This window comes from Gordonia sp. (in: high G+C Gram-positive bacteria) (genome assembly GCF_047600565.1).
Taxonomy (GTDB): Bacteria; Actinomycetota; Actinomycetes; order Mycobacteriales; family Mycobacteriaceae; genus Gordonia.
This window is the reverse complement of the sequence record NZ_JASGKN010000001.1, coordinates 225,553-282,376: the sequence shown is the minus strand read 5'-3', so window position 1 is coordinate 282,376 and position 56,824 is coordinate 225,553. Positions and strand designations below refer to the sequence as shown.

54 protein-coding genes and 1 pseudogene (2 of these 55 running past the window's edge) are annotated in these 56,824 nt (G+C 70.0%); 21 read left to right on the top strand and 34 right to left on the bottom strand.

All coding sequences use genetic code 11. The annotated features are described in order from the left end of the window. Together QM774_RS01435 and metX are read left to right on the top strand one after the other, a co-directional pair. A protein-coding gene (locus QM774_RS01435; RefSeq protein ID WP_414974197.1) for a bifunctional o-acetylhomoserine/o-acetylserine sulfhydrylase crosses the window boundary here: on the top strand, window positions 1-540 show its 3' end. The gene continues 762 nt to the left of window position 1, outside the view; 540 of the gene's 1,302 nt are visible here — the last part of the coding sequence; its start codon lies beyond the left edge, outside the window; its stop codon occupies window positions 538-540. Beyond that, window positions 537-1,682, top strand: a complete 1,146-nt coding sequence (gene metX / locus QM774_RS01430; protein WP_414974196.1) for a homoserine O-acetyltransferase MetX — start codon at window positions 537-539, stop codon at window positions 1,680-1,682. Before QM774_RS01435 ends, metX begins: the two co-directional genes overlap by 4 nt. A gap of 27 nt (window positions 1,683-1,709) precedes the next feature. Here metX and QM774_RS01425 read toward each other — a convergent pair whose 3' ends face one another. After that, window positions 1,710-2,033, bottom strand: coding sequence for a DUF3017 domain-containing protein (locus tag QM774_RS01425; protein ID WP_414974195.1), 324 nt, complete (start codon window positions 2,031-2,033; stop codon window positions 1,710-1,712). Between the two features lies 1 nt (window position 2,034). Then, the gene (locus tag QM774_RS01420; protein ID WP_414974194.1) at window positions 2,035-2,910 is read right to left on the bottom strand and encodes a bifunctional methylenetetrahydrofolate dehydrogenase/methenyltetrahydrofolate cyclohydrolase; all 876 of its coding nucleotides are present in this window, start codon (window positions 2,908-2,910) and stop codon (window positions 2,035-2,037) included. A gap of 33 nt (window positions 2,911-2,943) precedes the next feature. On the opposite strand from QM774_RS01420, the gene QM774_RS01415 reads away from it, so the two are divergent. After that, window positions 2,944-3,408 (top strand): tRNA (cytidine(34)-2'-O)-methyltransferase, encoded by a 465-nt coding sequence (locus QM774_RS01415; protein ID WP_414974193.1) that lies wholly within the window; start codon window positions 2,944-2,946, stop codon window positions 3,406-3,408. 1 nt (window position 3,409) lies between these two features. Here the strand turns inward: QM774_RS01415 and QM774_RS01410 are convergent, their stop codons facing one another. From QM774_RS01410 to QM774_RS01385, 6 genes are all read right to left on the bottom strand, one after another. Next, on the bottom strand, window positions 3,410-4,471 hold the full coding sequence (locus tag QM774_RS01410; RefSeq protein WP_414974192.1) for a reverse transcriptase family protein: 1,062 nt from the start codon (window positions 4,469-4,471) through the stop codon (window positions 3,410-3,412). Between the two features lie 423 nt (window positions 4,472-4,894). Then, window positions 4,895-5,122: a DUF167 domain-containing protein gene (locus QM774_RS01405; protein WP_414974191.1), complete on the bottom strand. Its 228-nt coding sequence runs from the start codon at window positions 5,120-5,122 to the stop codon at window positions 4,895-4,897. A gap of 13 nt (window positions 5,123-5,135) precedes the next feature. After that, complete coding sequence (locus tag QM774_RS01400; RefSeq protein ID WP_414974190.1) at window positions 5,136-8,399, bottom strand: error-prone DNA polymerase; 3,264 nt, start codon at window positions 8,397-8,399, stop codon at window positions 5,136-5,138. A 19-nt stretch (window positions 8,400-8,418) separates the two neighbouring features. Continuing rightward, a complete protein-coding gene (locus QM774_RS01395; RefSeq protein ID WP_414974189.1) occupies window positions 8,419-9,954 on the bottom strand; it encodes a DUF222 domain-containing protein in 1,536 nt (511 codons plus the stop codon). 303 nt (window positions 9,955-10,257) lie between these two features. Continuing rightward, window positions 10,258-10,674 carry an MmcQ/YjbR family DNA-binding protein gene (locus tag QM774_RS01390; protein WP_414974188.1) on the bottom strand — a complete coding sequence of 139 codons (417 nt, stop codon included), beginning with the start codon at window positions 10,672-10,674 and terminating at the stop codon, window positions 10,258-10,260. A 4-nt stretch (window positions 10,675-10,678) separates the two neighbouring features. Then, window positions 10,679-11,221 carry a hypothetical protein gene (locus QM774_RS01385; protein WP_414974187.1) on the bottom strand — a complete coding sequence of 181 codons (543 nt, stop codon included), beginning with the start codon at window positions 11,219-11,221 and terminating at the stop codon, window positions 10,679-10,681. A 162-nt stretch (window positions 11,222-11,383) separates the two neighbouring features. On the opposite strand from QM774_RS01385, the gene QM774_RS01380 reads away from it, so the two are divergent. Continuing rightward, window positions 11,384-13,393 (top strand): SDR family oxidoreductase, encoded by a 2,010-nt coding sequence (locus tag QM774_RS01380; protein WP_414974186.1) that lies wholly within the window; start codon window positions 11,384-11,386, stop codon window positions 13,391-13,393. Further along, the gene (locus QM774_RS01375) at window positions 13,390-14,469 is read left to right on the top strand and encodes an alanine racemase (protein ID WP_414974185.1); all 1,080 of its coding nucleotides are present in this window, start codon (window positions 13,390-13,392) and stop codon (window positions 14,467-14,469) included. The genes QM774_RS01380 and QM774_RS01375 overlap by 4 nt, the downstream gene beginning before the upstream one ends. A 3-nt stretch (window positions 14,470-14,472) precedes the next feature. On the opposite strand, the gene QM774_RS01370 is transcribed toward QM774_RS01375, so the two are convergent. Together QM774_RS01370 and QM774_RS01365 are read right to left on the bottom strand one after the other, a co-directional pair. Beyond that, window positions 14,473-16,059, bottom strand: a complete 1,587-nt coding sequence (locus QM774_RS01370; protein ID WP_414974184.1) for a DNA polymerase Y family protein — start codon at window positions 16,057-16,059, stop codon at window positions 14,473-14,475. After that, window positions 16,059-16,787: a hypothetical protein gene (locus QM774_RS01365; RefSeq protein WP_414974183.1), complete on the bottom strand. Its 729-nt coding sequence runs from the start codon at window positions 16,785-16,787 to the stop codon at window positions 16,059-16,061. The genes QM774_RS01370 and QM774_RS01365 overlap by 1 nt, the downstream gene beginning before the upstream one ends. A gap of 109 nt (window positions 16,788-16,896) precedes the next feature. On the opposite strand from QM774_RS01365, the gene QM774_RS01360 reads away from it, so the two are divergent. After that, a complete protein-coding gene (locus QM774_RS01360) occupies window positions 16,897-17,442 on the top strand; it encodes a hypothetical protein (protein WP_414974182.1) in 546 nt (181 codons plus the stop codon). On the opposite strand, the gene QM774_RS01355 is transcribed toward QM774_RS01360, so the two are convergent. Next, entirely contained in the window at window positions 17,423-18,079 is a 657-nt protein-coding gene (locus QM774_RS01355) for a response regulator (RefSeq protein WP_414974181.1), read from the bottom strand. The genes QM774_RS01360 and QM774_RS01355 overlap by 20 nt on opposite strands. Further along, window positions 18,076-19,317, bottom strand: coding sequence for a PspC domain-containing protein (locus QM774_RS01350; protein ID WP_414974180.1), 1,242 nt, complete (start codon window positions 19,315-19,317; stop codon window positions 18,076-18,078). The genes QM774_RS01355 and QM774_RS01350 overlap by 4 nt, the downstream gene beginning before the upstream one ends. A gap of 116 nt (window positions 19,318-19,433) precedes the next feature. Here QM774_RS01350 and QM774_RS01345 point away from each other — a divergent pair, with 116 nt between their 5' ends. The 3 genes from QM774_RS01345 to QM774_RS01335 are packed head-to-tail and all read left to right on the top strand — an operon-like array spanning window position 19,434 to window position 20,919. Then, a complete protein-coding gene (locus QM774_RS01345) occupies window positions 19,434-19,808 on the top strand; it encodes a PspC domain-containing protein (RefSeq protein ID WP_414974179.1) in 375 nt (124 codons plus the stop codon). Continuing rightward, the gene (locus QM774_RS01340; protein WP_414974178.1) at window positions 19,775-20,701 is read left to right on the top strand and encodes a PspC domain-containing protein; all 927 of its coding nucleotides are present in this window, start codon (window positions 19,775-19,777) and stop codon (window positions 20,699-20,701) included. The genes QM774_RS01345 and QM774_RS01340 overlap by 34 nt, the downstream gene beginning before the upstream one ends. Continuing rightward, complete coding sequence (locus tag QM774_RS01335) at window positions 20,698-20,919, top strand: hypothetical protein (RefSeq protein WP_414974177.1); 222 nt, start codon at window positions 20,698-20,700, stop codon at window positions 20,917-20,919. The genes QM774_RS01340 and QM774_RS01335 overlap by 4 nt, the downstream gene beginning before the upstream one ends. A 12-nt stretch (window positions 20,920-20,931) precedes the next feature. Here QM774_RS01335 and guaA read toward each other — a convergent pair whose 3' ends face one another. Both guaA and QM774_RS01325 read right to left on the bottom strand, forming a co-directional pair. Continuing rightward, the gene (guaA, locus tag QM774_RS01330) at window positions 20,932-22,518 is read right to left on the bottom strand and encodes a glutamine-hydrolyzing GMP synthase (RefSeq protein ID WP_414974176.1); all 1,587 of its coding nucleotides are present in this window, start codon (window positions 22,516-22,518) and stop codon (window positions 20,932-20,934) included. A gap of 34 nt (window positions 22,519-22,552) precedes the next feature. Further along, window positions 22,553-23,308, bottom strand: coding sequence for an SseB family protein (locus tag QM774_RS01325; RefSeq protein WP_414974175.1), 756 nt, complete (start codon window positions 23,306-23,308; stop codon window positions 22,553-22,555). 81 nt (window positions 23,309-23,389) lie between these two features. Between QM774_RS01325 and QM774_RS01320 the strand changes: the two genes are divergently transcribed. Genes QM774_RS01320 through epsC form a run of 5 tightly spaced genes read left to right on the top strand, consistent with a single transcriptional unit; the run spans window position 23,390 to window position 26,855 of the window. Then, entirely contained in the window at window positions 23,390-23,992 is a 603-nt protein-coding gene (locus QM774_RS01320) for a biotin transporter BioY (protein WP_414974174.1), read from the top strand. An 11-nt stretch (window positions 23,993-24,003) separates the two neighbouring features. Further along, a complete protein-coding gene (locus QM774_RS01315) occupies window positions 24,004-24,687 on the top strand; it encodes an energy-coupling factor ABC transporter ATP-binding protein (protein WP_414974173.1) in 684 nt (227 codons plus the stop codon). Next, complete coding sequence (locus QM774_RS01310) at window positions 24,684-25,289, top strand: energy-coupling factor transporter transmembrane component T family protein (protein ID WP_414974172.1); 606 nt, start codon at window positions 24,684-24,686, stop codon at window positions 25,287-25,289. Before QM774_RS01315 ends, QM774_RS01310 begins: the two co-directional genes overlap by 4 nt. A gap of 58 nt (window positions 25,290-25,347) precedes the next feature. Then, window positions 25,348-26,286, top strand: a complete 939-nt coding sequence (gene cysK / locus QM774_RS01305; RefSeq protein WP_414974171.1) for a cysteine synthase A — start codon at window positions 25,348-25,350, stop codon at window positions 26,284-26,286. Between the two features lie 2 nt (window positions 26,287-26,288). Next, window positions 26,289-26,855, top strand: coding sequence for a serine O-acetyltransferase EpsC (epsC, locus tag QM774_RS01300; RefSeq protein ID WP_414974170.1), 567 nt, complete (start codon window positions 26,289-26,291; stop codon window positions 26,853-26,855). A gap of 58 nt (window positions 26,856-26,913) precedes the next feature. Here the strand turns inward: epsC and QM774_RS01295 are convergent, their stop codons facing one another. The 5 genes from QM774_RS01295 to guaB form a co-directional block, all read right to left on the bottom strand. Beyond that, window positions 26,914-27,501 carry a DUF2165 domain-containing protein gene (locus QM774_RS01295; RefSeq protein WP_414974169.1) on the bottom strand — a complete coding sequence of 196 codons (588 nt, stop codon included), beginning with the start codon at window positions 27,499-27,501 and terminating at the stop codon, window positions 26,914-26,916. Window positions 27,502-27,547: 46 nt separating this feature from the next. Then, a complete protein-coding gene (locus QM774_RS01290) occupies window positions 27,548-27,889 on the bottom strand; it encodes a DUF1801 domain-containing protein (protein ID WP_414974168.1) in 342 nt (113 codons plus the stop codon). A 21-nt stretch (window positions 27,890-27,910) separates the two neighbouring features. Further along, complete coding sequence (locus QM774_RS01285) at window positions 27,911-29,689, bottom strand: GMC family oxidoreductase N-terminal domain-containing protein (protein ID WP_414974167.1); 1,779 nt, start codon at window positions 29,687-29,689, stop codon at window positions 27,911-27,913. 142 nt (window positions 29,690-29,831) lie between these two features. Beyond that, window positions 29,832-30,998: a GuaB3 family IMP dehydrogenase-related protein gene (locus tag QM774_RS01280; RefSeq protein ID WP_414974166.1), complete on the bottom strand. Its 1,167-nt coding sequence runs from the start codon at window positions 30,996-30,998 to the stop codon at window positions 29,832-29,834. 24 nt (window positions 30,999-31,022) lie between these two features. Further along, window positions 31,023-32,534 carry an IMP dehydrogenase gene (gene guaB / locus QM774_RS01275; protein WP_414974165.1) on the bottom strand — a complete coding sequence of 504 codons (1,512 nt, stop codon included), beginning with the start codon at window positions 32,532-32,534 and terminating at the stop codon, window positions 31,023-31,025. A gap of 59 nt (window positions 32,535-32,593) precedes the next feature. Here guaB and QM774_RS01270 point away from each other — a divergent pair, with 59 nt between their 5' ends. From QM774_RS01270 to QM774_RS01260, 3 genes and pseudogenes are all read left to right on the top strand, one after another. After that, entirely contained in the window at window positions 32,594-32,986 is a 393-nt protein-coding gene (locus QM774_RS01270) for a DUF5319 domain-containing protein (protein ID WP_414974164.1), read from the top strand. Window positions 32,987-33,117: 131 nt separating this feature from the next. Further along, entirely contained in the window at window positions 33,118-34,425 is a 1,308-nt protein-coding gene (gene eno, locus QM774_RS01265; RefSeq protein WP_414974163.1) for a phosphopyruvate hydratase, read from the top strand. A 14-nt stretch (window positions 34,426-34,439) separates the two neighbouring features. Further along, window positions 34,440-34,871 (top strand): annotated as a pseudogene (locus tag QM774_RS01260) (histidine phosphatase family protein); the annotation flags it as partial. A 10-nt stretch (window positions 34,872-34,881) separates the two neighbouring features. On the opposite strand, the gene QM774_RS01255 reads toward QM774_RS01260, so the two are convergent. From QM774_RS01255 to QM774_RS01245, 3 genes are all read right to left on the bottom strand, one after another. Further along, window positions 34,882-35,733: an anti-sigma-D factor RsdA gene (locus QM774_RS01255; protein WP_414974162.1), complete on the bottom strand. Its 852-nt coding sequence runs from the start codon at window positions 35,731-35,733 to the stop codon at window positions 34,882-34,884. Further along, complete coding sequence (locus tag QM774_RS01250; protein ID WP_414974161.1) at window positions 35,730-36,305, bottom strand: sigma-70 family RNA polymerase sigma factor; 576 nt, start codon at window positions 36,303-36,305, stop codon at window positions 35,730-35,732. Before QM774_RS01250 ends, QM774_RS01255 begins: the two co-directional genes overlap by 4 nt. Before the next feature lie 88 nt (window positions 36,306-36,393). Continuing rightward, complete coding sequence (locus QM774_RS01245; RefSeq protein WP_414974160.1) at window positions 36,394-37,188, bottom strand: hypothetical protein; 795 nt, start codon at window positions 37,186-37,188, stop codon at window positions 36,394-36,396. Between the two features lie 322 nt (window positions 37,189-37,510). Between QM774_RS01245 and QM774_RS01240 the strand changes: the two genes are divergently transcribed. Further along, window positions 37,511-37,810, top strand: a complete 300-nt coding sequence (locus QM774_RS01240; RefSeq protein ID WP_414974159.1) for a WhiB family transcriptional regulator — start codon at window positions 37,511-37,513, stop codon at window positions 37,808-37,810. 76 nt (window positions 37,811-37,886) lie between these two features. Here the strand turns inward: QM774_RS01240 and groES are convergent, their stop codons facing one another. The 4 genes from groES to QM774_RS01220 form a co-directional block, all read right to left on the bottom strand. Further along, the gene (groES, locus tag QM774_RS01235; protein WP_414974158.1) at window positions 37,887-38,186 is read right to left on the bottom strand and encodes a co-chaperone GroES; all 300 of its coding nucleotides are present in this window, start codon (window positions 38,184-38,186) and stop codon (window positions 37,887-37,889) included. A 142-nt stretch (window positions 38,187-38,328) separates the two neighbouring features. After that, window positions 38,329-39,441 (bottom strand): YncE family protein, encoded by a 1,113-nt coding sequence (locus tag QM774_RS01230; RefSeq protein WP_414974157.1) that lies wholly within the window; start codon window positions 39,439-39,441, stop codon window positions 38,329-38,331. 52 nt (window positions 39,442-39,493) lie between these two features. Next, window positions 39,494-40,654 (bottom strand): amidohydrolase, encoded by a 1,161-nt coding sequence (locus QM774_RS01225; protein WP_414974156.1) that lies wholly within the window; start codon window positions 40,652-40,654, stop codon window positions 39,494-39,496. Beyond that, entirely contained in the window at window positions 40,651-42,525 is a 1,875-nt protein-coding gene (locus tag QM774_RS01220; protein WP_414974155.1) for an AMP-binding protein, read from the bottom strand. The genes QM774_RS01225 and QM774_RS01220 overlap by 4 nt, the downstream gene beginning before the upstream one ends. A gap of 64 nt (window positions 42,526-42,589) precedes the next feature. Here QM774_RS01220 and QM774_RS01215 point away from each other — a divergent pair, with 64 nt between their 5' ends. The 3 genes from QM774_RS01215 to QM774_RS01205 are packed head-to-tail and all read left to right on the top strand — an operon-like array spanning window position 42,590 to window position 49,129. Beyond that, window positions 42,590-47,668, top strand: coding sequence for an amino acid adenylation domain-containing protein (locus QM774_RS01215; protein ID WP_414974154.1), 5,079 nt, complete (start codon window positions 42,590-42,592; stop codon window positions 47,666-47,668). Between the two features lie 11 nt (window positions 47,669-47,679). Beyond that, window positions 47,680-48,333, top strand: coding sequence for an isochorismatase family protein (locus QM774_RS01210; protein ID WP_414974153.1), 654 nt, complete (start codon window positions 47,680-47,682; stop codon window positions 48,331-48,333). A gap of 22 nt (window positions 48,334-48,355) precedes the next feature. Then, entirely contained in the window at window positions 48,356-49,129 is a 774-nt protein-coding gene (locus tag QM774_RS01205; RefSeq protein ID WP_414974152.1) for an SDR family oxidoreductase, read from the top strand. Here the strand turns inward: QM774_RS01205 and tsaD are convergent, their stop codons facing one another. The 8 genes in view from tsaD to glmS are tightly spaced (at most 10 nt apart) and all read right to left on the bottom strand, a layout consistent with a single transcriptional unit that may run on beyond the window. Further along, entirely contained in the window at window positions 49,130-50,158 is a 1,029-nt protein-coding gene (gene tsaD, locus QM774_RS01200) for a tRNA (adenosine(37)-N6)-threonylcarbamoyltransferase complex transferase subunit TsaD (protein ID WP_414974151.1), read from the bottom strand. Then, the gene (gene rimI, locus QM774_RS01195; protein ID WP_414974150.1) at window positions 50,155-50,658 is read right to left on the bottom strand and encodes a ribosomal protein S18-alanine N-acetyltransferase; all 504 of its coding nucleotides are present in this window, start codon (window positions 50,656-50,658) and stop codon (window positions 50,155-50,157) included. Before rimI ends, tsaD begins: the two co-directional genes overlap by 4 nt. Further along, window positions 50,655-51,332, bottom strand: a complete 678-nt coding sequence (gene tsaB, locus QM774_RS01190; RefSeq protein WP_414974149.1) for a tRNA (adenosine(37)-N6)-threonylcarbamoyltransferase complex dimerization subunit type 1 TsaB — start codon at window positions 51,330-51,332, stop codon at window positions 50,655-50,657. Before tsaB ends, rimI begins: the two co-directional genes overlap by 4 nt. Next, window positions 51,329-51,781, bottom strand: a complete 453-nt coding sequence (tsaE, locus tag QM774_RS01185) for a tRNA (adenosine(37)-N6)-threonylcarbamoyltransferase complex ATPase subunit type 1 TsaE (protein ID WP_414974148.1) — start codon at window positions 51,779-51,781, stop codon at window positions 51,329-51,331. The genes tsaB and tsaE overlap by 4 nt, the downstream gene beginning before the upstream one ends. Beyond that, complete coding sequence (locus tag QM774_RS01180; RefSeq protein ID WP_414974147.1) at window positions 51,765-52,928, bottom strand: alpha/beta fold hydrolase; 1,164 nt, start codon at window positions 52,926-52,928, stop codon at window positions 51,765-51,767. The genes tsaE and QM774_RS01180 overlap by 17 nt, the downstream gene beginning before the upstream one ends. Further along, complete coding sequence (gene alr, locus QM774_RS01175; RefSeq protein ID WP_414974146.1) at window positions 52,906-54,051, bottom strand: alanine racemase; 1,146 nt, start codon at window positions 54,049-54,051, stop codon at window positions 52,906-52,908. The genes QM774_RS01180 and alr overlap by 23 nt, the downstream gene beginning before the upstream one ends. Then, entirely contained in the window at window positions 54,048-55,484 is a 1,437-nt protein-coding gene (locus QM774_RS01170; RefSeq protein WP_414974145.1) for an NAD(P)H-hydrate dehydratase, read from the bottom strand. Before QM774_RS01170 ends, alr begins: the two co-directional genes overlap by 4 nt. Before the next feature lie 10 nt (window positions 55,485-55,494). Beyond that, a protein-coding gene (gene glmS, locus QM774_RS01165) for a glutamine--fructose-6-phosphate transaminase (isomerizing) (RefSeq protein WP_414974144.1) crosses the window boundary here: on the bottom strand, window positions 55,495-56,824 show its 3' portion. Its footprint extends 533 nt past the window's final position; 1,330 of the gene's 1,863 nt are visible here — the last part of the coding sequence; its start codon lies off the right edge, out of view — the gene reads right to left on this strand; the stop codon is at window positions 55,495-55,497.

Here is a 56,824-nt window from a genome sequence, read left to right as displayed (position 1 = left end):
CTGGTGATCGCCGACCTGGGCGCCCCCGCCTACGCCCTCAAGGCACGCATCCAGCTGCTCCGCGACACCGGCGCCGCCATCTCGCCGTTCAACGCCTTCCTGCTGGCCCAGGGCATCGAGACCCTCAGCCTGCGCGTCGAACGCCACGTGGCGAACGCCCAGAAGGTGGCCGACTACCTGGAGAAGCACCCGCAGGTGACCTCGGTGTCGTACGCCGGCCTGCAGTCGTCGCCGTACTACGAGATCGGCCAGAAGCTGCTGCCGAAGGGCCAGGGCGCGGTGATCGGTTTCGAGATCGACGGTGGCGCCGAGGCGGGCAAGAAGTTCGTCGACGCCCTCACCCTGCACAGTCTGGTCGCCAACATCGGTGACGTCCGTTCGCTGGTGATCCATCCGGCCTCCACCACACACAGCCAGCTCAACGAATCCGAGCTGGCGGCCGCCGGTGTCACCCCCGGCCTGGTGCGCCTGGCCGTCGGTATCGAGAACATCGACGACATCCTCGCCGACCTCGACCAGGGCTTCGCCGCAGCCAAGTGAGCAAGCCCGCCGGAGACACGATCGTCGGCCCCGACTGGACCTCCGGTCCGGACGGGGCCGAGATCGCCGTCCCCATCGGCGACCTCGAGCTCGAATCAGGTGAACGGCTCGAAGACGTCACCGTCACCTTCCAGCGCTGGGGAACCCCCACCGCCGATCGAGACAATCTCGTCCTCGCACTGCACGCCCTGACCGGCAACTCGCACGTCACCGGCCCGCCGCAGGGCAAGTACGTGATGGCCGGCTGGTGGGACGGGCTGGTCGGCCCGGGCTGCGTCGTCGACACCGACGAGTGGTGTGTGCTCGCCCCCAACTCGATCGGCGGCTGCTACGGCTCCACCGGTCCGGCCAGTGAGGCTCCTGACGGCAAGCCGTGGGGTTCCCGATTCCCGCGCCTCACCGTGCGCGACACCGTCGACGCCGAAGCCCGCGCGTTCGAGAAGCTCGGCATCACCCGGTTCGCCGCGGTGGCCGGCGGTTCGATGGGCGGCGCCCGCGTCCTGGAGTGGATGGTGTCGTACCCGGACCGCGTCGGCGCGGCGCTCGTGCTGGCCGTGGGCGCCCGGGCGTCGGCCGATCAGATCGGCACCCAGACCACGCAGATCGCGGCCATCACGTCCGATCCGCGCTGGCAGAACGGCGACTACTACGGCACCGGCCAGGCCCCGATGGACGGCATGGGCATCGCCCGCCGTATCGCGCACCTGTCGTACCGCAGCGACGCCGAACTGGATGCCCGCTTCCAGAACCTCCCCCAGGGCGACGAGGATCCGCTGACCGACGGGCGCTATTCGGTGCAGAGCTACCTCGAGTATCAGGCCGAAAAGCTGCAGAAGCGCTTCGACCCGGGCGCCTACGTGGCCCTCACCCATGTCCTGAACAGCCACGACGTCGGCCGCGGACGCGGTGGCGTCACCACGGCACTCAACGGCTGCCCGGTACCCACGGTCGTCGGCGGCATCGACTCCGACCGCCTCTACCCGCTGTACCAGCAGGCCGAACTGGCGGCCGACCTCGGCAACTGCGTCGGCGGACTGCAGGTGGTGCATTCGGCGGCCGGTCACGACGGCTTCCTCACCGAGAAGGAGCCGATCGGCGAACTGCTGCGGCAGACGCTGGACCTGGCCCGCCGCAACTCCTGAGAGCGGCTCCGGGAACGGCCTGCGCGGCTACAGGTGGTCGCCGGTGCCCAGCGAGTCGATCGAGGTCGACAACCAGATCACGAGCATGCCGAGTCCGGCCATCGTGGTGACGTCGAACGCCCGGCTGCGGACGGCGAGCAGTCCGACCCGTTCGGCCGGCATCACCGCGCGGAAGATCGCGCCCAGGATGAGGGCTGATCCGAACACGAACGTGCCGCGGCGCCAGCGATCCATCAGAACCAGGATCGCGGCCACGGCGACGACCGCGAGCACCACGAAGTACGGGATCTGCCGGATGATCCGGAACCGTCTCCGTGCCCGCGTGATGCGTTCGACGTCGTAGCCGGCCATGTCAGAGCCCGACTGTTTCCTGCTGGGCGGCGAGCTCGGCCTCGGCCCGCTCGACGACGTTCACCAGCAGGAAGGCGCGGGTCAGCGGACCCACGCCGCCCGGGTTCGGCGAGACCGCGCCGGCCACCTCCCAGACTCCCGGATCGACGTCGCCGGCCAGCCCGTCTTCGGTGCGGCTGACGCCCACATCGATGACGGTGGCACCCGGCTTCACCATGTCGGGCGTGATCAGGTGCGCGACGCCGGCGGCGGCGATCACGATGTCGGCGCGCTTGACCTCGGCGGCCAGGTCGCGGGTGCCGGTGTGGCAGAGGGTGACCGTCGCGTTCTCGCTGCGTCGTGTCAGCAGCAGACCGATCGGGCGGCCGATGGTGACGCCGCGGCCCACGACCACCACGTGGGCACCGTCGATCGGAATGTCGTAACGGCGCAGCAGGTGGATCACACCGCGCGGCGTGCAGGGCAGCGTGGAGTCCTTGCCGAGGACCAGCCGGCCCAGGTTGATCGGGTGCAGGCCGTCGGCGTCCTTCTCCGGCGCGATCCGCTCGAGGGCGGCGTTCTCGTCGAGATGCTTGGGCAGCGGCAGCTGCACGATGTAGCCGGTGCAGGCGGGGTCGGCGTTGAGTTCGTCGATCGCCGCGTTCAGCTCATCGGTGGTGATGTCGGCCGGCAGATCCTTGCGGATGGATGCGACACCGATCTTGGCGCAGTCGCCGTGCTTGCCTTTGACGTAGGAGTGCGAGCCGGGATCGTCGCCCACCAGGATCGTGCCCAGTCCGGGGGTGATCCCGTTCTCGCGGAGCCGGTCCACCCGGACCTTGAGGTCGTCGAAGATCTCGTCGCGGGTGGTCTTGCCGTCCAGTCGTGTCGCCGTCACGCTGCCATTCTTCCACGCCGTAAGGTCGAGGCCGTGTTCCGGATCGTCTACTACCAGCCGTGCATCCCGCCGAATACCGGTAATGCGATCCGCATCGCCGCCAATACCGGCTGCGAGCTGCATTTGATCGAGCCGCTCGGGTTCACCATGACCGACACCCAGGTGAAACGGGCCGGCCTCGACTACCACGAGATGGCGAACGTGACGGTGCACCCGGATCTGGAGACCGCGTGGACGGTTCTGGCACCGGAACGGGTGTTCGCGTTCACCGCACACGCCACCCGCTTCTACACCGATGTCGACTACCGGCCCGGCGACGTGCTGTTGTTCGGTCCCGAACCCACCGGGCTGCCCGACGAGGTTCTGTCCGACACGCACATCACCGACCAGTTGCGTATCCCGATGCTGCCGGACCGTCGCTCCATGAATCTGGCGAACGCCACCAGCGTCGCCCTCTACGAGGCGTGGCGGCAGAACGGCTTCGACGGCGCGGTCTGAGTCAGCCCCAGTCGACGCGGCCGGCCATCGCGAGGAGCCGTGCCCGACGTTCCGGCGACCCGGTCGACACCCATTCGATGCGGCCGTACACGTGGGCGCGGAAATCGGGCAGTCCGGCACGGTTCTGCGCTTCACCACCGGTCCGGGCGGCGTTGTGCAGCAGCGCTTTGAGGGCGTCGAAGTCGTGGCGACTCGCCCGCACCCCCTCGTTGACGACGAGGCCTCCCAGTCGTTGCCGCTGATGGTCGTACATCACCTGGGTCTTGTCGGGGTGGACCACGAAGCCCTCGCTCGCCACCACCCGGCCGATGAACCAGCGCAGTGCGCCCACATCGACCTCGTCACCGGAGAAGGCCAGGTCGTCGGCGTACCGGGTGTAGGTCAGGTGGTGTGCGGCCGCGTATCCGGCGATCCGGAAGTCCAGGCGGCGCAGGACCAGGTTCAGCAGCGCCGGTGATGGAGGCGCACCCTGTGGCAGGTGCCGTTCCCGCAGGAGCGCGGCGTGCAGCGGGGTGAGGCCCGTCCTGTCGGCGACCGCCACCACCGTGGTGCACAGACCGGCCAGATAGGTCGCCACCGGCGGCGGATAGCCGATCGCACCGAACACCGCTTTCACCCGCGGATAGGTCACATGCTCGAAGCAGTGCCGGAGGTCTTCACGGACGAGGACACGACGTCCGGTGTGCGGCTGCGCGAAGTCGATCACCGAATGCCCGCGGACGAATCCGTGTGCCGCCGGGTGGGGTGGCACCGCGATCAGGATGTGGTCGAGGATCGTGCGCTGAATCGTGGCGAGTCGTTCCTTCGGCGCCTCGATGATCCGTACCCCGCCACCGCGTTTGGCGATCCGCGCCACCCGGTAGTGCCGAAGCCGGGGCGCCGCCCGCACCGACCAGCGGCCGCGCGCCGCGAACCAGTCCAGTTCTTCGAGACTCAGGTTCAGCCACGCCGCCAGGGCGGCCACGTCGTCGATCGTGGGAACACCGAACCGGGGACGGCCGGTCGGCGGTTGGGGTGACCACACTCGGGTGGGCGCCGGCAGGGCGGCCACCAGTCCGGTCATGTCCTCCGGATCGGGATGTGAGGAGATCGGGATGTGAGGAGAAGGCCGCGAGGAGGACGGTGGTGACCTCCTCGGCGTCGACCGGATCGATGACGGTGACGAGCGCACCGTTCACTTCGGTCCGCTCCCACGGCACCTCGGCGACCGTCCGGACCATTCGTGCGATGGTGGCCGGGCTGAAACGCGCCGGCGGCGACAGTCCGGCTCCGGTCACGTGTCCCTTTCGGTCGGTGGCGGACGGTGCGACCACGACTTGTCGTCTTCGGCGCGCAGTGCAGCACACGAAGTGTGCCCGGCTGCGCGCGACGCGATGCCGAACCGTTCATGTACCCAGGGGTAGCCCCTGAGACGGATCCTCGATCCCTCTCGCACCGTCCGCCTCCGGCCGATTCTGCCGGACCGGCGCCGGTGCCGCAGCCGACCTCAGCCGATCCGGAACCGCTTGTGCCGGCTGGTGGCTCCGCCGACCAGTTCGACCGTCGACTTGGGTACGCCGAAGTGCTTGGCGAGCAGGAGACCGACGGCCTTGTTGGCTTTGCCTTCGGTCGCCGGTTCGCGCACGTAGACGGTGAGCACACCGTCGTCGCCGTGATCGACCAGTGGGCCCTTCTTGCTGTTGGGCTTCACCAGCACCGTCACCGTCTCGGTCATGACCGCCAGTCTGTCAGCACCAGTCCCGCGATCGTGTGCCGACGCGGAGGTCGAGTCGCTGCAGACGGTCGGCGACGACGGTCACCGCGCCTTCCGCGTTCTGCACTTTTCCGCGGATCAGCAGTGCCGACGCGGTCTGGGCGAGTTTTCGGTACCGCGACCACAGTCCCACCGAGCAGACGACGTTCACCATCCCGGTCTCGTCTTCGAGGTTCACGAAGGTGACGCCGGACGCGGTGGCCGGGCGTTGACGATGGGTGACCGCTCCCCCGACCGTCACGCGGGTCCCGTCGGGCACCGACAGCAGCCGGTCGGCGGGGGTCACCCCCATCGCGTCCAGGCGGGGACGCAGGTACTGCGTCGGGTAGGTGTGCGGGGTGATGCCCGTCGACATGGCGTCGACCGCCGCCAGTTCCACCTCGCTCATCCCGGGCAGTGCCGGCGCCCCGCGCGGGGACACTGCCTCCAACTGGTCTTCGCGCAGGCCGGCTGCCGCCCCCGCCTCCCACAACGCCGACCGCCGATCGAGCCCGAGTGATCCGAACGCGCCCGCGGTGGCGAGTGCCTCCAGTTGGGTGCCGGTCAGCTCGGCTCGCCGCGACAGGTCGGTGACGCCGGCGTACGGTCCGCGCCGTTCCCGATCGTCGACGATTCGCTGCGCACCGGCCTCGCCCAGGCCTTTGATCGCGCCCAGACCGATTCGCACCTCGAGTCCCGCGTTCTCCAGGTTCGCGTGCACCAGCGAGGAGTTGATGTCCGGGTGGTGCACCACCACCCCGTGCCGGCGCGCGTCGGCCACCAGGGACTGCGGGGAGTAGAAGCCCATCGGCTGCGCCCGCAGCAGTGCCGCGCAGAACGCCGCCGGATGATGCAGCTTGAACCAGGCCGAATAGAACACCAGTGACGCGAAGCTCTGTGAATGGCTTTCCGGGAAACCGAAGTTGGCGAAGGCCGCCATCTTCTCGTAGACCCGATCGGCCATGTCGCCGGTGATGCCGTGGGTGGCGGCCATCCCTTCGTAGAAGCGGGCCCGGAGACGCTCCATCTTCTCCGGCGATCGTTTGGATCCCATGGCCCGCCGCAACTGGTCGGCCTCCGCGGTGTCGAATCCGGCGACGTCGACGGCCAGCTGCATGAGCTGTTCCTGGAACAGCGGAATGCCCAGAGTGCGGCCGAGCGCATTCTCCATCGACGAATGCTCGACGTCCGAATCCTCGTGCCCGTTGCGGCGGCGGATGTACGGGTGCACCGATCCTCCCTGGATCGGTCCGGGACGGATCAGCGCCACCTCCACCACCAGGTCGTAGAATTTCTGCGGTTTGAGCCTCGGCAGCGTCGCCATCTGTGCCCGCGACTCCACCTGGAACACGCCCACCGAGTCGGCGCGGCACAGCATGTCGTAGACGGCCTGTTCGGACAGGTCCAGGGTCGCCAGGTCGACGTCGAGGCCCTTGTGCTGCGCCACCAGGTCGATCGCGTAGTGCAGCGCCGAGAGCATGCCGAGGCCCAGCAGATCGAACTTGACCAGGCCCACGGACGCACAGTCGTCCTTGTCCCATTGCAGGACGCTGCGGCCCTCCATCCGCGCCCATTCGGTCGGGCAGACGTCGGCGATCGGCCGGTCGCAGATCACCATGCCCCCGGAGTGGATACCCAGATGGCGGGGCAGGGAGGCGATCTCGGCGGCCATGGCACGGACGTCGTCGGGCGCCGAATCGGGCACTTTGCTCCACGCGTCCTGCTGACCGGGGTCGTAGCCGAGGGCCCGCGCGGAGTCGCGGATCGCCGACCGTCCCCGGTAGGTGATGACGTTGGCGACCTGCGCACTGAACTCACGGCCGTGCCGGCTGTAGACGTATTGGATCGCCTCCTCCCGGCGGTCGGATTCGATGTCGACGTCGATGTCCGGCGGTCCGTCCCGTTCCGGGGCGAGGAACCGTTCGAAGAGCAGGTGGTTGGCGATCGGGTCGACGTTGGTGACGCCGAGGGCGTAACAGACCGCCGAGTTCGCCGCGCTCCCCCGGCCCTGACACAGGATGTCGTTCTTCTTGCAGAACCTGACGATGTCGTGGACCACCAGGAAGTAGCCGGGGAAGGTGAGCGTCTCGATGACGTTCAGCTCGTGCTCGATCTGCCGGTAGGCATCCGGTCGCTCTTCGCGGGTGCCGTAGCGCCGGCGTGCCCCCTCCTCGGTCAGGTGCCGCAGCCAGCTCGCCTCGGTGTGCCCGTCGGGGACGTCGAACGGCGGAAGGTTCGGGGCGATCAGTTCCAGGGAGAACGCGCAGTCGGCGGCGATGCCGGCGGCGTTCTCGACGGCGTCGCGGTGCGCCGGCAGCAGACGCACCATCTCGTCGCCGCTGCGCAGATGGGAGCCCCCGATGCCGGGCAGCCAGCCGGCGATGGTGTCGATGTCGGTGCGGGCCCGTATCGCGGCGACGGCCTGGGCCAGGCGACGGCGATGCGGTCCGGAGAAGTGGGCGCCGGTGGTCGCGACCGCCGGCAGCGAGAACTCGGCGGCCAGACCGGCCAGGATCGCATTGCGTTCGTCGTCGCCGGATCCGCCGTCGGCGGTCAGTTCGACGATCACCGTCTCCCGGCCGAACCGCTGCACCAGATCGCCGAGTGCGGCCCGCGCCGCGGTGATGCCGCCGCGGGCCAGCGCCCGGCGCACCACCCCTTTGCGGCAGCCGGTGAGGATCAGCCAGTGCCCGGCCGCCGACGAGGTGAGCAGATCGTGGTCGTAGCGCAGCAGCCCTTTGGCGCCGCCGCTCATGTGCGCGTCGGCGATCACCCGGGACAGTCGCCGGTAGCCTTCGGCGTCTTTGGCGAGGACCAGCAGATGTTCGCCGGGAGGGTCCACGGAACCGGCTCTGGCCGAGTCTCGCTGGAGGGAGAGTTCGGCACCGAAGACGGTAGGCAGGCCGTATTCGCGGGCCGCTTCAGCAAACCGCACCACCCCGTAGAAGCCGTCGTGGTCGGTGAGTGCGAGCGCCGTCAGGCCCAGGCGGCGCGCTTCGGTCACCATCTCCTCGGGCAGTGAGGCGCCGTCGAGAAAGCTGTAGGCGCTGTGCGCATGGAGTTCGGCGTAGTCGATGGACGATGCCACCGGCTGCACATCCTCCGGCTGGAAGGCTCCCCGCTTGCGCGACCAGGCCGGCGAATCCCCGCCGTCACCACCCGGCAGATAGGGCCTGGCGAGTTCCCTGGGCGTGGGCGGCCGGCCGGAGAGCACCCGCTCCATCTCCGACCAGTTCAGCGGCCCGTTATGCCAACCCATGATTCAGTGCCAACCCATCTCAGAACGGTGGTGGTCCGTCGTCGGCGAATGCCGTGCGAGTCGCCGGCTCATCGGTTCGCTCGTTGAGCTGGTTCGTCCGCTCGTTGAGCCTGTCGAAGCGAGCTCGCCGGTTCTGAGCGCGCAGCTGCATCCGGTAGGCGTGTTTGGCCTCCGTGCGAGTACGGGCGCGGGTGGGTTCGACTCCTTTCGACCCTTCGACCGCGTGTCGGAGCAAGCTCCGCCACGCATGCTCAGGGCACCGCACGCTCAAGGAGCGGGGCTGAACGCTCCTTGAGCCTGTCGAAAGGAGATCCTGGGGTGGTCCATGCCTACAGGGAATCAACCCCAAACCAGGCAACAGCCAGGTGTTGGCTGCCCGGGTTCGGGTGGTGAATCCTTCTGGGGTGGTGATTTCGGTCCAGATCTGGCCGTGGGCGTCGATGACCTGGTCGTCGAGGAATCCGTCGGCGAAGGTTTTGATCTGGTGGTGGAAGACGCATTTGGGGTTGAGGTTGCACCAACACGTCGCACCACCCGCATCAGGGTTCTGGTGGTTGTATTCGGTGACGTGATCGAGCTGGCACCGTGAGGCGGGGCGTGAACAACCCGGCCAGGTGCAGGTTCCGAACAAACCGCGCACCACCGTGTCCAGCAGGGCGGTCGGCCGGTACGGATCTGCCGCCTGAGCAGTGTGATCAGCGAGCCGCGTCAGGTCGAGGGGCCGCACGACGGTGCCGGGCGTCGACGCGATGTCGCGGACGTGGTCGGCGGAGATGGTTCCGTGCCCGTCGAGGTGCCCGGGTGTGTCCCCGCCCTCAAGCGTGGATCCGTCGGTGATGACGTTCACGACGATCCGGGAACCGGGTCCAGTGCCGTCCCCGGTCAACAAGTCGAAGGCGGCATCGGCGCGGCGGCGCCCACTACTGCGGGTGTCAGTCTCGTCGGTCTTCTGGGATGCGGCGGTGATCGCGGCGTCCATGACCGCAACACGTTCTGCGGTATCGGTGATTTCCAGAACCGCCATCCCTCCGCGGATCGGGTAGCTCACCACTCCGGCCGACTTCTTGGCCGCTTCGCGTTCGGCGCGGGCTGCTTCGGCATCAACGTCCGCGACGATCCGGCGGGCGAGATCAGCCACGGCAGTCACGGTGCGCACACCGGAGGCAGTGATGTCGTCGGCGATCCGATGATCGATCTGCACCATCAAGGCCGTGTCGATCACGGCGGTGGTCTCGAACACCACCGCAGAGAACGCCCGGGGACTCAAGACCCCGTCTCGCAACAACACGCCGGTGTGTGGGAGGCGATGGCGCAGCGCTTCGCCCTCGGTCACCAGTTTCTCGGCCAGATACGTGCTGACCGCCAAGGTGGTGGCAATACTGGTGGCCAGCTTCGTACGCGGGTCACATAAACGGGTGAACTCGACCGAATCCTCCGCGGTTGCCGGATCAACAGGGGCTCGTCGTTCGAGGAGGTCGGCAACCGCGTTCAGGCGCCGCCACACCAGATACGACTCACCCGCACACGCCGCCACGAGCTGATTGATCGCCGCCACGTCAGCGTCATGATCGGACAGCCCGTCCGGTACAGGCCCTAAACCCAGGGGTGTGAGGTCGGCATCGCGCCAGCGTTTCGGGCTTCGTGAGTGCTTGCGTCGACTCATGCCCACACCCCCTTTTCGTTGACTAGAACATGTGTTCGACTGCCTTCTAGTTTACGCAGGCCTACGACAATTTCCAGCCCGGCCGGGGAGGGGATTACTCCAACGTTTCAGCCGGAACTTTGGAGGGTATTGAGGGAACCGGGGAGTCCTGCGACAGGACGCTCCCACAGACTCGATTCAGAGCGTCGGACCGCCCTACGTCAGCCCCTGTTCCTGCAGCCACTGCGCACCGCGACGCGTCGATGCTCGCGACAGCCACGCGTCGGCGACGACCTCGGCGAGTTCGTCCCGGCCGATCTCACCCAACCGGGAGGCACGCACCAGCACGGACGGGTGGCCATCGAAGTGCGACGTGGTGAAGTACGGCGACGCCGGATCGGAGACCAGGGCGGCTTTCGTCTCATCGGATTCGACCCAGAACACGATCACGTCGTCGTACTTCTCTCCTGACACAGGATCACAGGCATCTGGTCGCGGAGTGCGGAAGAAGACGAACGACTTCCCACCCACCTGGTAGACGGGGTTGCCCTGCCCACCGTGGACGACGGTCACATGCGGCATCGCGGCGGCCAGTTCGTGGACGTCGTCGACCGTCGCGGCCCGGAACGTCATGTGCTCAGAAGCGTTTCCGCGGCATGGTGTCCGACAAGGCCGGCAGACCGAGGATTCCATCGCTCGTCCAGCCGGACAGATAGTGCGGATTCAGCGTCTTCAAGGCCGCGGAGTTCACCGTGTAGGTGGTCGACGAACCGTTCTCGACCACGTTCACGGGCACCCTGACCTGACCGTTCGGACCGTCGACGAGAGCCTGCGAGGTCTTGCCGTTCATGGGCTGACGTCCATAACTCAACTGGATGCCGGGAGACGAGTCGGAGGCACCGCTCCGCAAGACCACGCCTTCGGTGTAGTAGCGCCAACCGATCTCCTGCGGCGGCCGGATCCCGCGATGGGCGATGGTCACGCGCAGATGACCGGCAGCCGCGTCGACGTCGACGGTCGCGCGGACCGAGTCCAGGTACGGCAGCGTGTAGTCGTTGCGCGGTTCGGTGATCGTCGCGCGGGTCGCGGCGGCGGCCGGACCGGATCCCACGGCGATCGCCACGACGGCGGCGCCGGCCCCGGCGGTGAGAAGCAGTTTCCGCATACGGTTCGGTGACATCGAAGGTCCTTCCGTTTCGTGTTCCCCGACCCTGCAGACGCCACCAGGCTACTCGTCTCCGATCACGAAAACAGCTGTTCACCAGGCACGACATACCTCATAAAGCGCACCGACCGCACGTATCGCACCCGCCAGTAGGGACATCTGTGAGAATCTGTCGCAATGACCACGACCTACTTCGTGACCGGCGCGACCGGCTTCATCGGTCGCCGCGTCCTGGAACGCCTTCTCGCCGACGACGACAACCGGGTGATCGCCCTGGTGCGGTCGGCCTCCCTGCCCGCGTTCGCCGGGCTGCTCGAGGACATCGGCCATGCCGACTCCGGTGCGGTGCGCACGGTCGTCGGCGACCTGACCGAGGACGGGCTGGGACTCCTTTCGACAGGCTCAAGGAGCGGAGAGCCGGCAGACTCAAGGAGCGGAGAGTCGGCAGACTCGAGGAGCGGAGAGGCGACAGACGCGGAGAGCGGGGAGCGTATCGATCACGTCGTCCACCTCGGCGCGATCTACGACCTCACCGTCGGCGACGCGCAGCAGCGCGGCCCCAACGTCGACGGGACCCGCCGTGTCGCCGAGTTCGCCGCCGCCCACGACGCGATGATGCATCACGTGTCGTCGATCGCCGTGGCCGGTGACTTCGACGGGGTGTTCACCGAGAACGATTTCGATCGCGGCCAGGGCTTCCCCACCGCCTATCACCAGACCAAGTTCGAGGCGGAGAAGGCGGTGCGCGAGACACCGGGGCTCCGCTGGCGCGTGTACCGGCCGTCGGCGGTCGTGGGCGATTCGGCGACCGGGGAGATGGACAAGCTCGACGGCCCGTACTTCTTCTTCGGCCTGCTGTCGGAGTTCCGGAAGCTGCCGTCGTTCCTGCGGCTGCCGATGCCCGACCTGGGGCGGGTGAACATGGTGCCGGTCGACTTCGTCGCCGACGCACTGGTCGCGCTCGCCGTCCATCGGCCCGAGGTGAGCGATCTGGTGTTCCATCTGTCCGACCCGGTCCACCGCACCACCACCGACCTGTTCAATGCGCTCGCCCCGGCGTACGGGGCCCCGCGCGGCTTCGATGCGGTGCCGAGCGCCCTCGTGCGGCCTCTGGTCGACGCGACCGGACACGGCCCGGTCCGTTACGGCCGGGACCTCATCGTGGAACAGCTGGGCATTCCGCCGGTGATGCTCGACGTGGTGTCGCTGCCGGTCGACTTCCGCGCCGACACCACCACCCGGGTGCTGGGTTCGCTGGGCGTGACGCTGCCCGACTTCGACGGCTACGTACCGCGGCTGTGGACGTATTGGCGGGAGCACCTGAACCCGGCCCGGTACCGCCGCCGCGACCCGCGCGGGCCGCTGGTCGGAAAGAACATCGTGATCACCGGCGGATCGTCGGGCATCGGCAAGGCGACCGCCCGCATGTGTGTGGAGCGCGGCGCGAACGTCATGCTGGTGGCCCGCGACGCCGAGAAACTGGCCGAGACCGTCGACGAGCTCTCCGGTGAGACGCCCAAGGACGGGTTGCCACTCGGGGCCGCATACGCCTATCCCGCCGATCTCGCCGACGAGTCGGCCGCACAGACGCTGGTCAAGGCGATCATCGCCGAACACGACCACATCGACGTTCTGGTCAACAACGCCGGCCGTTCCATCCGCCGCGCCACCGTCAACTCCGTCGACCGCGCCCACGACTATCGGCGTGTGATGGCCATCAACTACTTCGGGGCGGTCGACCTCACGCTGGCCGTGCTGCCGCACATGATCGAGCGGCAGTGCGGGCACATCGTGAACGTGTCGTCGATGGCGGTCCAGTCGCGCGGCGCCCGGTTCGCCGCGTACACCGCGTCGAAGGCGGCACTGGAGGCGTTCGCCGATGTGACGGCCGCCGAAACCCTGTCCGATCACGTCACCTTCAGCAATGTGCGGCTGCCGCTGGTGCGGACCCCGATGATCGCGCCGACCGGCGGCTACAACCGGGCCAGCGGCGTCTGGAGCGCCGACAAGGCCGCGAGCCGGGTGCTGCGGGCGATCGTCAAGCGCCCGCACCGGGTGAGCACCGCGCTCGGCGACATCGCCGAACTGGGCCACCGTTTCACCCCGCGACTGACCACCCGCGCCGTGCACCAGGAGTATCTGCTGTTCGGCGAATCGGCGGCATCGCTGGGAACATCGAAGGCGTGACCGACACCCCGTATCTCCGCGTCGACGACGATGTCCTGCGCGACAACATCGACAGGATGAGCGATTGGGCGGCCGAGCAGGGGCTTCTGCTGCGTCCGCACGCCAAGACGCACAAGTGCGTGCAGGTCGCGCAGCGGCAGATCGATGCGGGGGCGATCGGGCTGACGGTGGCGACGGTCGGCGAGGCGGAGGCGTTCGCCAACGCCGGTTTCACCGATCTGTTTCTCGCCTACCCGCTGTGGCCGTCGCCGGAGAAGGCGCAGCGACTGCGGCTCCTCAGCTCTCACACGAGCCTGCGGGTGGGCGTGGACTCGGCCGAGTCGGCCCGGGCGCTGGCCGCCGGACTGGGCCGCGGCGCCGGTGCGATCGAGACGGTGGTGGAGGTGGATTCGGGTATGCGGAGGTCCGGGGTGGCACCCGAACGCGCGGGTGCGGTGGCGTCTGCTGCGGCGGACGCCGGCCTGAACGTGGTGGGCGTGTTCACCTTTCCCGGTCACGGCTACGGTCCCGGGTCGGCGCGACGTGACGCCGCCGGGGCGGAGGCGCACGCGTTGGCCGAGGCGGCCGAGGCGCTGCGCTACGCCGGCATCGTGCCGCATGTGATCAGCGGTGGTTCGACGCCGACCGTCGAGTTCGCCGACCCTGGTGTGCTCACCGAGATCCGGCCCGGCGTCTACCCGTTCAACGACGCCCAGCAGGTGGAGCTCGGCTCGTGCGGCGTCGACGACGTCTCGCTGGCGGCGATCGCCACCGTCGTCAGTGTGGCCGCCGACGGTGACGGCGAGCGGATCGTGCTGGATTCGGGGAGCAAGACACTGGGTGCGGACCGTCCCGCCTGGACCACCGGGTTCGGCCGGCTCCCCGATTTCCCGGACGCCAGGATCGTGTCGTTGTCCGAACATCATGCCGTCGTGGAGAACCCCGTCGGTGCGGCCGGGCTGCCCGGTCGGGGTGAGCAGGTCCGGGTGATCCCGAACCACGTCTGTTCGGCGGTGAATCTCGCGGACGAACTGGTCGCCGCCACCGCGACCGGCTTCGAACGCTGGCCGCTGATCGCCCGCGGCGCCAACAGCTAAGCGTCATTCGTAGACGCCCTCGACGGTCCAGTGCGCGCCGCGATAGCAGAGCAGCAGGGCGCGGGAGTCGTCGAGAAGCACCTGCGCCCGGGCGGCGACCGCGACGGGCCGGGCATCCGCCGACCTCGCGGGGGCATCGATTCCGAACGGCCACGGCCCGGCCCACCACCGGATCCGGCTGCGGCGGCCGCCGACGGCGACGTCGACGGGTTCGGCGGTGAATCCGCCGCGCGGGGTGACGCCCACAGCGTCACCGCGGGCGTCGAAGAGTTCGGCGGCGTCGCGGCACAGCAGTGTCGGCAGCGGACCGGCCAGGCGGTCCGGCCAGGCGGCGTCCACCGGACGCGCCGGAACCTTCTCGTCGCCGAAGACCACCGACGACACCCGCTCGGCCGGCCCCCGACCCCCACTGCGCACCGGAACCCGGACGGCGTCCCCGCCCAACAGCCCCTGGACGCGCACCAGGGCGCGGCGGGCCTGGTCGCCCAGTCCCCCGATCCCCGATTCGGGCGGCAGACCGGCGCCGGTCAACGCATGCTGCAGGGCGCCGGGATCCACCAGTTCCGTCGGCTCCAGGATCAGCCCTACCAGCGGCGAGTCCGGCGCGTCCTGGGTGCCGGCGGCCCGGGTGAGCCAGCCTTCGAGCTGCCAGCGGATCCGATCGGCGGTGGCGTCCGGGGTGAGGGGTTCGGCGCAGCGCCAGGTCCGGGAGTGGCGCTGCCCGAGCTCGGTGATCGCGTGCACGGTCAGTCGGGTGCAGGCCAGCCCCGCCGAAGCGAGACGACGATGCAGTTCGTCGGCCAGCCGCCGACCGAGGAAGGCGGCGGCATCGATGCGGTCGACCGGCGGGTCGCAGTCGTGGTCCACCTCCAGTTCCGCCGGGATCGGTGCACGGCTCGGCCGGCGGCCCGGACGGGCGGAGGCCAGCCGGTGCACGGCGGCCGCATCGGCGGAGAACCGGGAGGCGACGTCGACGGGGTCGAGATCGGCGAAGGCGCCGAGGGTGCGGATCCCCAGCCGCCACAGCACATTCACCAGGTCGTCACGACCCGCCCCGGACAGCGCCGGTTCCACCGCGAGATCGGCGATCGGACGGTCCCGGAGAAAGCCGGCGTCGCCACCGGGTGGAACGCATCGTCCACTGCGGGCGGCGAGCACCGCGGTGAACAGCTGGTCGGCGACTCCGGCCCGCGCGGTGACACCCACCGCTTCGGCGGCGGCGATCACCGCCTCGGACAGCTCCTCCTCCCCGCCGAAGGCGCGCACCGCCCGGTCGGCGGCCACGGCCAGCAGTCCGGGCCGCAGCACCTCGGTCATCGGGACCACACCGGTGACCGCCGCGACCACCGGCTCGAAGAGCCGGCCGTCCCGGTGCTGATCGGCCGGTACGACACACAGTTCCGGGCAGGCCGACTGCGCCTGCCGCTTGCGCATACCGCGGCGCACGCCCGCCTCCCGGGCGGTACGCGAGCAGGCCGCCACCGCCCCGGAGGCCAGCACCGCCACCGGTGCGGTGCCATCGCCGCCGAGGGCCTGTGCGGCCGCGACCGCCGGCCAGTCGGGGCACCAGAGAACGAGAATCCGCTGCATCAGTTCGCCACCGCCAACCGCGGCCGGCCGGTCGCGACGTCGATCTCCACCAGTTCCGGACGACCGGGCTCACCCAGACCGGGTTCCGTCAGCTCGCAGCGCACGGTCGACGGCGCGAGGCCCGTCCCGGACACGCGCACCTCCAGTTCCAGACCACCGATCCGTCCGTAACCGCTGGGCTGGTGGCCGGTGCCCAGCACATGCCGGTAGCCCGCCACCCGGCCCTCGAACCGGATCGCCGCCCCCGGCCAGCATCCGGACTCCCCGACGGCCAGCAGCACCGACGACTGCCGGCGGGCTCGACCGGCGAGGACCCGGGCCCGCGACGGCGTCACCCGCTGCGCGGCCACCAGCACCAGATCGATCCCGTCGAGCAGTACGGCGGCCACGTCGAGGGCGTCGACACCGGGCTGCTCCACGACCGCGATCCGGTTCAGGTCGGCACCCAGGTCTTCGGCGACGGCCAGGTTCAGCTGCGGCAGGCCGATCAGGGCCGCCGTCGATCCGGCGGCGCTGACCTGTGCCAGCACGGCCATCGCCACCGTCGATGCCCCCGCCACCTCCACCACCGAACCGGGCGGCAGACCGCGGCGCGGCAGCAGACCGGCGAGTGGACCGGGCACCGGCAGCACCGTGCGCGACGCCGGCCGCTCGGCCGGCGTCCCCTGCAACTGCGACAGCTGTCGCCGCAGGGCTTCCACCGTGGTGGATGATCTGAGATCGGGCATGCGCTTCCCCTCGCCTGACGATCCGGCGGCAGGGAAGATGCCGTGTTCGAACTTTTGTTCGATTCTAGCGTTCCGGGTGGCCGCGAGTCAACGGGTAGATTCGGTTCCCATGACGACCGCACAGCCCTTCTCCCGCCGGATCGAGTCGCGGAAGCTGTACGCGATCGCGATCGCCGTGGTCGCCGTCCTGGCGATGGCCGTCACCGGTATGCCGTGGATGAATATGAACGGCATCGGCTTCCCGATCAGCTGGAACGGCCTGGGCCACACGTCGTCGGTCGACGGACTGACCGGCGGCCCGAATCCGCTGGGCTGGTATGTGATCGGGGCCGGGATCGTGGCCCTCCTCGCCGCCGGATCCCTGCTGCTCGAACGGACCCGGCCGTATGCGCAGATCGCCTTGTCGGTAGCCGCGATGGCCTCACTCGCCGCGACCGCGGTGCCGGTCGGCATCCTGATCGCGCCGACCTGGTATCACGGTGCGATGTTCGATCGCGGCGGCGTCGGCGACCTGATCCGCGACCCGCACTTCCACATCGCGCGGGACGTCCTGGAGACCCCGGTCCTGGTGGTCGAGGCGATCCTCCTGATCGTCCTCGCCGTCCTGTGCGCCGCCGCGGCCTTCTCGCTGCGGACTACCCGAGCTGACGATTGACCGCCCACCGCGTCAACGCGTTGCGGTTCGACTGCTGCGTCTTGCGGAGCACGTTCGAGGCGTGCGTCTCCACCGTCTTGACCGAGATGAACAGTTCCTCGGCGATCTCGCGGTAGGTGTAGCCGCGGGCCAGCAGACGGAGAACCTCCATCTCGCGGCGGGTCAGCGAATCCAGTTCCGGATCGAGGGCCGGTTCGGGCACCGGCGAGCGTCCGGTGAAGGAGTCGAGCACGAAGCCGGCCAGCCGCGGACTGAACACCGCGTCGCCGTCGGCCACCCGCCGTACCGCGTCCGCCAGCTCGTCGCCGTCGATGGTCTTGGTGACGTATCCGCGCGCGCCGGCCCGAATGGTGGCGATGACGTCGGCGGCCGCGTCGGACACCGACAGCGCCAGGAAGACCGGCGCGTCCGAGCCGAGCGCATTGGTCACACCGCGCAGCACGGCGACGCCTCCGCCACCCGGCATGTGCACGTCGAGCAGTACGACGTCGGGCGTCGACTGAACGATCCCGGCGACCGCCTCCGGCACGGTGCCGGCGTCGCCGATCACCTCGATCCCGTCGGAGGAGGCCAGTTCGGCGCGGACACCGGACCGGAACACCGCGTGGTCGTCGACCAGGAACACCCGAAGCGTCATGACGCCTCCTTCACATCGGATTCGGTCACAGCCGCGTCGGCGATCGCGGTCCGCGGGATCATCAGCGACACGTTGGTGCCGCGCCCGGGCGCCGAGGTGATGTCGGCGGTGCCGCCCGCCCGTTCCATCCGTCCCCGGATGGAGAGGGCCAGACCCTGCCGGTCCTCGTCGACGGCGTCGACGTCGAACCCGGTGCCGCGGTCCCGCACGAACACCTCCACCCGGTCGTCGAGCACTTCGGCGTAGACGTCGACCTTGCCGGCGCCGGAATGTTTGGCGGCGTTGACGAGCGCCTCCCGGGTGGCACCGATGAGGGCGGTGGCCGCGGTGGCGAACTGTTCGTCGCGCATCTCCTCGGGCGTGGTGTCGCCGACGGTCACCGCCTCGATCTCGGTGCCGTAGGACTCCTCCACCTCGGCGGACAGGGCCGTGACGGCGGCCGAGAAGGATTCGCGGCGCTGTGCCGGGTCGCCGAACAGCCAGGCGCGGAGTTCGCGTTCCTGACGCCGCGCCAGACGGGCGACCGTCTCCGGGTCGCCGGACTGCTTCTGGATGAGGGCGAGCGTCTGCAGCACCGAATCGTGCAGGTGGGAGGCGATCTGTTCGCGTTCGTCGGTGCGGATGCGGGCCGCGCGTTCGGCGTCGAGGGCCCGCAGCAACCGCATCCAGAGCGGCACGGTCAGCAGCAGCACGCCGATGATCGTGGCGAGCACGGCCAGCACGGTCGAGCTGAAGCCGCCGAGTACCGAATCGCTGGCGACCACCATCACCACCAGGCCACCGACCACCAGGGCCGCACCCAGGCCGACACGCATCCACGTGGTGACCGACCGGTGCGACGCGACACCGGTGACGTCGGCTTCCCGCCAGATGAGCGCCATGCCGCCGAGCACGAAGATGACGGCGAGAGTCTGCTGGGCGGGGGCGTTGGCGGCGAACATGGCGTTCGCGACCAGTGCCGCGATCCCGATGGCGGCCAGACCCCACGCCTGGCGGCGCTGTGCCGGCGGCACCGGGGCGACGTCGTCGCCCTGCGGACAGAAGAACCACAGCAGCGCATAGGCGAGGACGCCGGCGCCACCGAGGGCGGCCAGCACCACGAACACGACACGGACCCGGAAGACGTCGACGCCGAGTTCGTCGGCCACACCACCGCAGACACCGGCGATGACACGTCCCCCGTTGCGCCGCACCAGTCGGGGCGCACGGGTGCCGTCGTCGAGCATCGCGCGTTTCATCACCTCCGATACTGGCACGTCCGGCGCCCCCGGGAACCTCCCCGGCACGGAGTTCAGGGAGCATCTCAGGGTTCTTCCCGATCCCCCGGCGCCGCCAGAAGGCCAGGATCGAAGACATGAACAGCTCGACTCTGTCCGATCTCTGGGCGACGCGTCCCCTCCGGCGCCGCGACGGCCACAAGGTCGCCGGCGTCTGTTCGGGCTTCGGTGCCCGCTACGACGTCGACCCGACCCTGATCCGCGTCGCCTTCATCGTGGCGACCATCTTCGGCGGCAGCGGCGTCCTGCTGTACATCCTGGCCGTCATCGCCCTGCCGTCACTGCCCGGCAGCGGCGCTCCGCTCCGGATGGAACGGCGCCGTGCGCACCGCGGCAAGCATCCGTGGGGCGTCTCCCCGCTGGTGTTGTGGATTCTGGTCGCCGTCGTGGTGGTGTCCACCGTTCGGGGCGGGTCGATGTGGAGTTCGGCGGCATCGCCGGCTTCGTACTGATGCTGGTCGGCTGGTGGTTGCTGTACCAGCGCACGCCGACCGCGCCGGAAGGCACGGCCGCCGACCAGCGGGCCGCGATGGCGGCGACGACCGCACCCGTCTACGGCCCCCAGGAACCGGTGCCCGCCGACCAGTACGCCGAGAACAGTGCAGAGCAGCCGGCCGCGGAGACCGTCCCGACGGTCGCCGAACCCGATCATTCGGTCCCGCAGCGCCCGGTCCCGCCGTCCTGGGATCCACTCGGCGCGGCACCCTTCGCCTGGGATCTGCCGGAGCCGCCGACATCGGCGACCACCAGCGAGAAGCAGCCCAAGAATGCGCTGACCTACATCGTGCCCGGACTGGCCGTGCTGACGGCCGCCGCCGGTGCCGCCGGTCACGCGGTCGGCATCGAATGGTTCACCGTCGGCCGGATCGCGTCCCTGGCGCTCGCCGTCCTGGGTATCGGCATGCTGATCGCGTCGCTGCAGCGTCGCCCCTCCGGCGGGCACGCCGACGGACTCGTCGGTCTGGCGCTGCTCACCGCGGCGATCGCCGTGGTGGCCACCCTTGCGCACCAGAACGATTTCTCCGTCGCCCGCGGCGGCATCGGCGACCGCGAATGGCGGCCGCACAGCGAATCCGATCTGCTCAGCTCCTACCGGCTCGGGGTCGGCTCGTCGGTCCTCGACCTGAGTGATCTGCCGTCGATCGGCCACGACCGGACCATCAGCGTCCAGCAGGGCGTCGGCGATCTGACGGTCCGGCTGCCCGAGAAGGTGCGTGTCCGCGCCGAGTGCAGCACCGGGGTCGGCGACATCAGCTGCCCGCAGGGCATCGTCGGCGACGGCGACGGCCCGATCCTGACCATCCAGGCCCGCAACGGCCTGGGAGATGTGGAGATGACGAAGTGAACCCGAACAGCACCGAGACCACACCGGAACCCGATGCCGCGCCCACCCGGCGATCCCCGTTTCTGGCGCTCGCCGGCATCGTGACCCTGCTCGTCTCCGCGTGGGGTCTGACCGGCGGCGTGAACCTCCCCGACCTGAACCTGGTGCCGTGGATCCTGATCGGCGTCGGCGTTCTGGTCGGTGTGGTTCTGGTGATCAGCGGCCTGCGACGCAGCTGACCTGCGCGGGGGTCACTCCCACTCGATGGTGCCCGGCGGCTTGCTGGTGACGTCGAGGACCACGCGGTTGACGTCTTCCACCTCGTTGGTGATGCGGGTGGAGATGGTCTCGAGCACCTCGTAGGGCACGCGAGTCCAGTCGGCGGTCATGGCGTCCTCGGACGAGACCGGGCGCAGCACGATCGGGTGACCGTAGGTGCGTCCGTCGCCTTGCACGCCCACCGAGCGGACGTCGGCGAGCAGCACCACCGGGCACTGCCAGATCTGGCCGTCCAGTCCGGCGGCCGACAGTTCTTCGCGGGCGATCAGATCGGCCTTGCGCAGCAGGTCGAGGCGGTCTTTGGTGACCTCGCCGACGATGCGGATCGCCAGGCCAGGGCCGGGGAACGGCTGTCGGCTGACGATCTCTTCGGGGAGCCCGAGTTCACGGCCGACCGCACGCACCTCGTCCTTGAACAGCAGCCGCAACGGTTCGACGAGCGTGAACTCGAGGTCCTCGGGCAGGCCGCCGACGTTGTGGTGACTCTTGATGTTGGCGGTGCCGCTGCCGCCGCCGGACTCGACGACGTCCGGGTACAGCGTGCCCTGCACCAGGAAGTCGACCTTCTTGCCCGCGGCCGCCTGATCGCCCAGGACCTCGGACACGGCGCCCTCGAAGGAGCGGATGAACTCGCGGCCGATGATCTTGCGCTTGGCCTCCGGGTCGGAGACGCCGGCCAGGTCGGAGAGGAACGTGTCTTCGGCGTCGACGGTCACCAGACGGGCACCGGTGGCGGCGACGAAGTCGGTCTGCACCTGCTCGCGCTCGCCGGCCCGCAACAGACCGTGGTCGACGAAGACACAGGTGAGGCGATCGCCGATGGCACGCTGCACCAGCGCGGCGGCGACCGCGGAGTCGACACCGCCGGACAGGCCGCAGATCGCGAGACCGTCGTCGCCGACCTGCTCGCGGACGTCGGCGATCAGCGACTCGGCGATGTTCGCGGCCGTCCAGGTCGGCTTCAAGCCGGCCACCTCGTAGAGGAAACGGGTCAGGATCTCCTGACCGTGCGGGGTGTGGAGCACCTCCGGGTGGTACTGGACGCCGGCCATCTTCTTCTCGACGCACTCGAACGCCGCGACCGGAGCGCCCGGGGTGGAGGCGGTGACGGTGAAGCCCTGCGGGGGTTCCTGCACGGCGTCGTTGTGGCTCATCCACACCGGCTGGGACTGACTGAGTCCGTGGTGCAGGACGCCGCCATCGCCGGCGACGTCCATCATGGTCCGGCCGAACTCGCGGCCACCGGTGTTGGCGACGGTGCCGCCCAGCAGGTCGGTCATCTTCTGGAAGCCGTAGCAGATGCCGAACACCGGAATGCCCAGCTCCAACAGCTGCGGGTCGATCGTGGGGGCGCCGTCGGCGTACACCGAGGCGGGTCCGCCCGACAGCACCAGAGCGGCCGGATTCTTGGCCCGGTACTCCTCGATCGGGGCGTCGTGCGCGATCACCTCGGAGTAGATTCGCGCCTCACGGACACGTCGTGCGATGAGCTGGGCGTACTGCGCGCCGAAGTCGACGACGAGAACAGGGCGTGGCTGGTCAGGCGAGGTATCCGTCACGACGGCCAGTCTATCGGCAGCCGGCGCCCATCGGTCAGCCAGGGATCGTCCGCAGTCTGTCCGCCCCGATGACCGTCGCCGGGCCGGCCGGGTTCACGACCACCCCCTGCTGTCCGGCGTCGAGGGCGATTCGCGCCACCTCGGCGAGCGTCACCGGCTGGGAACCGCAGGCGCTGTTCCACGCCCACACCTCGGCGGGCGCGGTACCGATCACCGCGTACGACGCGCCGTCGGGACCGGTCGTGAACAACGGAACCACCGTTTCGCGGCCGTGCTCGTCGCGCTGGACCTGAAACGGCAGATGGACCCGCGTCGCGGCGAGCTGGGCGAGGAAGGCGTCGAACGGCACCGACTGCTCGACGGTCATCGAGGCCAGCCGGCCGGCGGTCGACGGGTCACCGTCGAACTGCTGGCGGATCTCATCGGCGTAGGCGATGAACGCACCGTCGGAGCGGCCGTCGATGACGATGCCTTCGTAGTCGTCCATCGCCATCTGCAGGACGGCGGCGGCCGGCTGCACCAGGGACGCCCCGGGATGTTCCAGGTAGCGGGTCAGTTCGTGGTTGTCGGTGAACACCACCAGCAGGCGGCGACCGGTGTTGTCGAGATGCGAGCCGATCGTGAGGGTGTCGCCCTTCTGCAGGCCTACGGCCGGATCGGCGATGGACGTGCCGGTCGAGTCGAGCAGCAGCTCGCCGACCACGGCCCGGCGCATCACCTCGGCGAACACCTGATGGTCTTTGCGCTGCGCCCACAGCGACAGCGCCTGTGCCACCCGTTCATTGCTCACCGGCTCCATTCCCCGATCGTAAGCCGTCCGGGATCAGGGCACCCTCACCACGACCGACACCCGGTGCCATAACCTTGACGGGTGCCTGGCTTCCTCAAGTTCTCCATCGCCGACCTGACGCAGGCGGCCGTCTTCGCCGCCCTGATCGTGGTGCTCGGACTGCCCGGGCAGATCCAGCTGTCGTCCGGCGTACCGATCACCCTGCAATCGATGGGCATCATGCTCGCCGGCCTCGTCCTCGGCCCCAAGAAGGGCGCCCTCGCGGTGGTCATCTTCATGGTGCTGGCGATCGCCGGTCTGCCGGTCCTCGCCGGTGGCCGTACCGGGCTGACGTCGCTGGCCGCCCCGACCGCCGGATACTTCGTCGGATTCCTGCCGGCCGTCATCGTCATCGGCCTGCTCACCGCAATGCTGATGCCGCGCTACAGCATCGTCTGGGGTTTCCTCGCCGCCGTCATCGGCGGAATCCTCATCGACTACGCCTGCGGCATCGTGGGGCTGCTCATCCGCACCGACGAGTCGCTCGAGTACGTGATCATCACCGCCAACGCCTCGTTCGTGCCCGGCGACCTCCTCAAAGCACTCGTCGCGTCGCTCGTGGCCGCCGCCGTCCACCGCGGACGCCCCGGCCTCGTCGCCCCGCTCCGCCTACGCCGCACCTCCCCGGCCGCCGTCGAGGACTGACCGGGCCGATCATGGGGTCCATCGCGTTCGACGGCGTCTCGCACGCCTTCGGCGACCGCGAGGTGCTGCGCGACGTCACCGTCGAACTCACCGAGCATCGGATCGGCGTCGTCGGCGCGAACGGCAGCGGGAAGTCGACGCTCGCCCGCATGATCAACGGCCTGATCGTTCCGGACTCCGGCACGGTCACGGTCGACGGCCTCGACGTGAAGAAGAAGACCCGCGACGTGCGACGGCGGGTCGGATTCATCTTCTCCGATCCGGATCGGCAGATCATCATGCCGACGGTCCTCGAAGACATCGAGCTGTCGTTGACCCGCACGGTCAAGGACAAGCACGAACGGCGGACCCGCGCCTTGGCCGCCCTCGGCGATTTCGGTCTGGCCGACCACGCCGATCAACCGTCGCACACACTGTCCGGCGGGCAGAAGCAGTTGCTGGCGCTCGCCTCGATCATGGTGATCGGACCGTCGATCCTGGTCGCGGACGAACCGACCACCATGCTCGACCTGCGCAACGCGGCCATGCTGGAGGGCGCCCTCGACCGGCTGGACGAACAGCTGATCGTCCTCACCCACGATCTCGACCTGCTCGCCGGCTACGACCGGGTGCTGGTGCTCGACGGCGGCCGGATCGTCGCCGACGACGCCCCCGCCCCGGCCATCGCCCACTACCGGCGGTTGATGGCCCGATGACCACACCGTTGGGCACCTATGTGCCCGGGACCTCCCCGATCCACCGGCTGCCCGCAGGAGTCAAACTGATCGCCCTGATCGCGGCGATCGTCGCGATGACGGTCACCGTGAAGACCCCGGTCGGCGGCGCCGTGGCCCTCGGTGCGGTGGTGGCGGTGTTCGCGCTGGCGGGTGTCGGACCGAAGGCGGCCTGGCCGCTCATGCGTGGCACCCTGCTGACGGTGGCGATCATCTTCGTCGCACAGCTGATCGTCGCCGGCCTGCGATCGGCGACCGTCGTCTCCGCGGTCCTGCTGGCCTCGATCGCCCTGGCCGCGGTGGTCACCCTGACCACCCGCACGTCCGACCTGATCGACGCGATCGTGGTCGCCCTGTCGCCGCTCGCCCGGCTCGGGGTGCGCACCGATCTGATCGCGATGGGATTCGCTCTGACCCTCCGTTCGGTGCCGGTGATCGCCGGACTGGTCACGCAGGTCGATCAGGCGCGCCGGGCCCGCGGGTTGCGGGCCGGTCCCCGCGTCCTGTTCGTGCCGGTGGTCCTCGCCGCCCTCGACGTCGCCGACGGGTACGCGGACACCTTGGCGGCCCGCGGTCTCGACTGACTAGGCTCGAAGCACCAGTCCTTTCCGGCATCTTTCGACAAGCTCAAGGAGCAGATCAATGCCTCAGAACGTCTTCGACGATGTGACCGCGGCCGTCGGCCGCACCCCGCTCGTGCGCCTCAACCGGATCACCGACGGCGCCGGCGCCACCGTGCTGGCCAAGCTCGAGTCGTACAACCCTGCGAACTCGGTGAAGGACCGCATCGCGGTGTCCATCATCGACGCCGCCGAGGCCGACGGCACCCTGCCGCCCGGCGGCACGATCGTCGAGGCGACCTCCGGCAACACCGGTATCGCGCTGGCGATGGTCGGTGCCGCGCGCGGCTACAAGGTCGTCATCGCGATGCCCGAGTCGATGTCGAAGGAGCGGCGCGCACTGCTGCGTGCCTTCGGCGCCGAACTGGTGCTGACGCCGGCCGCCGAAGGCATGGCCGGCGCGGTCAAGAAGGCCGAGGAGATCGCCTCCGAGCGTCCGGGCGCCGTGCTGGCCCGACAGTTCGCCAACCCGGCGAACGCCGACGTCCACCGTAAGACCACCGCCGAGGAGGTCTGGAACGACACCGACGGCGGCGTCGACGTGTTCGTCGCAGGCATCGGTACCGGCGGCACCATCACCGGTGTCGGCCAGGTGCTCAAGGAACGCAAGCCCGAAGTGAAGATCATCGCCGTCGAGCCGGCCGAATCGCCGATCCTCAACGGCGGCAACCCGGCACCGCACAAGATCCAGGGTCTGGGCGCCAACTTCGTGCCCGACGTCCTGGACCGTGACGTGTACGACGAGGTGCTCGACGTCAACGCCGAGGATGCGGTCGCGTGGGCGCGCCGCGCCGCCACCGAGGAGGGGCTGCTCGTGGGCATCTCGTCCGGTGCCGCACTCAAGGCCGCGATCGACGTCGCCAAGCGTCCGGAGTCGAAGGGCAAGACCATCGTCGTCGTGCTGCCGGACTTCGGTGAGCGCTACCTGTCGACGGTCCTGTTCGAAGGGCTCGTGGACTGACGATGGGGCTTCTGGGCACCCTCCGCGAGGACTTGCAGACCGCACGCGACCGTGACCCGGCCGCCCGGTCTCTCGTGGAGGTGGCCCTCGCCTACCCCGGGGTGCACGCACTCTGGTTCCACCGGGTCGCACACGGACTGTGGGAGGCCGGATTCCGGTTACCTGCCCGCCTGCTGTCGCAGCTGGGTCGCACGGTCACCGGTATCGAGATCCATCCGGGGGCGACGATCGGCCGCCGCTTCTTCATCGATCACGGCATGGGCGTGGTGATCGGCGAGACCGCCGAGGTCGGCGAGGACGTGGTCATGTTCCACGGATCCACTCTCGGCGGCACCAGCATGAACAAGGGCAAGCGCCATCCGACCGTCGGTGATCGGGTGCTGATCGGCGCCGGCGCCAAGGTCCTCGGCCCCATCACCGTCGGCGACGACGCGAAGGTGGGCGCCAACGCGGTGGTCGTGCGGGACGTCCCGCCCGGCTATGTGGCCGTCGGTGTGGCCGCCAAAGCGCGGCCCGGGCACGACGGCGACGACGTGGACCCGTACGCCGAACCGGCGCTCTACATCTGACATCGGATACGCGAACGCCCGGACGATTTCTCGTCCGGGCGTTCGGCGTTCGTGAGGGTCAGGAGGACAGTTCTCCCTGGTGGCCCTTCTTCCAGGCCGGGGAGGCGATGTGGATGAGGACGATGCCCAGCAGCGCGATGAGGGCGTTGCGCAGCGCCGCCTCCTCGCCGTTCCAGACGATCGAGCGCCACATCTGGAACCACTCGCCGCCGATCGCGATGAAGCCGCCGGCGAACAGCGCCACGATCATCAGCAGACCGCCGCTGCCCCAGCGACGGGCCGAAGCGAAGGGCTCGTCCTTGATGAAGGCACGCGCGAACTTGTACGACGCGAACAGCAGCACCAGGCCGGCCAGCGACTCCCAGACGATGACCAGGATGTAGCCGATGTTCCACAGCACCGGGCTGTGGATGGCGCGCCAGGAGACGTCGGGGTCGAGGTCCTGGCCGGCGTGTGCGGCGTCCTCGAAGTTGATGGTGTCCATCGAGAGGACACCCTTCACGAACTCGTAGTTGGTGTCGTAGTCGGTGATGTTGCCGATGGCGACGAGGGTGATGTAGACGGCGTTGATGAGCACGAGGACCGCTGCGGCGAACGGCAGAGTGCCGAGGAACGTCCAGCGGACACGGGTACGGGGTTCAGTCATGAGCACACCCTAAGCGGGCCGGGGTCCGCGCGCGAGCCGAACGGCGTTACTTGTCGCGATTGCGTGCGACGGCCGCCCGGACCAGCGCGGTGAAGGCGTCCTCGTCCAGTGCCGCATCCTCGGTGAGGTCGATCGCCCGGCGTGTGCCGGCGGTCAGGCTGGCGTTGAAGACGTGCGCCGGATCGGGCAGCGAGGCGCCGTACGCGAACGTCGTCTTGATCTTGTCCTTGTAGGTCTCCAGAGTGCAGATCAGCCCGTCCGCACTGAAGGTGGGCACCCCGTCGGGATTCGACGGCTTGCGCCACTTGACCTCTTCGACGATGCCGTCGTCGGCGGCCAGGATCAGCCGGCGGATCTGCTCGGCACGCTCGTCACGCCAATCGCTCATGCGTCCGAGCCTACGCCGCGCTCAGGCCTTGCCGGCCTTGGTGGGTGTGGCGTTCTTGGCGGCGGTGCGTGCCGCGGTCGAGGTCACCGGCGTGATCGACAGACGCAGCGCGCCGGGTGCCCCCTCGGGCACCACCGGGCTGTTCGGCTTCACCGGGTCGATGCGCCGGTACGGTTCGCCCTGCGCGGGACGCGGATCGGCTTCGCCCTTGTTGGGCCACAGCGAGGCGGCCCGCTCGGCCTGCGCGGAGATCGACAGGGACGGGTTCACGCCCAGATTCGCCGAGATCGCGGCGCCGTCGGTCACATACAGCGTCGGGTAGTTCCACACGCGGTGGTACGGATCGATGACGCCGTTCTCCGGGCTGTCGGAGATGGCGCAGCCGCCGAGGTAGTGCGCAGTCATCGGCATGTTGAAGATGTCGCCCCAGGTGCCGCCCGCGATGCCGTCGGGCAGCTTGGCGGCCATCCGGCGCACCGCGTCGTTGCCCTCCGGGATCCAGGTCGGGTTGGGCTCGCCGATGCCCTGCTTGGAGGTGATGTATTTGAACGGGCCGCGCCGGCGCACATAGGTGGTCAGCGAGTTGTTGTTGTTCTGCATCACCAGCGCGATGATGGTGCGCTCACTCCAGCCCTTCACCACCAGCATGCGGACCAGCAGGAACGGATTCTTGATCACCTGCAGCAGGAACTGCTTCAAGCGTGAAGGCACTGTGCCGCCGTCGGTCAGGATCGTCTGCAGGAAGGCGATCGCGTTGCTGCCCTTGCTGTAGCGGACCGGTTCGATGTGCGTATTCGACTTCGGGTGGAAGGACGAGGTGATCGCGACGCCCTGGGTGAGGTCGTTGTTCGGGTCGACCTTCTTGGACATGGCGCCGAGGATGGACTCGGAGTTGGTGCGGGTCAGCACGCCGACGTTCGACAGCTTCGGCAGCGTCGAGGACTTCGCGTGGTGCAGCAGCCGCTGCGTGTTGAAGGTGCCGGCGGCGACGATCACGTTGTCGGCGGTGAGCTGACGGCGGCGGGCGCCGAACGGACCCCACGACGACGATCCGTGCGTCGAGACCACCCAGCTGCCGTCGCTGCGCTCTTCGAGCCGGTCGACGGTGGTGCGGTCGATGATGGTGGCGCCGGCCTTCTCGGCGAGGCCGAGGTAGTTCTTCAAGAGGGTGTTCTTGGCGCCGACGCGGCAGCCGACCATGCAGGCGCCGCACTCGGTGCACGCCGTCCGCTTCGGTCCCACACCGCCGAAGTACGGGTCGTCGACGGTCTGGCCCGGCTTGCCCTGGCCGCCGGTCTTCTCGCCGAAGAAGACGCCGACCGGGGTGGGCACGAAGGTGTCGCCGACACCCATGTCGTCGGCCACCTCCTTCATCACCTTGTCGGCGTTGGTGAAGGTCGGATTCTCCACGACACCCAGCATCCGGCGCGCCTGGTCGTAGAACGGGTCGAGTTCGCTCTCCCAGTCGGTGATGTGATTCCACTGGGGGTCGGTGAAGAACGGGGTCGGCGGCTTGTACAGCGTGTTCGCGTAGTTCAGCGAACCGCCGCCCACACCGGCACCGGCCATGATCATGACGTCCTTGAGCGCATGGATGCGCTGAACGCCGTAGAGACCGAGTTTGGGGGCCCACACGTACTTGTTCAGACGCCAGCTGGTCTTGGCGAACTGGTCGTCCTCGAAACGGCGTCCCGCTTCGATGACGGCGACCTTGTAGCCCTTCTCCACCAGGCGCAACGCACTGACGCTGCCGCCGAATCCGGAGCCGATGATGATGACGTCATAGTCGGTGTGTGCCATGCCACATCACTCTAATGACCGTTGTCACGGTCCGGAAAGGAAGTGTTACCTAACTTGGTTTCGACTCGGGCTCGTTCCTCGCCCGGCTCAACCAACGAGCGGGACACGGGCTCGTTCCTCGCCCGGCTCAGCGAGAGGGCGCTCAGCCGCGAACGGACAGGCCGACCTTCTGGAACTCCTTGAGGTCGGCGTAGCCGGCCTTGGCCATCGACCGGCGCAGCGCGCCCACCAGGTTCAGGCCACCGTCCGGATCGTCCGATGGACCGGTCAGCACCTGTTCGAGGCTCGGCCGGTCCGACTCCTCGGCCACCTGCAGCAGCGCACCGCGCGGGGTGTCCGGGTGGGCGGCGGCCGACGGCCAGTACCAGCCGCGTCCGGGAGCCTCCGCCGATGCCGCGAGCGGGGTGCCCAGCGAGACGGCGTCGGCACCGCAGGCGATGGCCTTGGCCAGGTCGCCCGAGGTGTGCAGGTCGCCGTCGGCGATGACGTGCACGTAGCGGCCGCCGGTCTCGTCGAGGTAGTCGCGGCGGGCGGCGGCGGCGTCGGCGATGGCGGTCGCCATCGGCACCCCGATGCCGAGCACCTCGTTGGTGGTGGTGGCGCCCTCGGCGGAGCCGTACCCGACGATCACACCGGCCGCACCGGTCCGCATCGAATGCAGGGCGGTGCGGTGGTCGTGGACGCCGCCGGCGATCACCGGGATGTCCAGTTCGGCGATGAACGTCTTGAGGTTCAGCGGCTCGTCGATCAGGTCGTCGCTGTCGCCGCTCGGCACCAGCACCACGTGCTCGGCCGAGATGATGGTGCCGTGCACCACCAGGATCTCGAGGCCGGCCTCGAGCAGCGCCGGGGTCAGTTCGGGCGCGTGCTGCGGGCTGACGCGGACCGCGGTGGTGACGCCGGCCTCGCGGATCTTGGCGACGGCCTCGGCGACCAGTTCGGTCTGGACCGGCGCCGAATGCAGCTTCTGCAGCGCACGGACGGCGGCGGTGGGATCGGGGTTCTGGTCGGCGATGTCGACCAGCTCGGAGATCTTCTTCTCGACGTCCTTGTGGCGCGCCCACAGGCCTTCGCCGTTCAGCACACCCATCGCACCGAGCTTGCCGAGCGCGATCACCGCGTCCGGCGAGCCGATGGCGTCGGTCGGATGGTTCAGGATCGGCGCGTCGAACCGGTAGGCGTCGATCTGCCACGCGGTGGAGACGTGCTTGGACGACCGTGTCCGGCGGGACGGGACGATCGAGATGTCTTCGAGTTCATAGGTCCGGCGGGCGGTCCGCCCCATGCCGAATTCGACGAGGTCACGCACGACGGCGCCTTTCTGTCGGCTCGCTCAGCGAGTGTAGTAGTTGGGCGCTTCCGCGGTGAGGGTGATGTCGTGCGGGTGCGACTCCTTGAGCCCGGCCGCGGTGATCTGAACGAACTGCGCGTTCTGCAGTTCGGCGATGGTCGAGGCGCCGGTGTAGCCCATGGCGGCACGCAGACCGCCGACCAGCTGATGGATCACCTGGCTGAGGGGCCCCCGGAACGGGACGCGCCCCTCGATGCCCTCGGGCACCAGCTTGTCTTCGGCGAGCACGTCGTCCTGGAAGTAGCGGTCCTTCGAGTACGACTTGCCCTGACCGCGGCCCTGCATGGCGCCCAGCGAGCCCATGCCGCGGTAGCTCTTGAACTGCTTGCCGTTCACCAGGATCAGGTCGCCGGGCGATTCGGCGGTGCCGGCGAGCAGCGAACCCAGCATGGCGGTGGATGCGCCGGCCGCGAGGGCCTTGGCGACGTCGCCGGAGTACTGGAGACCGCCGTCGGCGATCACCGGGACGCCGGCCGCCTTGGCGACGGCGACCGCTTCGAGGATCGCGGTGATCTGCGGGGCACCGACACCGGCCACCACACGGGTGGTGCAGATGGAGCCGGGACCGACACCGACCTTGACGGCGTCCACGCCGGCGTCGATCAGCGCCTGGGCACCGCCGCGGGTCGCGACGTTGCCGCCGATCAGCTGGACGCGGCCGCCGAACTCCTTCTTGAGGGTGGTGATCATGTCGAGCACACCGCGCGAATGACCGTGGGCGCTGTCGACCACCAGCACGTCGACCCCGGCGTCGGCGAGGGCCCCGGCGCGCTGCCGGGCCTCGTCGCCGGCACCGACGGCGGCACCGACCAGCAGGCGGCCGTCGGCGTCCTTGGTGGCGTTGGGGTGCTTCTCGGTCTTGACGAAGTCCTTGACCGTGATCAGGCCGGTCAGCTTGCCGGCGCCGTCGACGATCGGCAGCTTCTCCTTCTTGTGGCGGCGCAGCAGGCCGAGCGCGGCCTCGGCGGAGACGCCCTCCTGCGCGACGATCAACGGTGCCGGGGTCATCACCTCGGCGACCTTGCGCGACTGGTCGTGCTCGAACCGCATGTCGCGGTTGGTGATGATGCCGACCAGGTCGCCCTTGGCGTCGACCACCGGCAGACCCGAGATGCGGTACTTGGCGCACATCTCGTCGACCTCGGCGAGGGTGTTGTCCGGGCTGCAGGTGACCGGATCGGTCACCATGCCGGCCTCCGACCGCTTGACGGTCTCGACCGCGGAGGCCTGCACGTCGACGGGGAGGTTGCGGTGCAGCACGCCCATGCCGCCGACCCGCGCCATCGCGATGGCCATCCGCGATTCGGTGACGGTGTCCATCGCCGAACTCACCAGCGGCACCTTGAGGCTGATCTCGCGGGTCAGCTGCGACGAGGTGTCCACCGCGTTGGGAACCACGTCGGAGGCGGCCGGAAGCAGCAGGACGTCATCGAAGGTCAGGCCGAGCATGGCGACCTTGTCGGGATCGTCTCCCCCAGTGCGAACGTGCGTCATCGCTCCATCGTATCGGCCTGGTCGGTGGCGCAGAAAGCCGGATCGAGTACGGTGGACTCGTGCACGACCACCTGCCTGGAGGCCTTCCGCCGGATCCGTTCGCAGACGATCCGAGCGACCCCGCGGCGGCTCTGGACGCACTCGAGCCGGCGGTGCCGCTCGACGCCCACGAGAGCGAGGCGGTCCGCGAGGATCTCGCCGATCTGGACGTCTACGAACGACTGCTCGCTCCCCGCGGAATCCGCGGCCTGGTGGTGGTGTGCGAAGACTGCCGTGAGGATCATTTCCACGACTGGGAGATGCTGCGCGCGAGCCTGCAGCAACTCCTCCAGGACGGTTCCGTCCGCCCGCACGAGCCGGCCGTCGACCCGCACCCGGACGATTACGTCACCTGGGACTACTGCCGGGGTTTCGCCGACGCTCACGCGATCTTCCGCGACCGCCGCCACTGATCCGTGCCACAATGAATTCCGACGCCTGACCGGCGTCGCGGCGGTGGGGCTCGCCGTACCCGAACCTCGGAATCCTCCGACAACAGTCCCTGCCAGGTTGCGCCAGCGTGCGCGGAAGGCAGGAGACGACGATGTCGACCAGCACCCCCACCACCGCCATCGAGCCCATCAGCGTGACCGAACTGGGCGCCCGCTCGATTCTCGACTCCCGCGGTTTCCCCACCCTCGAGGTGCGCGGCACACTCGCCGACGGAACCGAGCTGCGTGCGGCGGCTCCGGCCGGCGCCTCCACCGGCGAGCACGAGGCGGTGGAGCTGCGGGACGGAGGCTCCGCGTTCTCCGGCCGTGGCGTGAACGTCGCGATCACCCGTCTCGACGACGAGATCGCTCCCCTGATCACCGGACGCCGGTGGTCGAGCATCGACGAGGTCGACGGTGCGCTGGCCGAGCTGGACGGCACGTCCGGGTACCGGCGCCTGGGTGCCAACGCGGTGGTGGCGGTGTCGATCCTGGCGACCCGCGCCTTCGCGCACGCCGCCGGACAGCCGTTGCACACGTGGATCTCCACGACGACCGGCGCGGACGAACTGCTCCCGGTGCCGCACTTCAACGTCCTGAACGGCGGAGCACACGCCGCCAATGCGCTCGATTTCCAGGAGTTCATGATCGCCCCGGTCGGTGCGGCCACCGAACGGGAGGCCGTCGACACCGGCGCCGAGGTCTACCACGTGCTGCGCGCCCTGGTCGCCGACCGGTTCGGCACCGCGGGGCTGGGCGACGAAGGCGGTTTCGCTCCCCCGCTCGCCGATCCCCGGGAAGCACTGGACCTGCTGGTGGAGGCGATCGTCGAGGCCGGGCGCCGGCCCGGCACCGACGACGTCGCGATCGCTCTCGATCCGGCGGCCAACGGCTTCTCTCTCGGGGACGGCCGGTACCGCGTCGGCGACGAGCTGAGTCGCGATCAGCTGGTCGACTACTACCTCACGCTTCTCGACGACTATCCGATCCGCAGTCTGGAGGACGGTTTCGCCGAGGACGACGGCGACGGCTGGACCGCCATGGGCGAGGCGCTTCGCCGGCCGGACGGATCCTGGCGGGTGCAGACCGTCGGCGACGACCTGTACGTGACCGACCCTGCACGGATCCGGGCGGGCGCCGAGAAGGGCTGGTCCGACGCGGTCCTGATCAAACCGAATCAGATCGGCACCGTGTCGCAGACGTTCGCGGCCGTCGCGACCGCCCGCGAGCTGGGCATGGCCGCCATGGTCTCCCATCGCAGCGGCGAGACCGTCGACACGTTCATCGCCGACCTGGTGGTCGGTACCGGCGTCGGGCAGATCAAGTCCGGTGCCCCGGCGCGTGGGGAACGCGTCGCCAAGTACAACCGGCTCACCGAGATCGAGCTGGACCGTCCCGGCCTGCGCTACGGCCTGGCCTGAGAAGAGGAGATCCCATGACATCGAGCACCGTTCTGCTCGTCCGGCACGGCCGTACCGTGCTCAATGCCGAGGACCGGCTGCGTGGTCTGGCCGATCCCGAACTGGATGCGACCGGCATCGCCCAGGCCGAGGCGACCGCCGCGGCACTGGCGCCGTATCGCCTCGAATACGTGGCCTCCAGTCCGCTGCAGCGCGCGGTGGTGACCGCCGAGATCGTCGCCGCACCCAGCGGTGCGCCGCATGCGGTGGATCCGGGGTTCAACGACCGCGACTACGGCGAATGGACCGGACATCCGCGCGCCGACGTGGTCGCCGAGTTCGGCAGTGTCGACGCCGCCCCGGGGGTGGAACCCTCCGACCGTGTGCGTGATCGTGCGACGGCGGCACTCGATGCGCTCGCCGCGCGCGGCGACTACTCGACGTTCGCGGTGGTCACCCACGATGCGGTGATCCGGCTCAGGAACTGGGAACGGTCGTCTCGGCCGAGACCGGCGACTTCGACGCCGGCTTGGACGGCGCCTCCGACGAGCTGGAACTCGAGCTCGAACTCGACGACGACGGCGACGTGCTCGGCTCGGTGGTCGGCTCCGAGGTCGACGGGCTGGTCGGCGTGACGGTCACCGACGTGGTGGGGTCACCGGTCACGGTCGACGGCAGTGTCGTGGCCGTGGTCTTGTCCTTCGACCGGTCGGCCGAACGACGGGCGGCGTCCTTCTTGTCCTTGCCGTCGTCGTCACCCTTGAGTCGCTTGATCCACTGGTTCATGCGCTCGCGGGTCTGCGGATCGCGGACCGGCTGCAGTTCCTGCTGGGCCTTCTCGATGTGCGCCGCGGCGAGATCGGTGTCGCCGACGGCGAGGGCCTGCTCGGCGGCCTCCAGATTGCTCTGCACGTTGACCGTCGCCTCGGTCTGTTTGGCCTCTTCGGTGAAGACGACCTTCTTGACGCCCCACAGCGGATCACCGGGCTGCGAACCCTCCGACAGCACGAGCAGGCCGGCGGCGGCGACGCCGGTGACGGCGGCGGCACCCGAGATCAGGCGCAGGTGGCGCATGGTGGCGTTGCGCTTACGGTTCTTCTCGTCGTCGGCGATCCCCTGCTCCACGTCGGCGAGGGTCGGGGCCGCCGGGACCGGTGCGGCCAGCGCGTCGGTGCGCCAGGCGAACAGGAGCGCGCCGAGATCGGCTTCACTCTGGTCTGCGGGCGGCAGCGGCGCACCCGAGACCAGGGCGTCGAGGAATGCGTCGTCGTGGTGGACGGCGGTGAGATCGACCGAGGTCGCGTCGTGGACGTCGTCGTGGTGGGTCATCGCGGGTCACCTCCCTGGCTGAGAAGCTTCTTCAGCTTCGCCAGTGCACGGTGCTGTGCGACTCGCACGGCACCGGGGCTGCTCCCGACCGTCTCCGCCGTCTCCTCCGCGGACATGCCGACCACCAGACGCAGCACGAGGATTTCGCGCTGCTTGTCCGGCAGGGTGTCCAGGAGTTCCCGCATCCGGCGGCCGGCGTCGCTGTCGAGCGCCTGCTGTTCCGGACCCGAGGAGATGTCGACCGATTCCGGGACGGATTCCACCGGATCGGCCTTGATGCGTGCTGCCGAGCGCATGGCGTCGGCGACCTTGTGCGAGGCGATGCCGTAGACGAAGGCCATGAACGGCCGGCCCTGGTCCTCGTACCGGGGAAGGGCTGTCATCACCGCCATGAGCACCTCCTGCGCCACATCATCCGCCGAAAACAGATGCCGCTCTCCGGCACCCATTCGTGCCCGGCAGTAGCGCAGGACGGGGTCCCGCACACTTTCGAGCACCAGGCTCAGCGCTTGGCGGTCCCCGTCGCCCGCTTCCCGGACCTTCTGGTCCAGTGCCTCACCTGTCAGTTTCATCGTCACCGGGTGTCCGAAGTGTTACAGGTGCGGAGATGCGAGTAGCCCACGAGCGAGTCGTCAGCGGCGGGCACGGCACCGATCCACCTTAACCAGACTGGTGTTCGCCGGGCTGCAGGGGCGTGAAGGGCATCCCTGATCGGGCCATCGACCTGCGAAGACGCGAGATCTCGAAGGGATATTCCGGCGCGCCCGGGTCGAGACCGGCCAGCATCGAGGCGGCGGCCCATCGCAGCGGCTCGAGATGCAGATCACCCGTCCGTTCGTACACCCGGAGCGCGCTGCGCCGGGCGAGCTCGGTGTCCCCCGCGGCGGCCTGGACGGCCGCGCCGATCAGGTCGGTCTTGACCCGGTGACGAGGCGACGGGACGGCCGCGGCGAGCGGCGCCGCGACGGCGAACGCGGCGGCGGCCCCGGCCGGGTCGCCGCCGTACAGGCGACGTTCGGTGCGCACCCACGCCAGACGCAGGCGGACGCGCGGCACCGTCCGCCAGTCGCCGGCGTCGCCGCAGGCCGCCAGGTGTGCGGCCGCGCGGTCCAGGAGCAGGTCACTGGCGCGCAGATCGCCCACACCGAGGTCGTCGGCGGCCACCCCGATGAGGGCGTCCGCCCAGGCCGCGGCGGTCCACGGATCACGGTTCTTGTCGGCGACGCCGGCCAGCATCCGGCAGGCGGCGCCGTCGGCGCGACGGGCGAGGGCGTGGCCACCGGCCTGACGGGTCAGTGAGCCGTGTGTGGAGTACGCGAGCGACTTCGCCGCGACAAATGCGTCGCGGTCTGCAATGATCGCCTGCAGCCGGACCCGGGCCGCGGCGGCCCGGCCGAGGGCGCCGAGGTCGACGGCACGCTGCCAGGCGGTGATGTCCGCCGGTTCCACCGTCATCGCACCCCCTGCCGAGTGCCACCGCAGATGTGGCACAGATCTCATTGCGTCCGGAGGCCGTCGCCGATTTTCACGACGCTTAACAAATGGCGTCCATCGCGTGGTCCGCATTGCTCGCCGGTCACTCCCGTGTTGCGCCGACGTTACCCGTTCCCGACTGATTCGCCCAACCCGCTCCAGCCGTTAACCTGTCGGCAAACTTGCAGTTCAGAGCACTATATGACGCGGGCCGAGGCTGTTTGACTCGTCGATTTTCCAGAATCTAGCGTGAGCCGTGTAGACGGGATTCCACCCCGGATCCGACGACCTTGAGGAGCGCGCCGTGACCACCACCGCCGACCGACTTCCCGGCCCGAATGCCGACTTCTGGGATTGGCAGCGCCTGAGCGAATGCCGTGGACTCGACTCGTCCATCTTCTTCCACCCGGAGGGCGAGCGCGGTCATGCGCGCGCCCAGCGTGAGCGTCGCGCCAAGCAGGTGTGCAACGCCTGCCCGGTGATCGCCCAGTGCCGCAAGCACGCACTGTCGGTCGATGAGACCTACGGGATCTGGGGCGGCCTGACCGAGCATGAGCGCAATCTCATTCGCCGTCGGCAGGTGAGCCGCCCGCTCGCCTCCTGAGCGCGCCTGGCGCGCCCACAGACACGAAAGAACCCCGGTGGAGATCCACCGGGGTTCTTCACGACGTACGTCGGTGTCAGCCGACGACGGCGAGGATGTCGCGAGCCGACAGGATCAGGTAGTCCTGACCGCCGTAGGTGATCTCGGTGCCGCCGTACTTGGAGTAGACGACGGTGTCGCCCTCCGTGACGTCGACGGGGATCCGCTTCTCGCCGGCCTCATCCCAGCGGCCGGGGCCGACGGCGATGACCTTGCCCTCCGAGGGCTTCTCCTTGGCGGAGTCCGGGATGACCAGGCCGGAGGCGGTGGTCGTCTCGGCTTCCACGGCCTGAACGAGGATCTTGTCCTCGAGCGGCTTGATGTTCACACCTGCCACGATGTCAGTCCTTCTTTGTGATGAGTTGAAACGTGTTCGGCGTGGATCTGCCACCGCGTCGTCGCGGGTGCCGCGGCGGATCACCATGCCGTCTAGCACTCTACCCATGAGAGTGCCAGCGCTCAACTGTGGTCGGCGAAGCTCAGTTCGGAGTGACGACGGTGAGGTCGCCGCGCATGTGCTGAGTGCCGTAGACGATGCCGGTCTTCTCGTCCACCGCGAGCGTGTGGACCGCGACACCCGGCTTCAGGGTGGTCAGAATCGCGCCCGAATCGGCGCCGAGGACGGTGATCGTCTTCTTCTGCAGGTTCGAGGTGTACACGCGGCGGTGAACCGAGTCGATCGCCAGCTTGGCGGGGGTCGTCGTGGTCTCGATGGTCTGGACCACGCTCAGCGAATCCGGATCGATGATCACGATCTTGCCGGTGGCGAAGCTCGCGACCCACACCTTGCCGGTGGCCGGATCGACCTTCGGGCGGGCGTTGTTCGGCACCGGGATCTTCTTGACGACGGTGTCGGTGTCGGTGTCGATGACGGCGACGAAGTTGTTCTTCTTCGACTCGTAGTCGGCGCTGCCCACATAGGCGCGGTGACGCGACTCGTCGACGTCGACGAAGGCCGCGTACGGCAGGTTCTTGATGTCCTTGACCTTGCGGCCGCTCGCCGAGTCGAAGACGGCGACCTCCGAACCCGCGTTGAGGCCGACGTAGAACTTGCCGTGCTGCTCATCGGCGGCGGCACCCATCGGGTGCGACTCGGGCAGCGACGTCAGGTTCTTCGGGGTGACGGCCTTGGTGTTCTCACCGAACACGGTCACGCCGTTGGCGTGGGCGTTGGTGACCAGCACGCGGGCACGCTTGGTGTCCACGGCGATGCCGTCGGGCACCTGCGGGGTCGGGACGGCCGGCACCTTGCCGATCAGCATCATGCCGCCGGGCTGGTTCGACAGATCGATCTTGCGGACCGGCTTTCCGCTGGTGGTGTCGAACACCGACACGGCGGGATCGACCGGGCTCTTGGTGACGATGACGTCCGAGCCGGTCGTCTGCATCGGAGCGTTGTTGTCCGTGATGAACAGCTTGTCGCGGCCCTGGTCGATGGCGAGCTCACCGCCGCTGACGACGCCGGCCGGAACCGACTCGAGCGTGTACCCGGTGTCCGCGGAGGCGGTGGCCGGGGCGATCAGCACGGAAGCGGCGGCGACGGCGCAGGTCGCCACGCCGGCGCGTGCCACGAGGGGGGTGCGAAGATTCATGAGGGTATCCTAACAAACCCTGTTATCAGATCGGGACCGCAGGTGCGCGGCGTCATCCGAGGTCGCTCAGCGCCCGCCTGGCGATCGCATCCAGGAGCCGTGCCCCGGTCTCGAGGACGTCGTCGTTGAAGTCGTAGGCCGGGCTGTGCACCGGGCCCGATTCAGCGGTCACCGGGCCGTTCCCGATGAACGCGTAGGCGCCGGGAATCCTCTCCAGGAAGAAGGCGAAGTCCTCGGCGGCCATGATGCCGGCGCAGTCCGGATCCACCCGATCGGCGCCGAGCAGTGCGGTCGCGACGTCCGCGACCCGGACCGCGGCGGCGGCATCGTTGACGGTGCACGGATAGCGGCGGTCATAGCGGACGTCGACCTGGACGCCGTGAGCGGCGGCCACCGACTCGCAGATGCGCCGGACCGATCGTTCGATGGTGTCGCGGGCGTCCGCGGACAGGCAGCGAGCGGTCCCCGCCAGCAGTGCCGTCGGCGGCAGCACGTTGTTGGTGGAGCCGGCGTCGAACCGCGTGATCGAGACGACGGCCGGCACCGACGGGTCGAGGCTCCGGGACACGACGGTCTGCAAAGCGGTGACGATCGCCGAACCGGCGACGATCACGTCACCGGTCAGATGCGGCGCCATGGCGTGGCCGCCGTCGGCGCGCAGGGTGATCTCCAGATCGTCGAACGACGCCAGCTGGGTGCCGCGGCGCACGGCGACGTCGCCGGCCGGGATGCCGGGAATGTTGTGCACGCCGTAGATCTGCTGGATGCCGAAGCGTTCGAGCACACCGTCGTCGAGCATGGCGCTCGCGCCGGCCGCCCCCTCCTCGGCGGGCTGGAAGACCAGGACGGCGGTGCCGGCGAAGTCGCGGCCGGCCAGGAGTTCGGCGGCACCGAGAAGCATGGCGCAGTGACCGTCGTGCCCGCAGGCGTGCATCACGCCCGGCACGGTGGAGGCGTGCGGCCGCGGCAGGGTTTCGGTGACCGGTAGCGCATCCATGTCGGCCCGCAGACCGACGGTGGGGCCGGGCCGCTCTCCGCGCAGCACGCCGACGACACCGGTACCGCCGATCCCGGTCGTCACCTCGGCCCCGAGGCCGCGCAACCGGTCGGCGACGACGCCGGCGGTGCGGTGCTCGTCGAACGCGAGCTCGGGATGCGCGTGCAGATCGCGGCGCAGCGCCGTCAGCCCGGCGACGTCGACGGTGCCGGTCATCGGCCGCCGGCCTGCCGCACGGTGTCGAAGAGTGCTTCGAGGGTGGGTGCCGCCACCACGGTCTCGAAGTCGAGACCGGTGGCGCCGGCAGCCCGCCACTTGTCGAGCAGCGCCATCAGCGCGAGCGAGTCGATGCCGCTGTCGGCGAGCATCAGCGAATCGCCGAGTGCGGCCGGATCGACCATCAACTTGTCGGCCAGGTCTTTGCGGAGCTGTTCGGCGGCCAGGGCATCGGCGGGTTCGGCCGCGGGTACTGCGGCGGCCTCCGTGCGCTGATCCTTCTTGCTGATCTTGCCGACCGCGGTCGTCGGGAACTCGTCGACGATGTGGACGTCGTCCGGGATCTTGAACCGGGCCAGACCCGATTCGCGCAGGAATCCGCGGACACCGAACTCGTCGAGTGCGGTCCCGTCGGCACGGGCGGCGGCCGACGGGATGACGTAGGCGACGATCCGTTCGCCGAGCCGCTCGTCGGGGGCGCCGACCACGGATGCGTCCCGGATGCCCGGGTGGCCGAGCAGCACGTCCTCCACCTCGGTGGGGGCGATCTTCTCGCCGGCCCGGTTGATCTGGTCCTTGTCGCGGCCCACGACCGTCAGATAGCCGGCCGCGTCGTGGATCACGCGGTCGCCGGTGCAGTAGAAGCCGTCCGGCGTGAAGGAGTCGGCGGCGACCCCGCCCCAGTAGTTGCGGATCGTGTACGGGCCCCGGGTCTGCAGGCTGCCCTCCTGCCCGTCGGGCAGCGCCACCCCGTCCGCATCGACGATGCGGATCTCGTCGTCGGGGCTGATCGGGCGGCCCTGGGTGGCGACGATCCGGTCGACGTCGTCGTCCAGGCGCGTGTAGTTGACCAGTCCCTCGGCCATGCCGAAGACCTGCTGCAGGGTGACCGACGGAAACAGGTCCGGCACCCGGCGGGCGACGGTCTCGAGCAGTTTGGCGCCGCCGACCTGCATCACCTGCAGCGACGACACGTCGTGCCGGCCGGCCTCGGCCGAATCGAGCCAGGCGGCGACGAGCGGCGGCACCGCCGACAGGTGCGTGATCCCGTGCTCGGCGATCTGCGAGAGGACGGTGCGGGCGTCGGTGTCCGGCACCATCACGATCTGCGAGCCAGCGTGGATCGCGCCGAGGATGCCGGGGGAACTCATCGTGAAGTTGTGCGAGACCGGCAGGACCACGCCGAACACGGAGGTGTCGTCGAGTCCGCAGATGCGGGCCGACTCGCGCACCGAGTAGAGGTAGTCGTCGTGGGTGCGGCCGATCATCTTGGGCGCCCCGGTGGTGCCGCCGGACAGCTGGAGGAACGCGATCTCCTCCGGTCCGCTCGAGCGGCCGGTGGAGGAGGTCTGCTCGCCGCGGAACTCCCCGAGAGGGTCGTCGGCGCCGTGGCGGGCGACGATCGTCGCGAACGGCCGGCCATCGGAGGTGTGCGTTCTCGTCGCGGCGAGACGGGCGGCGCGATCACCGAAGTCGGTGACGCCGAACGAGTCGACGGTCAGGAACGCGGCCGCATCGCTGCGGGCCGCCAGGTCGTCGAGTTCGGCGAGACCGTGACTGGAAAGGGCGAACACCGGGAGGACACCGGCGTCGAAGAGCGCGAAGATCACCTCGACGTATTCGGCGACGTTCGGGAACTGGACGACGACGCGATCACCGGCCCGCAGGCCGTACCGGTCGATGAGGCCGTGCGCGAGACGACGGGATCCGTCGAGCACCTCGCGGTAGGTCAGGGCGCGGCGGTCGTCGCGGACGGCGATCGCATCGGGGTGCGCTTCGGCCGCTGAGGCGAGAAGATCGGAGTGGGTCTGGCCGATCCAATAACCGGCGTCTCGGTACTTCTGCGCGAACTCGGGGGGATATCCAGCCACGAGGGGATTCTAGTTCATAGGCTAACCTTACTTATAGTCCGACTACCGATCCGGAAGCACGCCTTTGTCCGTCGACCTGACCCCCGCTCAGCTCGCTGTGTGGTTCGCCCAGCAGCAGGTCGCCGACGCACCGGTCTATCAGTGCGCGGAGCGGGTGGAGATCGACGGCCCCTTCGACGCCGAACGCTTCGCCGACGTCGTGAGCCGATGCCTGGCGCAGGTGCCCGCGCTGAACGCCCGGTACACCGACGACGGCGACGGACCGCGGCGGATCCCCGAGCCCCGCCGGCACCCGGTGGTGGTGCACGACGCCGGCGAGCAGCTGGACGCGGTCGTCGATGCCGCGATGGGCTGCCCGCCGATCTCGAACACGATCGCGGGCGAGCAGCTCTCCGCTCAGCACCTGGTCCGGATCGGCGACGACCGGCACGTCTGGATCACCCGGATCCATCACGTCGCGGTGGACGGCTACTCGTTCGCGCGACTGCTGCGCTGGATCGCCGACTCGTACACGGCCGACGCCGCCGGAGATCCCCTCCCGGAGTCGCCGTTCGCCACCCCCGACCCGGCCGCCCCCGACCCAACTGCCGACGCCCCGACGCCCGAGGATGCCGAGTTCTGGGCCGGCTATCTGGACTCGGCGCGACCGCCGTCGGTGTCCCGCGCCGAGCCGTCCCCGGCGACCGCACGCGCGCGGCGCACCACCGTGCGTCTGGCACCGCGTACCGCCAACACCGACCGGGGCTGGGCGGAATCGCTGATGGCGACCCTGGCCTGCTACACCGCCACGCTGACCGGCGAGACCTCGGTGACCCTCGGTGTCCCGTGGGCCAACCGGCGGCTGGGGGCTCCGCCCACCATGGAGCCGGAGGTCAACATCCTGCCGTTGCGGGTGGAGGCGACCCCCACGATGACGGTCGGCGAGTTGATCGGCGCCGTCGCCACCGAGCTGCGCACCGTCCGGCCGCACACCGGCTATCGCGCCGACCGCCTGCGCCGCGATCTGGGTCTGGTCGGGGCCGATACCCCGCTGTTCGGACCGAGCGCCAACCTGAAGTTCTTCACTCCGCAGCTGACGTTCGGCGACGCCACCGGCACCGTCGGCAACATCGCGATGGGTCCCGTCGACGATCTGACGGTGACCGGTTCCCCTGCGCCGGACGGCGGCTTCGTGCTCGAAGTGGAGACCAATCCGGCGCGCTACGGCGTCGACGAGTCCCACGCCCACGCCGACCGCCTCGCCGCGCTGCTCTCCCGGATCAGCGCCGACGACGCCGCTGTGACGTTGGGTTCGCTGCCGATCGCCACCGCGCAGGAGGCGCGGCACGAGGTGGTCGAGCTCAACCGCACCGACGATCCCGCGCTGCGGGAGACGGCCTCCACCACGACGCTGACGGCGTTGCTGGCGGCGGCCGGTGACCGATTCGCCGACCGCACCGCACTGGTCTGGGGCGAGAACGCGCTCACCTACGCCGGACTGCGCGCGACGGTCTCCTCGCTGGCGGCCGAACTGCGCCGGCGCGGCGTCGGCCGCGGCGACGTGGTCGCTCTCCGGCTGGTCCGCTCCCCCGAGACCGTCGCCGGACTGCTCGCCGCCCTCGACTGCGGCGCCGCCTATCTGCCGATCGATCCGGAACTGCCCGCCGAACGCATCGACGGCATGCTCGAGGACACCCGGGCACGCGTCCTGCTGACAGCGCCGGACGGCGACGACCCCGACTGGACGCACGACGGTCTGGCGCTGCGGATCGAGTCGCTCCCGTCGACGGACTCACCGAACGTGCCGGACTCGAGCACCGGAGACGAGCCGCCGACCCCGGAGGACGGCGCGTACATCATCTTCACGTCCGGATCGACCGGACGGCCGAAGGGCGTGCTGGTCGAGCACCGCAGCATCGTGAACCGGCTGCTGTGGATGGATCGGGAGTTCACGCTCACCGGTGACGATCGGGTGGTGCAGAAGACTCCGTATTCGTTCGACGTCTCGGTATGGGAGTTCTTCTGGCCGTTGATCACCGGGGCCACCCTGGTGCTGGCCACTCCGGGACTCGAACGCGACAGCGCTGGCCTGGCCCGGGAGTTCGTCGCCCAGGGCATCACGGTCTGCCACTTCGTCCCGTCGGCGCTGGCCGCCTTCCTCGCCGCCGGCCCAGCCGATGCCGGACCCAATCCGCTGCGGCTGGTGGTGTGCTCCGGTGAAGCGCTGCCGCCGGACGTGCTGCGCCGCGGTCTCGACACTCTGCCGGGCACGCGGATCGCGAACCTGTACGGTCCGACCGAGGCCGCCGTCGACGTCACCGAGTGGACCCCCGGACCGGACTGGGACGGCACCGAGGTGCCGATCGGCTCCCCCATCGCCAACACCCGCACCTACGTGCTGGACTCGGCCCGGCGCCCGCAGGTCCCCGGCGCGGTCGGCGAACTGTATCTGGCCGGTATCCAGCTGGCGCGCGGCTACGTCGGCCGGCCGGAGCTGACGGCGCAGAAGTTCGTGCCCGATCCGTTCGTCGCCGGCGAGCGCATGTACGCGACCGGCGACCTGGTGCACCGCGACGACGCCGGTCTGCTGATCTACGACGGCCGGGTGGACGATCAGGTGAAGGTCCGCGGCCGACGCATCGAGCTGGGCGAGATCCAGGCCGCTCTGGCCGACCTCGACGGTGTCGATCAGGCCGCCGTGATCACCCGTGAGGTCGTCACCGGTACCGGCCCGTCCACCCTCATCGTCGGGTACGTCGTCCCGGCCGTCGGCGTCGAGGTGGACAGCACCGACCTGCGTGACCGGTTGTCGCGCCGACTGCCGTCGTACATGGTTCCCGACGCCGTCGAGGTGCTGGCCGCTCTGCCGATGACCCGCAACGGCAAGCTGGATCGCCGCGCACTTCCCGAGCCGCAGCTCGGCAGCGACGACGTGGTCGCTCCGCGCTCTCCGCGGGAGGCCGCGCTGGAGCCGCTGTTCGCCGCCGCCCTGGGACGTGACCACGTGTCGGTGACCGACAGCTTCTTCGATCTCGGTGGCACGTCGCTGACCGCCTCGGTGCTGGCGCGCCGATGCTCGGAGGCCCTGGGCGAACCGTTCGGGGTGGCCGACCTGTTCGGTGCCCCGTCGGTGGCCGCCCTCGCGGCCCGCCTGGACGGCGGAGAATCCGGCGACGCCTTCGGGCGGCTCCTCACCTTGCGGCCGGCCCCGGACGGCGGCGACCCCGGTGATCGGGTGGCCCCGGTGTTCGCGATCCATCCCGCCGGCGGTCTCGGCTGGTGTTACGCCGGCCTGCTTCCGGTTCTCGATCCGCGGATCGGCCTGTACGCGTTGCAGGCCGACGGCCTGGACGGCGGACCGCTGCCCGAGTCGATCACCGAGGTCGCCCGCAGCTACCTCGACACCATCGACTCGGTCGCCCCGGACGGCCCGATCCGGCTGCTCGGCTGGTCGGTGGGCGGCGTGATCGCCCACGAGATCGCCGTCCTGGCCTCCGAGCGGGGCCGCGAGGTGAGCCAGGTGGTGCTGCTGGACGCCTACCCCAGCGAATGCTGGGCCGATCAGCCGCCCGCCACCCCCGCCGAGGTGCGGCGTGCCCTGCTGATCATGGCGGGCGCCGACTCGTCGGACGACGACCTGCGGTCGGACGACGACGTACTGGCGGCGCTGCGCGAGAACCATGCGGCCCTGGGCGGTCTGACCACCGAACAGGTCCGCCGCATCACCGATGTCGTCGCCCACTTCGCGACCCTCATGCGCGCGCACCGCACCGGGGTGATCGGCGCTGACGCGCGGCACTACGCGGCCGCCGAGAGCGCCGAGGACTTCCTTTCGCCGCGAGCGTGGGAACCTCACATCGAGGGCTCGGTGGCCTACACCGAGCTGCCGGTGAACCATCCCGGCATGGTGTCGCCGGAGACTCTGGCCACCGTGGCGGCCGCCCTCGCCGACCCCGCCGTGGACCGCTGCACCGGCGACGGCCCCGAGGCGCTGCGGTCCCGCATCGTCGACACCGAGCCCGGTGCCGACGCGGACGAGGTGATGGACGCTCTGCGCCGCCACGGAACCCCGCTGATCACCGACCATCCCGACGACCCGGCGTCGCAGCGGGTGCTGCTCACCCATACGGCACCGGACGACGCGGCCGGCGTGTACGCCTGGGTCAACCGGATCACCGACGCCCCGGACGGCCCGGACGGCGAACTGCGTCGCTGGGGTTCGACTCCGCTGTGGTTCACCGAGTTCGCGGTGCCGCGCGGCACCCTGGCCACCTACCGTTTCTACCCGTACCGCGCCGACGACCCGGCTCTCGTCGACGGCCGTCTCCGCTACTCCCGGCCGGTGGCCGACGCCGCCGTCAGCGATCCGACGAACCCGGACGCACAGTCCTCCCCGTTCGGGTCGGTCCTGGTCACCGACGGCGCCCCGGACCTCGACGGCTGGCGGGTCGGCGACGACCGGCCCGCACCGCTCGCCGAAGGAGTCCTGCCGGGACCGGGCGACCCGATCCGATGGCGGCTGATCGCACCGTCCGGCGGCGACCGGCAGCAGCCGACCCGACTGGTCGTGGTTCCGGACGCGGACAAGTGGTTCGACGTGTGCGACCTGCCCGGTGTTCTCGCCCGCGCCGGCTCGGGCGCCCCGATCGCCCTGCTCGGCATCGATTCTCCGGCCGGCGGTCCCGCCCGGCTGCAGCAGCTCGGCGCCAACCGCGACTTCGTCCGCGCCGTCGCCGACACCGTGGCTCACGCCAGGGCGCGCCTCGAGGGCCCGACCACGGTCGTGTGGACCGGGCAGAGCCTGGGCGGCCTGACGGCGCTCGCCGCCGCCGCCTGGCATCCCGATGCGGTCGACGAGTTGATCGTCTACTCACCGTCGCTCTGGTGGAAGCCCGGCCTGACCGGTCGCCCGGCCGACGTCGGCGGCGACCGCAGCTGGATCGCCGGCGAACTCGAGTCGGCGCCCCCGCGGCCCCTTCGGCTCGCGGTGGGACTCAACGAGCGTCTGCTCGTCGATCCGGTCGGCGCACTGGCCCGTGAACTGTCCGACGCCGGCTGGCCGGTGTCCCTGACCACCTATCCCGGCGGCCACGACCTGCCGTGGTGGGCCGACCTCCTCCTGACCGAGCTGACCGCTCCCACCGACCACCATCCCGAATCCTGATCGGAGAACCCATGTCCATCCCCCCGATTGCGCCGTACACCATGGCCGACGTCACGGTGCGGACGACGCCCCAGCTGGACTGGACCATCGACCCGGACCGGGCCGCCCTGTTGATCCACGACATGCAGAACTACTTCGTGGACGCCTACGAGCCGGGCGCCGAACCTCTGGCCACGGTGATCCCGAACATCGCGGCACTGCGCGACGCCGCCGACCGGGCGGGGATGCCGGTCGTCTACACCGCGCAGCCGCCACGTCAGCATCCGTCGCGCCGCGGTCTGCTCACCGAACGCTGGGGCACCGGGATCGGAGACGACGACGAGGCCCGGATCATCGACGACCTGGCGACTCGCCCGAACGACGTCGAGATCACCAAGTGGCGGTACTCGGCGTTCGCGCGCACCGATCTGCGCTCGCTGCTGGCCCATGACGGCCGCGATCAGCTGATCATCACCGGCATCTACGCACACATCGGCGTCATGCTGACCGCGGCGGACGCGTTCATGCAGGACGTGCAGGCGTTTCTGGTGACCGACGCGGTCGCCGACTTCAACGCCCCCTTCCACGGCGCCGCGGTCGACTACGTGAGCACCACGTGCGGGGTGCCGCTGGCGACGGCCGACGCGCTGGCCGCGCTCGGGGTGAAGGCCGCCGCCGATGCCTGATCAGCCGATGCCTGATCAGCCGATGCCTGATCGACTGGCGGGCCGGCGGGCGCTGGTGACCGGTGCGGCGGGCGGCATCGGTCGGGCCGTCGCCCGCGCCTTCGTCGACGCCGGCGCCCAGGTCCTGCTCTCGGACGTCGATCCGGCTGTGGAGCAGGTCGCCGGTGAGCTCGGCGCCACCGCACTGGTGGCGGATCTGGCCGATCGGGACGCGGTCGCCGACCTGGTCGCCGAGGCGCCGCAGCGACTGGGCGGGCCGCTCACCACGATCGCCCACACCGCGGGCGTGTTGACGACCGGCACCATCGCCGACCTGACCGACGCCGACTGGGATCGTCTCGTCGCCGTCAACACGACCGCGACGATGGCCCTGCTGCGCGCGGCGACCCGTACCGTCGCCGACGGCGGCACCATCACGGTGGTCTCCTCGAACTCGGGTGCCAGCCCGCGACTCGGATTGGGTGCCTACGGTGCGACCAAGGCCGCGGTCACCTCACTGGTCCGCAGCGTCGGACTGGAGCTGTCGTCGCGCGGAGTCCGCTGCAACGTGGTGTCCCCCGGATCGACGGACACCCCGATGCTGCGCGGCATGTGGGCCGGTGACCGCTCCCCCGACGAGCACGCCGCCGCCGTCATCGCCGGCACCCCCGACCAGTACCGGCTCGGGATCCCGTTGCAGCGGCTGGCGCAGCCCGAGGACATCGCCGCCACGGTGACGTTCCTGGCCTCCGACGCGGCCCGGCACATCACCCTGCACGATCTCCGTGTCGACGGTGGAGCGACGCTGGATCAGTGACTACAGCTTGCTGATCTGGACGCTCATGCCCGGATCGGTGGCCACGGTCAGGGGTGACGGCGGGGCGCCGCTGCCGATCACGTGCGCGCCGAGCGTCGCGATCATCACTCCGTTGTCGGTGCACAGGCGCGGCGCGGGCACCCGCAGATCGATGCCCGCGGCGCGGGTGCGTTCCTCGGCGAGCGACCGGATCCGCGAGTTGGCGGTGGCGCCGCCGCCGAGCACCAGGGTGTCGACGCCGCGGTCCGCGCAGGCGCGGAGCGCCTTGGCGGTGAGCACGTCGGCGACCGCCTCCTGGAACGAGGCCGCCACATCGGGAACGCTCACCTCACGGCCGGCTTTCACCTCGCCCTCCACGTAGCGGGCGACAGCCGTCTTGAGTCCACTGAACGAGAAGTCGTAGGGGGCGTCGCGCGGACCGGTCAGACCGCGCGGGAACCGGATCGCCTCCGGGTCGCCGTCGCGGGCCGCCCGGTCGATGGCGGGCCCGCCCGGGTAGCCCATGTCGAGGAGCCGCGCCACCTTGTCGAAGGCTTCGCCGGCCGCGTCGTCGATGGTGGTGCCGAGTTCGTCGATCGGCTGGGCGAGGTCGGTGATGCCGAGCAGGTGGGTGTGACCGCCCGACACCAGCAGCGCGACGGCCGGCGGCAGGGGTCCGTGCTCGAGGGTGTCGACGGCGACGTGCCCGCCGAGATGGTTCAACGCGTACAGCGGGACGTCCCAGGCGAGGGCGTAGGCCTTGGCGGCGGCGACACCGACCAGCAGTGCCCCGGCGAGACCGGGACCGATGGTGACGGCGATGGCGTCGGGACGGTCGATGCCGGCGGTCTCGCGGGCCCGCTGCATGGTCGGCACGATCGCTTCGAGGTGGGCGCGGGACGCCACCTCGGGCACCACGCCGCCGTAGCGGGCCTGTTCGTCGACGCTCGAGGCGACCTCGTCGGCGAGCAGGGTGGCCTTCTCGCCGTCCCAGCCGACGATGCCGACACCGGTCTCGTCGCACGAGCTCTCGATGCCCATGACGATCATGCGTCACGCTCCTTGAGCTTGTCGGACGGCGGCCTGGCCATGACGTAGGCGTCGGCGCCGGACGGCTGATAGTAGTTGCGGCGCACCCCGGCGACGGTGAATCCGACGCTGCCGTACAGGGTGAGGGCGACGGTGTTGTCGGTGCGCACCTCCAGGAATACCGGGGCGGCCTGGGCGTCGGCAACTTCCAGCAGCCGGTCGAGGAGGATCCGTCCGCCACCGCGCCCGCGGTGTTCGGGGGCGACGGCGATGGTGTGGATCTCGCATTCGTGCTCGCCGGGCGGTCCGAGCAGGCTGATGCCCGCGTATCCCGCGAGTTCTCCGCCGCCGCTCGAATCCCGCAGGGCGAAATAGCGGTTGTGGGGGGCGGCGAGTTCGCTGACGAAGCCTTCGAGGGGCCAGGGGCTCTCGCCGGCGAACAGGTGCGCTTCGAGTTCCGCGCATCGCGGCAGGTCGGCGAGGGCGAGGTCGTCGACGACGAAGCCGGCCTGATCCGTCACTTCTCCGGCAGCAGCGACTTGCGTCGCTGGTCCTTCAGTTCGACGGCGTCGGGGCGACGCAGGTAGAGCGGGGTGAGCGGTTCCGGTGCGGTGCCGGCCCTCAGCGCACCGGCCGCTGCGGTGACGAGCGAGGCGGCGGTCGGCACCTCGACGGGCGAGACGGGCAGACCGTAGCGGTCGGAGAATCCGGGGGTGCCGGCGACCAGCACCGCGCCGGCCGGGTCGACGGCGTCGGGGGCGCACACGTCGGGGCCGGCGCTCCGGGTGCCGGCCGTGTAGCGGGCCCAGTACACCTCGCGGCGACGGGCGTCGGTCACCACCAGCAGCGGCCGCTCGCCGCCGTCGGCCTCGACGGCGGCGGCCACGGCGTCCAGTGAGCAGACGCCGTGCACCGGCACGGCGAGGGCGTCGGCGTAGGCGGCCGCCGTGGCCATTCCGACTCGCAGACCGGTGAACGGTCCCGGGCCGCAGCCGACCACCACGGCGTCGAGGTCGGCGCCGGTCCAGCCGGCCTCGGCCAGTACCTCGGCCATCAGGGTCGTCAGCACTTCCGCGTGCCGGCGATGGTCGTGCACGACCCGTTCGGCGACCGCCACCGGAGTCTGATCCGGTGAGAGGTCGACGGCACCGGTGACGACGGCCGGGGTGGCGGTGTCGATGGCCAGGATCTTCATCGGCGCTCCCATTCCCAGGTCACCCGACGCACCTCCGAGTCGTCGTCGCGGCGCAGACGCACCAGCAGATATTCGTCGACGAGCTGTTCGGCCACACCTTCCCCCCATTCGACGACGACGACGGCGTCGTCGAGATCGGTGTCGAGGTCCAGCGCGTCGAGGTCGTCGAGCCCGCTGAGCCGGTAGGCGTCGACGTGCACGAGGCCCGGGCCGCCGGCCTCCCCCGGCCGATGCTGGCGGGCGATGATGAACGTCGGCGACGAGACGCGGCCTTGCACGCCGAGGCCGGCCGCGATGCCGCGGGTCAGCGCCGTCTTGCCGGCTCCCAGCGGTCCATCGAGGATCACCAGGTCGCCGGCCCGCAGGATGCCGGCCAGTTCCGCGCCGAAGGCCTCGGTGTCGGCGACGGTCGGCAACTCGCGGGATCCGGCGTCAGTGCGCGTCACCATGCGCCGCCTCCTCCCGGTTGCCGTACCACCGCATGGTGGGACGGTTGCGGGCCAGTCGCGAACGGTCGACGAGGTTCACGATGGCGTCGTTGACGAGGTCGGGGAACTCCATCGGCAGCATGTGGCCGCAGCCCTCCCCGATCACCAGACGCGAGTCCTCGCCGAGCTCGGAGTACATGCGCACCGAGTTGGGCAGCGGGGTGAGACGGTCCTGATCGCCGCACATCACCGACGACGGCACCTGTGCCAGGACCGGCACCGACGTCGACTCGTCGTGACTCTCCAGGGCTTTCAGGAAGTTGACCATGGTGGCGATCGAGGTGTTCTGGATCATCTTCTCGACCGCCGATTCGGTGGCGGGACTGTAGTAGTCCGGACCGAAGCTGGCGGCGACCAGCACCGGCTGCACCGCCTGCCGGGTGACGCCGCGGCCGGCCTGCACGAGTCCCGGGATGTAGCGGACGGAGACGCGCAGGGCGTCGACCACCGGATTGTTCAGCCCCTCGCCGAGGCCGGCCTCGGTGATGCCGCGCAGCGCGGTGGAGACGAGGGCGACACCGGTGATGCGGCCCCGGTAGCCGAACAGGGTCGGATGGTTGCGGGCCAGCCGCATGATGGTCATGCCGCCCATCGAATGACCGACCAGGACCACCGGTCCGGTCGGTGCGACGGCACGCATGACGGCGGCCAGATCTTCGGCGGTCTGGTGGATGGTGCAGCCGGCGCGGGTGGCCGGGTCGCTGCGGCCGTGTCCGCGCTGGTCGTAGAAGACCATCCGGATGCGGCGGTCGGCCCACCGCTGGGCCAGCCCGTACCGCTGGAAGTGCCAGGACGCCATCCGCAGGGTGAAGCCGTGCACGAAGATCACGGTGAGTTCCGGGGCCGTCTCCGACTTGCGGTCGCCGGTCACCACGGTGCGGACGGCCAGACCGACGCCGTCGTCGGCGATGACGGTGGAGGCCTCGTCGGAGTAGATCCGGGTGAAGTCTTCGTCGGCCCACGGATCCTGGCCGCCCTGACCGGTCTTCTTGGATCGGCGGCGCTTACGCAGGGTGCCGGCGGTGGTGGCGCCGAGTGCGCCGACCTGACTCAACCCCGAACGCACCGATCGGCGCGTGCGACGCTCAGCCATCTCCGTGCCCCACATAGCGCCGGACGGTGCGGCCGCGCACCCCGGTGACGATCTCGTAGTCGATGGTGCCGATCGCGTCGGCCCAGTCGTCGGCGACCGGAATCGGTGTGGACCCGTCGGGGGTGGCACCGAACAGGTAGGCGCGGTCGCCTTCGGCGACGCCGCCGCCGTCGGGGCCCAGGTCGATCACGAACTGGTCCATGCAGATGCGGCCGACGCCCGCGAAACGGCGCCCGTTGACGACCACCTCGAGCCGGCCGGACAGCAGCCGCGGAACACCGTCGGCGTAGCCGGACGGCACCACGGCGACGGTCGTGTCGCGCGGGGCGATCCACTGGTGACTGTAGGAGACGCCCTGTCCGGAGGGAATCTTCTTGACCAGTGCGATCTCGGCACTCAGCGTCATGGCGGGGGTGAGGCCGAAGTCCCGGCCGCGGATCGGCGAGCAGCCGTACAGCGCGATGCCCGGGCGCACCAGATCCCGTGCGAGGTCGGGCCGGGTGAGGGCTGCCGGCGAATTCGCGATGTGGGTGACCTGCGGTGTCACGCCGAGGCCGCGAAGGTCATCGACCGCACGGTCCAGGTTCGCGGCCTGCTGCGAGTTCATCGGATTGTCGGGTTCGTCGCCGAATGCGAGATGGCACATCGCCGCGCGCAGGTCGATCGCGCCTTCCGCCTGGGCGGCGGCGATCGCCCGGGCCGTGTCGTCCCACTCGTCGTAGGCGATCCCGCTGCGCCCCAATCCGGTGTCGACCTTGGCAGTGACCGTCGCGGTGGTTCCGGCCTCCCGGGCGGCGGCGACCACGGCGGCCAGTTGCCGCGGCGAGGAGACGGCGATGTCGATGTCGTCGGCGATCGCGCCCGCGAAGTCGGCATCGGGCGTGTGCAACCAGGCGGTGAGGTGTTCGGTGAGTCCGGCGGCCCGCAGGGCGCGCGCCTCCGAGATGTGGGCGACGCCCACCTCCGTGGCGCCGCCGGCGAGCGCGGCTCGTGCCGCCGGCAGGGCTCCGTGGCCGTAGCCGTCGGCCTTGACCACGGCGATCAGCGGCACGCCGGAACGCTCGGCGATCACCCGGGCGTTGCGGGTGATGGCGTCGAGGTCGACGGTCGCGGTGAGCGCTGCGTGGTCGGTGGTCATCGTCTCGATTGTCGCAGGAGCGTGATCGCGTCCGGCAGCGCGGCGGCCAGATCGGAGGCTCCGATGGGGTGTCCGGGTGCCGGGCCGCTGGCGATCCGGGCGGCGACGGCGTGGGCGCGGGCCGCGAGGGTGCCCGCCGTCAGGGGTGTGAGACCGGCCGCCAGCAGTGATCCGGCGATCCCGGACAGCACGTCTCCGGCGCCGGCGGTGGCCGCCCAGGACGCGCCCGCGTCGTTGCCTGCCACGCGGCCGTCGGGGTCGGCGACCAGTGTGATGCGGCCTTTGAGGAGGACTGTCGCGCCCAGGGTCGCGGCGAGGTCGCGGACGGCGGACAGACGGTCGTCGCCGACGGGTGCCGCGGCCAGTCGTGCGAATTCGCCGGCGTGCGGGGTGAGCAGGGTCGGCGCGGTGCGGCCGCGCAGCAGGCCGGGCCGTGACGCGAGGATGGTGAGGCCGTCGGCGTCGACGAGCACCGGAACGTCACTGCGCAGGACCGTCTCGACCAGGTCGTGGGCGCGCGAGTCCGCACCGAGGCCCGGGCCCACGACCCAGGCCTGCACGCGGCCGGCGTCGTCGAACCGTTCGACCGCCACCACTTCCGGGCGATGGTTCACCACGTCGTGGGCGGCCGGGCCGACGTAGCGGGTCATGCCGGAGGTGGCCGCCACGGCGGCCTGTGTGGCCAGCAGTGCGGCACCCGGGTAGGTGGCGGAGCCGGCGACGATCCCGACCACACCCTGCGTGTACTTGTCGTCGCGGGGGCCGGGCACCGGCCACAGGGCGGCGTTCTCGCGGTCGTCGGGGACGGTGATGTCCGGGTCGTGCAGGTCGAGTCCGAGGTCGACGACCTCGACGCGGCCGCACTGCGGTGCCGCCAGCAGGTGTGCGAGGCGCGGTTCGCCGAAGGTGACCGAGACGTCGGCACGCACCGATGGGTCGCTGACGACACCGGTGTCGGGGTCGATTCCGGAGGGCAGGTCGACGGCGATGACTGTGGCTTCGGCCGCGCACCGGGATGCGAAGGCCTGCGCCGCCTCCGGTCGCAGCGGCCCGCGGCCGCCGAGGCCGACGACGGCGTCGAGAACCACGTCGAGGGGTGCGGTGAACGCGTCGATCACTCGGCCGCCGGCCCTGCGGTAGGCGGCCAGAGCGTCGGCGTGGGTCTTGTCCGGGGCGAGCAGCACCGCATGGCAGGCGACGCCGCGGCCGGCCAGGATCGCGCCCGCGTAGAGCGCGTCGCCGCCGTTGTTGCCGGCTCCGATCACCAGACCGACGGTGCGGCCGTAGATCCCGGCTCCGCGTGCCCGGAGTTCGCCGAGGGCGACCCGGGCGACACCGTTCGCGGCTCGCGCCATGAGCGCACCGCTGGTCAGGAGGTCGCCGGTGGCCTCCTCGGCCGCGCGGATCTTCTCGACCGAGAAGTAGCCGGTCACGACGGTCCGCCTACTCGACGGTGACGGACTTGGCGAGATTGCGCGGCTTGTCGACGTCGTAGCCGCGTTCCTGGGCGACGGTCGCGGCGAACACCTGCAGCGGCACGGTGGACACCAGCGGCTGCAGCAGGGTGGGGGTGGCCGGGATCGGGATGAAGTGGTCGGCGACCGCCTTGGCGGCGTCGTCGTCCGGCTCGGCGATCACGATGGTGCGGGCACCACGGGCCTGGATCTCGCGGATGTTGCTGATCATCTTCGAGTGCAGCAGGGCGCGGCCGTTCGGCGACGGCATGATGACGATCACCGGCAGGCCCTCGTCGATGAGGGCGATCGGTCCGTGCTTGAGCTCGCCTGCGGCGAACCCCTCGGCGTGGATGTACGCCAGCTCTTTGAGTTTGAGCGCACCTTCGAGGGCGACCGGGTAGCCGACGTGGCGGCCCAGGAACAGGACGGTGTCGCTCTTCGCGTACTCCCGGGCCAGGTCGCGCACCGGTTCCATCTGCTCGAGGACTTCGGCGACAGCGGCCGGCATCTGTTCGAGGTTGTGGAACTCCGAGACCACCTCGTCCTGGTACTTGGTGCCGACGGCCTGCGCCAGCGCCAGTCCCACCATGTAGGCGGCGGCGATCTGCGCCAGGAAGCATTTGGTGGAGGCGACACCGATCTCCGGGCCGGCGTGTGTGTACAGCACAGCGTCGGACTCGCGGGGAATCTGTGCACCGTTGGTGTTGCAGATGGCCAGGACGCGGGCGTTCTGCTCCTTGGCGTGGCGGACGGCCTCCAGGGTGTCGGCGGTCTCGCCGGACTGGCTGATGGCCACGACCAGCGTCGACCGGTCCAGCACCGGGTCGCGGTAGCGGAACTCGCTGGCCAGCTCGACCTCGACGGGCAGGCGGGTCCAGTGCTCGATCGCATACTTGGCGATCAGGCCGGCGTGGTAGGCGGTGCCGCAGGCGACCACGAAGACCTTGTCGACGTCGCGGAGGTCCTCGTCGGAGAGTCGCTGCTCGTCGAGCACGATGCGACCGTCTTCGAGATGCCCCAGGAGGGTGTTGGTGAGCGCCTCGGGCTGCTCGGCGATCTCCTTGAGCATGAAGTAGTCGTAGCCGCCCTTCTCGGCGGCGGCCAGGTCCCAGTCGATGTGGAACGGCTTGCCGCCGGTCGGGTTGCCGTCGAAGTCGGTGATGTCGAAGCTGTCGGCGGTGATGACGACGACTTCGTCCTGCCCGAGCTCGACGGCGTCGCGGGTGTGTTCGATGAATGCGGTGACGTCGGAGGCCACGAACATCTCGTTCTTGCCGACGCCGACGACGAGCGGGGTGGAACGGCGGGCGGCGACG

What these genes read in the sequence shown, in the direction of transcription:
- QM774_RS01425 (WP_414974195.1), bottom strand. Translation starts at nt 2,033, where the DNA reads ATGGCCGGCTACGACGTCGAACGCATCACGCGGGCACGGAGACGGTTC.
- QM774_RS01410 (WP_414974192.1), bottom strand. Translation starts at nt 4,471, where the DNA reads ATGACCGGACTGGTGGCCGCCCTGCCGGCGCCCACCCGAGTGTGGTCA.
- QM774_RS01405 (WP_414974191.1), bottom strand. Translation starts at nt 5,122, where the DNA reads ATGACCGAGACGGTGACGGTGCTGGTGAAGCCCAACAGCAAGAAGGGC.
- QM774_RS01400 (WP_414974190.1), bottom strand. Translation starts at nt 8,399, where the DNA reads ATGGGTTGGCATAACGGGCCGCTGAACTGGTCGGAGATGGAGCGGGTG.
- QM774_RS01390 (WP_414974188.1), bottom strand. Translation starts at nt 10,674, where the DNA reads ATGACGTTCCGGGCCGCGACGGTCGACGACGTCCACGAACTGGCCGCC.
- QM774_RS01385 (WP_414974187.1), bottom strand. Translation starts at nt 11,221, where the DNA reads ATGTCACCGAACCGTATGCGGAAACTGCTTCTCACCGCCGGGGCCGGC.
- QM774_RS01380 (WP_414974186.1), top strand. Translation starts at nt 11,384, where the DNA reads ATGACCACGACCTACTTCGTGACCGGCGCGACCGGCTTCATCGGTCGC.
- QM774_RS01370 (WP_414974184.1), bottom strand. Translation starts at nt 16,059, where the DNA reads ATGCAGCGGATTCTCGTTCTCTGGTGCCCCGACTGGCCGGCGGTCGCG.
- QM774_RS01365 (WP_414974183.1), bottom strand. Translation starts at nt 16,787, where the DNA reads ATGCCCGATCTCAGATCATCCACCACGGTGGAAGCCCTGCGGCGACAG.
- QM774_RS01360 (WP_414974182.1), top strand. Translation starts at nt 16,897, where the DNA reads ATGACGACCGCACAGCCCTTCTCCCGCCGGATCGAGTCGCGGAAGCTG.
- QM774_RS01355 (WP_414974181.1), bottom strand. Translation starts at nt 18,079, where the DNA reads ATGACGCTTCGGGTGTTCCTGGTCGACGACCACGCGGTGTTCCGGTCC.
- QM774_RS01350 (WP_414974180.1), bottom strand. Translation starts at nt 19,317, where the DNA reads ATGAAACGCGCGATGCTCGACGACGGCACCCGTGCGCCCCGACTGGTG.
- QM774_RS01345 (WP_414974179.1), top strand. Translation starts at nt 19,434, where the DNA reads ATGAACAGCTCGACTCTGTCCGATCTCTGGGCGACGCGTCCCCTCCGG.
- QM774_RS01315 (WP_414974173.1), top strand. Translation starts at nt 24,004, where the DNA reads ATGGGGTCCATCGCGTTCGACGGCGTCTCGCACGCCTTCGGCGACCGC.
- QM774_RS01310 (WP_414974172.1), top strand. Translation starts at nt 24,684, where the DNA reads ATGACCACACCGTTGGGCACCTATGTGCCCGGGACCTCCCCGATCCAC.
- cysK (WP_414974171.1), top strand. Translation starts at nt 25,348, where the DNA reads ATGCCTCAGAACGTCTTCGACGATGTGACCGCGGCCGTCGGCCGCACC.
- epsC (WP_414974170.1), top strand. Translation starts at nt 26,289, where the DNA reads ATGGGGCTTCTGGGCACCCTCCGCGAGGACTTGCAGACCGCACGCGAC.
- QM774_RS01295 (WP_414974169.1), bottom strand. Translation starts at nt 27,501, where the DNA reads ATGACTGAACCCCGTACCCGTGTCCGCTGGACGTTCCTCGGCACTCTG.
- QM774_RS01290 (WP_414974168.1), bottom strand. Translation starts at nt 27,889, where the DNA reads ATGAGCGATTGGCGTGACGAGCGTGCCGAGCAGATCCGCCGGCTGATC.
- QM774_RS01285 (WP_414974167.1), bottom strand. Translation starts at nt 29,689, where the DNA reads ATGGCACACACCGACTATGACGTCATCATCATCGGCTCCGGATTCGGC.
- guaB (WP_414974165.1), bottom strand. Translation starts at nt 32,534, where the DNA reads ATGACGCACGTTCGCACTGGGGGAGACGATCCCGACAAGGTCGCCATG.
- eno (WP_414974163.1), top strand. Translation starts at nt 33,118, where the DNA reads ATGTCGACCAGCACCCCCACCACCGCCATCGAGCCCATCAGCGTGACC.
- QM774_RS01255 (WP_414974162.1), bottom strand. Translation starts at nt 35,733, where the DNA reads ATGACCCACCACGACGACGTCCACGACGCGACCTCGGTCGATCTCACC.
- QM774_RS01250 (WP_414974161.1), bottom strand. Translation starts at nt 36,305, where the DNA reads ATGAAACTGACAGGTGAGGCACTGGACCAGAAGGTCCGGGAAGCGGGC.
- QM774_RS01245 (WP_414974160.1), bottom strand. Translation starts at nt 37,188, where the DNA reads ATGACGGTGGAACCGGCGGACATCACCGCCTGGCAGCGTGCCGTCGAC.
- QM774_RS01230 (WP_414974157.1), bottom strand. Translation starts at nt 39,441, where the DNA reads ATGAATCTTCGCACCCCCCTCGTGGCACGCGCCGGCGTGGCGACCTGC.
- QM774_RS01225 (WP_414974156.1), bottom strand. Translation starts at nt 40,654, where the DNA reads ATGACCGGCACCGTCGACGTCGCCGGGCTGACGGCGCTGCGCCGCGAT.
- QM774_RS01210 (WP_414974153.1), top strand. Translation starts at nt 47,680, where the DNA reads ATGTCCATCCCCCCGATTGCGCCGTACACCATGGCCGACGTCACGGTG.
- QM774_RS01205 (WP_414974152.1), top strand. Translation starts at nt 48,356, where the DNA reads ATGCCTGATCGACTGGCGGGCCGGCGGGCGCTGGTGACCGGTGCGGCG.
- tsaD (WP_414974151.1), bottom strand. Translation starts at nt 50,158, where the DNA reads ATGATCGTCATGGGCATCGAGAGCTCGTGCGACGAGACCGGTGTCGGC.
- tsaB (WP_414974149.1), bottom strand. Translation starts at nt 51,332, where the DNA reads ATGAAGATCCTGGCCATCGACACCGCCACCCCGGCCGTCGTCACCGGT.
- tsaE (WP_414974148.1), bottom strand. Translation starts at nt 51,781, where the DNA reads ATGGTGACGCGCACTGACGCCGGATCCCGCGAGTTGCCGACCGTCGCC.
- QM774_RS01180 (WP_414974147.1), bottom strand. Translation starts at nt 52,928, where the DNA reads ATGTGGGGCACGGAGATGGCTGAGCGTCGCACGCGCCGATCGGTGCGT.
- alr (WP_414974146.1), bottom strand. Translation starts at nt 54,051, where the DNA reads ATGACCACCGACCACGCAGCGCTCACCGCGACCGTCGACCTCGACGCC.